Consider the following 57,671-nt stretch of genomic DNA (forward strand, 5'->3'; position numbering starts at 1 on the left):
TCAATACATCAATAAGTTTCTATTTCAAAGAAATATCAACAATCTTAAAATTAATATTGCCTAAATGCACCACGGGTTAATATAAATACCTTTTAAATCTCGTTTTTCTAGAGGTTCTTTATATTTTAAATTATTATAATAATTAATAGCCTTATCAAAATAAAAAAGGGCTGAATCTATATGTTCTTTACCTTTATCTTTTAAATGATAAGTTCCTCGTTTTCTATAATATCGTACCCAACCTTTTAATTTTGGATTACTTTCCAGCATTTTTTTATATGTCGCTATAATTGGTAAAGTTAATCGTGGTGGATCCATATCGAATGCATCTATCTCTTCTTGAGTATATATTCGATTTTGTGATTTACCAATACAAATCCACATAAAAAACAGCAACAGTAAACAGTTTCTCATAAATTATTTTTATACTTATCCTGTAATTAAATCTATTACTAATGCCTCATACACTTTCTTGTTTTATTATTGAAAATGATCCTTCAATACAAAACTATTTGCAATCCTTTTTAAATTCACAATTCCCCTCTATCCATATAGGCGGAATTTACGATTCAGCTCAAAAAGCTATTATCAATTTAGCTAAATCTTCCCCAGATTTGGTTATCATGGATATTGAATTAAATAACGGTACTGCTTTTGATATCTTGGATACACTTGTAGAATATGATTTCGAAATTATATTTATCTCTGGTTATGAAAAGCATGTATCAAAAGCTATGGAATATTACAATCTCAACTTTTTGCATAAACCTATAGATCTTTCTCAGCTTACATTAACAATTCAGCGATATTTAAAGTTGAATGAGCGCATTTTTTCTAAACACAAATATACACTATTAAAAGAGTTTTTGGCTGAGTCTAAAATACTTATTAATACAGGAAATCAACACATTTCTCTAGAAGCTAAAAATATTTTAAAATGTGAAGCGGATAGTAATTACACTTATTTTTTCACTTTAAAAGGCGAGAAATATCTTGCTTCTAAACATTTAAAATATTACGATGAATTATTAAGTCCTAAAGGATTTTTTAGAGCAAATCGTTCTACTCTAATAAACATCAATCACATTCAATCGATCTATAAAAAAGAAACTATTATTTTAAGTAATAAAGACAAAATTTCCGTTTCTGTTAGAAATAAAACTAAGCTAAATGATCTTATCAAAGTATTATCATAAAGCTACGGATCAATCCCAAAAGTTGTGTGAATCCTATTTATTTATGAATGTCGAATACAGAATTAAGAATAACGATTGCAGATTTTGATTCTATGTATATCCCTAAATAGGGTTGACCGCTTTTAAGTTAATACTTGATTGTTAAAAATATAGAAATAGCCATCGACAGACTCAGGTTACAGGTATGATAATCATCCAGCTTACGATCACTGAGTTTACCGAAGTAACACTTCATCTATCAAACCCAAAGATTAATCAACTCAAGAACTATAATACTTTTAAATTTTAGATGAATCTAACCCTTCCCTCGTCACTAATAACTCTTCACTTATAATAAACATAACAATTGCTCTTGATTTGGAATGATCCAAAGTTACGCTTATTTATAAATCAATAACACTTATTATATCGTATTTATACATCATCAAAAAAACACGTTTGATATAAAGAAAATAAAATATTTTCGCTTAAGAATAATTTGAAATATCATTATGAGGCTTGGTATTTCATAATCCAAAGAGCTGTATTAATAGTACAGCATCTTTTTTATTCTAAATTCCTTTTCGTTATAAGATACATTCCTAAATACACCTTTTTAATTATATCACCGCAAATAACACTTATTTAAATTTCATCTACGTTTATCATTTTATTCTTAGCTATAATCAATTAACAATACTATTAAAGCCCTGGTCACAATATATTTGTAATCACAATAGATAGATCAATTAAACGAACAATTATGTTTTGCAACTAAACAAAAAAAGAGCCTTTTTGGGCTCTTTTTTTATACTATTTAAAATCTTCTTAATTAGCCACTTCGCTAATAAATTTAATTCTATAAAGACGTAATTCTTCATCGTCATAATCTCCGTCAAATTCTTCTAATGCTAATTCGATTTTATCACTTTCAGATTCTAAGAAATATTCATGTATTTCTTCTTGTTGATCTTCGTCTAGAATTTCATCTACCCAATAACTGATATTAAGCTTAGTACCACTATAAACAATAGCTTCCATTTCTTTAATAAACTCAGGCATTTCCATTCCTTTTGCAGAAGCGATATCATCTAAAGGAAGTTTGCGGTCAACATTTTGAATAATATACAATTTAAGACCACTATTAGCTCCTGTAGTTTTTACTACAAAATCATCTGGTCTTATAATATCATTTTCTTCAACATAACGACCTATAAGGGCAACAAATTCTTTTCCGTACTTCTTAGCTTTTCCTTCTCCTACTCCATGTACATTACTCATCTCATCAAGACTGATAGGATATTTTAATGCCATATCTTCTAAAGAAGGATCTTGAAATACTACAAAAGGTGGTACACCTAATTTCTTAGCCACCTTCTTTCTTAAATCTTTCAGCATTCCAATCAGTTTCTCATCTGTTCCTCCACCAGATTTGGCTGCTGTAATTATAGTATCATCATGTACTTCATCATATACATGATCTTCTGTCATCATAAAACTCGTAGGATTTTCGATATACGTTTTACCTTCTTCTGTAAGTTTTATAACACCATATGTTTCTATATCTTTTCTTAAATATCCTGCGACCAATACTTGACGTATTAAAGCCATCCAATATTTATCTTCTTTATCTTTTCCTATTCCAAAGAAAGTTTGTTCGTTGGTCTTATGCGATAAGATAAGTGCGTTACTTTTACCTATAATGGTATTTACAACTTCTTTTGATTTATATATCGCACCAGTATTTTGAACCACTTTTAATAAGGTCAATACTTCTTCTTGAGCTTCGTGTTTCTTCTTAGGATTACGAATATTATCATCCATGTCTGCTCCTTCTCCATTCACATCATCAAACTCTTCTCCGAAATAATGCAAGATAAACTTACGTCGAGATATCGAAGTCTCTGCAAAAGCAACTACTTCTTGTAATAACGCATGTCCTATCTCTTGTTCTGCAACAGGCTTACCACTCATGAATTTTTCTAGCTTCTCTATATCTTTATACGAATAGTATGCTAGACAATGTCCTTCTCCTCCATCACGTCCTGCTCTACCAGTTTCCTGATAATAGCTTTCTATACTTTTAGGAATATCATGATGAATTACAAAACGCACATCTGGTTTATCAATTCCCATTCCAAAAGCAATCGTTGCAACTACCACGTCTACGTCTTCCATCAAGAACATATCTTGATGTTTTGCTCGTGTTTTTGCATCTAATCCAGCGTGATATGGTACTGCTTTTACTCCGTTTACCTCAAGAAACTGAGCTAATTCTTCTACACGTTTTCTACTTAAACAATATACGATTCCGCTCTTTCCTGTGTTTTGCTTAACAAAACGAATAATATCAGTATCGACATTCTTAGTCTTAGGGCGGATTTCATAAAATAAATTAGGACGGTTAAACGATGCCTTAAAAGTATTGGCATCATTCATTCCTAAATTTTTAATAATATCTTCTTGTACTTTAGGAGTTGCAGTAGCTGTTAGCCCTATAATTGGGATATTCTCTCCTATACGTTTTATAATATTGCGTAAGTTTCTATACTCAGGTCTAAAATCATGTCCCCATTCACTAATACAGTGTGCTTCATCTATCGCAAAAAACGATATAGTTACTGTACGTAAAAAATCTACATATTCATCTTTTGTAAGGGATTCTGGTGCTACATACAATAGTTTTGTAACCCCATTTGTAATGTCATCCTTTACCTTTTTAATTTCAGACTTATTTAATGAAGAATTCAACACGTGAGCTATTCCTTCTTCAGAGGAAATACTTCGTATAGCGTCTACTTGATTTTTCATTAGTGCTATGAGGGGTGATACTACAATCGCAGTACCCTCGCTCATCAAGGCTGGTAATTGATAACATAATGATTTTCCTCCACCTGTAGGCATAATAACAAAAGTATCTCTGTTATTAAGTATACTGGTGATCACTTTCTCCTGTAGTCCTCTAAACTGACTAAAACCAAAATGCTTCTTTAAAGCACTTTGCAAGTCGATCTCTTTCAAACCCATTAAGTTTAAATTTATATACCAAAAAAATTTTTCTACATCTTAAACTTTTTCCCCAAAATTAAGTTTAGCGCATGTAACCGACGAATATAAAAAATGTTAATAATATTAACAAACTTTTTCTTCTTAAAGCTTTTTAATTCTAGTATTTAAAAATCATTTCGTATTACATACCTTTGTACTTATATTAAAGATATAAAATCTTTATAAAAAAACTTACAAATATTCTAAATTTTGAAGAATCTAGAGTCTATTATTTCTTTTGCAAAAGAGATTGTTGCATCTGAAGCTAGGGCTATTGCTAACCTAGAACAATTTATTGATAATGAATTTGCTGAAATAGTTAATATCATTCATAACTCTAAAGGTAGAGTAGTTATTACTGGTATTGGGAAAAGCGCTATTATCGCTTCCAAAATTGTAGCTACTATGAATTCTACTGGTACTCCTGCTGTTTTTATGCATGCTGCAGACGCCATTCATGGAGACTTAGGTACGATCTTAAAAGATGATGTAGTGATATGTATTTCAAAAAGTGGAAATACTCCAGAGATAAAAGTCTTGGTTCCTCTTATCAAAAATTTCAAAAATACGTTGATAGGACTTACTGCTAATAAGGATTCTTTTCTAGGACAACAAGCAGACTATGTTTTAAATGCTTATGTAGAAAAAGAAGCTTGCCCTAATAATCTAGCTCCTACAACTAGTACTACAGCTCAATTAGTTATAGGTGACGCACTTGCTGTATGTCTATTAGATATGCAAGGTTTTTCTAGTAGAGATTTTGCCAAATATCATCCTGGAGGAGCTTTAGGTAAAAAATTATATTTAAGAGTAAACGATATAACTTCAAAGCATCCTAAACCTCAAGTATCATTATCTGCTACAGTAAGAGAAGTAATCGTAGAAATATCAGAAAAAAGATTAGGTGCTACTGTAGTGATTGATAGTAATAAGGTTGTAGGTATTATTACCGATGGAGATTTAAGAAGAATGCTAGCTAGTACTCCTTCTTTTGATAATTTGACGGCAAAAGATATCATGTCTCCTAATCCTAAAACCATTGCAAACGATGCTATGGCTGTAGATGCACATGAATTACTTGAAGCTAATCAAATTTCGCAACTGATAGCAGAAGATAATGGTACTTATGCTGGTATGCTTCATATTCACGATCTTATGAAAGAAGGTATTCTATAATAATTATGGCTAAACGAAATACAAAAGACCCCCAAGCCATGTCTTTTCTAGATCATCTAGAAGAATTAAGATGGCATCTAATAAGAGCTACACTTGCTGTATTGGTAGCAGGTACGGTAGCTTTTATCGCAAAAGATTTTATTTTTGATGTAATCCTTTTTGGACCTAAAAAAGCTTCTTTTTGGACCTATAAAGTATTGTGTAACATTTCGCAAACCTTTGGTTTGGATCAAACATTATGTACACAAGACCTTCCTTTTAAGGTACAAAGTAGAACTATGGCTGGGCAATTCTCTGCTCACATCTGGACTTCTATCACTGCTGGTTTTATTATTTCATTTCCATATGTGATTTATGAATTCTGGAAATTTATAGCTCCTGCTATGCGTGATAATGAAAAAAGAAATGCCAAAGGCTTTATTTTTATCTCGTCATTATTATTCTTTTTAGGAGTTTTATTTGGGTATTATATCATAACTCCGCTGTCGCTTAATTTCTTAGCAAATTATACAGTAACCAAAGAAATTCATAATGATATAGATATTAGTAGTTATATAGGATTAGTTCGTGCCTCGGTATTGGCTTGTGGAATAATTTTTGAGCTACCTATAATCATGTATTTCTTGACCAAAATAGGTTTAGTTACACCTGAGTTTTTACGTAAGTATCGCAAATATGCTTTAGTCATCGTATTAATTCTTTCGGCTGTAATTACACCACCAGATATTGCTAGTCAAATTGTAGTTGCTATACCAGTACTTATTCTTTACGAAGTAAGTATTATTATATCAAGAATTGTTATAAAGAAACAGAATAGAAAAATTAAACCCGTTGCGTAATGAGTGATATTGTAAATGAGTTTAATGCGTATAGAGAGCGCATGAATGAAAAAATCTTAGGTGATAATAATAAGATTATTAAAAGAATTTTTAATCTAGATACTAATGCCTTTATGGAAGGTGCTCTAGATGTAAAAACTAAAGAGTTACTAGGTTTAGTTGCCTCGGCTGTATTAAGATGCGACGATTGTGTACGCTATCATCTAGAAACTTGCCACAAAGAAGGGCTTACAAAAGAGCAAGTAATGGAATCCTTGAGTATAGCTACACTTGTAGGTGGTACTATTGTTATTCCTCATTTGAGAAGAGCATACGAATTCTGGGAAGCTTTAGAAAATAAAAACTAATCATTTTTGTTTAGTATATTGCGCAAAACTTAAGATCACTATAAAAGACGATAGCTCTATGACTAATCGCTATAGAGCCTTAAAATTATAAGCTACATGAAATTAAAAGCAGACAATTTAATGAAATCATATAAGGGGCGTAAAGTCGTTAAAGGCATCTCTCTTGAGGTAAATCAAGGAGAGATTGTAGGGCTTTTAGGACCTAACGGAGCCGGTAAAACCACTTCTTTTTATATGATTGTAGGTCTAGTTAAACCTAATGGTGGTAGCATTTTTCTTGACAATACAGATATTACTAAATTCCCGATGTATAAACGTGCTCAAAATGGTATTGGATACCTTGCACAAGAAGCCTCTGTTTTTAGAAAATTGAGTATTGAAGAAAATATTTTAAGTGTTCTACAATTAACCAAACTATCAAAAAAAGAGCAACTCCATAAAATGGAAGCTTTGATTGAAGAGTTTAGCTTAGGACATATCCGTAAAAACCGTGGTGATTTATTAAGTGGTGGAGAACGTCGTCGTACAGAGATTGCTCGTGCATTGGCAACAGATCCTAATTTTATTTTATTAGATGAACCTTTTGCTGGAGTAGATCCTGTTGCGGTAGAAGATATCCAACGTATTGTAGCCCAATTGAAAAATAAAAACATCGGTATTCTAATTACTGACCATAATGTTCAAGAAACACTTGCTATTACCGATCGTACTTATCTAATGTTTGAAGGTAGTATTCTTAAAGCTGGTGTTCCAGAAGAATTAGCTGCAGACGAAATGGTACGTAAAGTATATCTAGGACAAAACTTTGAATTAAGAAAAACTAAGATTGATTTTAATCAATCTCCAAAATAAGATATATTAATTTCAAGAAAGAAAGGCTTCCATAATTATACGGAAGCCTTTTTCTTTTATACTATTAATTAAAAAATCATTGCTGTTTTTCTGTAAAAATCATCGATAATATTACATACAAAAAGATGATTATCGGTATTGCTATAAAATGTAATCCCACTAATAATGCTATTGTTAACATAATAAAGGTATATCTTAACTTGTTGCTAGCAAAATCCCAAGTTTTAAATTTTAATGCAAACAAACCTATCTCTGCATTTAGTAGATACGAACATACTAGTGTTAATACAATCAAAAACCACTGATTAAGAATCAACGTCTCTGCCCATGTTACATCTTGATACGTTAATATCAAAGGTAAACTAATAATAAGTAAGGTATTGGCTGGTGTAGGCACTCCTATAAACGATGTTGTTTGCCTAGTATCTATATTAAATTTTGCCAATCGATATGCCGAAGCTAAAATAACAATCAGTCCAATAAACGGTATATATGAACTTATCGTTAAACCAGAAGCTGTATCAATGATATTTTCAAAAACATTTTTAAACCCTAAGGCTTTATGAAATAATTGAAATAGTATCAATCCTGGTACTACTCCACTAGTTACCATATCTGCAAGAGAATCTAATTGTAAACCTAATTCACTCTGCACTTTTAATACCCTTGCTGCAAGTCCATCAAAAAAATCAAAAAAGATACCTATTACCACAAATAAAGCAGCTAGTTCTAATTGATCCATCATTGCAAAAATCACTGCAATACACCCAGCAAAAAGATTGCATAAAGTGATAAGATTAGGAATATGTTTTTTGATATACATGTTAAGTCGTTTTGGGCAAAAATAGCAAACTATTTATACATCTCTATCCTATCTCACAATAAGCTTTTATTTTTAGAGTTTTACTTTTAATACCTATTATTGTAGTATGTTTTGTTAAAAGCAAATAGGTTTTGTATTAAAAAAAAGCGAACTGCTCTCTTTTTTGTTACCTTGCAAAACAAATTGATAATCCTATAAAAGACACTACGTTCTTTTGTATAAAAATATTGATATTGAAAAAGATAATTTTGGCTGTAGTCTTTCTAATTGTTACTGCCTCAGTTTCGGCTCAAGCTGTTAGAAAATATTCAAACGAATTTTTAAATATAGGTGTTGACGCTGCTGCTTTAGGAATGTCTAATGCCGTTGTAGCTAGTACTAAAGATGTAAATGCAGGTTATTGGAATCCAGCGGGATTAACTTTATTAGAAAACAAACAAGTTTCTTTAATGCATGCGCAGTATTTTGCTGGTATTGCAAATTATAACTACGGTGCTTATGCTGCTCCTATTGATGAAAAAAGTGCCTTTGCTATTTATATCATCCGATTTGGAGTTGATGATATCTTAGATACCACACAATTAATTGATGCAAATGGGGATATTGATTACAACCGTATCAACCTCTTCTCTACTGCAGACTGGGCTTTTTCTTTTTCTTATGCTAGAGAAACTGCTATCGAAGGATTGCGTTATGGTGCTACTGCAAAAGTTGTTCGTCGTATTATTGGAGATTTTGCATCTTCATGGGGATTTGGTTTTGATTTAGGTGTACAATACGATCGCAATAACTGGCATTTTGGAGTACTTGCAAGAGATATTACAACTACTTTTAATGCTTGGACTATTGAAGATGATGCAGTAGAACGTATACAACAAGCAACTCCTATAGATGGACGTAATCAAGAATTGCCAGAGACGACTGAGATCACCTTGCCTAAATTACAATTAGGAATCTCTAGAGATTTTGACTTAGGAAAGAATTTTTTACTGAATACAGAAGTGGATATGAATATTCGTTTTGCAGAAACAAACGACATTATCTCCTCTTCTTCTATAAGTGCTACACCTGCTTTTGGATTTGAATTAGGTTATGATAATCTTGTATTTTTAAGAGGTGGTGTAGGTAATTTTCAAGATATCGAGCAACCTAACGGCTCTTCAGATTTAGGTTTTCAGCCTAATTTTGGTGTAGGTTTTCAGTACAAAGGAATTCATATTGATTATGCCTTGACTGATATTGGAGATCAAAGTGCCGCTATTTATTCTAATGTATTTTCATTGAAAATAGATTGGAGTGTTTTTAAATAATATATTCAGATACAAAATTGTAATCGAGTGAAAAAACTATTATTTGCTGCTCTTACCGGAATCTTATTATCCATAGCTTGGCCTACTTATGGATTCCCTTTATTTTTATTTTTTGCCTTTGTTCCGTTATTATTAACAGAATATCATATGCGCCATAAACCTAAAAGTAAAAGGCGTTTTTTTGGTTTAGCATATCTGGCATTTTTTATTTGGAACATTATCACTACTTGGTGGATTTATAATTCTTCGGGCTTCGGGATGTGGTTTGCTGTATGTGTAAACTCATTATTGATGACCTTAGTGTTTTTTATCTATCATATACTTGCCAAAAGACTAACTTTTGGGTTAAGCATGCTATTCTTAGTAACATTTTGGATTAGTTTTGAATACTTACACCTTAACTGGGATTTCTCTTTTCCGTGGTTAAATCTAGGTAATGGTTTTGCTACTTTCACTTCGTGGATTCAATGGTATGAATACACAGGAACTTTTGGTGGTACACTATGGGTATGGTTAGTTAATATTCTTATTTTTAAAGCCATTCTTTTATATCAAGAACATAAAGATAAAGTTATATTATATCGAGCTGGAGTTAAAAGTTTACTGCTTATAAGTATCCCGATTATTATTTCTATTATTATTCTTAATACTTATACACAACCTGAAAAAACAGTAGCTGTAGCTATTTTACAACCTAATATTGACCCTTATACAGAGAAATACAATACCAATGATAAAGCGATTAGCAAACTATTAGATTCCTTAATCTTATCTAAGATAACTGCCAATACTGATTTTATTATTGCACCAGAAACTGTATTTGCCGATAATACACCCTTAAAACGTTTTCCTGTTTCTATTGCAAATCGTACTGCAAGAAACATTATACAACAGTATCCTAAAGTTCATTTTTTAAGCGGTATCTCTATGTATGATCGATTTAGTGATCCGTCTAGAGTACATAAGCAAACAAATTATATACGTCCAAATGATTTTTATGATGATTACAACTCTGCTTTCTTTGTAAGACCTAATAATTCTACAGAATTATATCACAAAACCAAGCTTGTTGTAGGTGTAGAAAATTTTCCTTATCAAAATGTACTAAAACCTATTCTAGGTGATGTTATGCTTGATTTAGGTGGTACAGTTGCCAAAAAAACAACTCAAGAAGATCGCGAAGTTTTCTTTACCAAAGATAGTATTGGTGTAGCTCCTATCATTTGTTATGAAAGTATTTATGGTGAATTTGTCACTGGATATACTCGAAATAAAGCAGATTTTTTTGCTATTATCACTAATGATGCATGGTGGGGTAATACTGAAGGACATCGTCAACATTTAAATTATGCTCGTTTAAGAGCTATTGAGAATCGTAAGAGCATTGCTAGAAGTGCCAATACGGGAATTTCTGCCATTATAGATCCTACTGGAAAAATCCTTGACACGCTTCCATATGAGAGTCGTGGAGTACTTTCTGGTAAAATCGCTTTGGATACTCAGGTTACTTTTTATGCCATGTCAGGAAATTATATCGCGAGAATATCTTCTTTTCTAGCAGTACTTACCTTACTTTTTGCTATTGGTAAGCGTAGAAAAAAAGTATAAATACCATATTCTAAATTTTATTGTCGTTATTTTTGCCAAAGTGCTGGTGAATTCGATTAACAGTCATAAATCATATATTAATTAAAAGTAGTCGCTCTATACACGTGAATTTTGCATCTATAGAAAATATTGGAAAATCCTTTGGAGAACGTGTTTTATTTAAAAACATCTCTTTTGGAATTAATGAAGGTCAAAAAATAGGTTTTGTTGCCAAAAATGGAACTGGAAAAACTTCTATGCTTAATATCATTGCTGGAGGAGAACTTCCTGATGAAGGGCAAGTTATTTACAGAAAGAACCTCAAAGTATCTTTTTTACCTCAAGAGCCTAATCTCGATCCAGAATTAACAGTAGAGCAAACTATTTTTGCATCTGATAATGAGATTTTAAAAATAATTAATAATTATGAGCACGCGCTTCAAAACCCTGATGATACAGAAGCTTATCAAAAAGCTTTTGAACAAATGGATGTTCATCAAGCTTGGGATTTTGAAACACAATACAAACAAATTCTTTTCAAATTAAAATTAGATATTCTCGACAGAAAGGTAGGAATGCTTTCTGGAGGCCAAAAAAAGCGATTAGCACTTGCTAATATTTTATTAAGTAAACCTGATTTACTTTTTCTAGATGAGCCTACCAACCATTTAGATCTTGAAATGATCGAATGGTTAGAAGCATATTTTGCAAAAGAGAGTTTGACACTTTTTATGGTTACCCATGATCGCTATTTCTTAGAAAATGTTTGTAATGAAATTATCGAACTAGATCATGGACAACTCTATAGCTACAAAGGTAATTATGCATATTACCTCGATCAAAAAGAAGCTAGAATTACAAACGAACAAATTGCTACCGATAAAGCAAAACAACTTTATAAAAAAGAATTGGACTGGATGCGTAGGCAACCTAAAGCACGTACTACTAAATCCAAATCAAGAATTGACGATTTTTTTGAAATTAAATCTAGAGCACATAAACGCAGACAAGATCATCAAGTGCAACTTGAGATTAATATGGAACGTTTGGGTAGTAAGATATTAGAGTTACATAATGTATCCAAGAGTTTTGATAATCTAGTTATGCTTGACAAGTTTGAGTATGTATTTAAAAAAGGAGAACGCATCGGTATAATTGGTAAAAACGGTACCGGAAAATCTACTTTCTTAAATATGTTAACCAACGGCATTCAACCTGATCAAGGTAAAATTGTTGTTGGTGAAACTGTTAAGTTTGGGTATTACACTCAAAAAGGTATTGAGATCAAGCCTCAACAAAAGGTTATTGAAGTTATACGCGAATTTGGAGATTATATTCCTTTAAAAAAGGGAAGACAAATCTCTGCTCAACAATTATTAGAACGCTTTTTATTTGACCGTAAAAAACAATATGACTTTGTAGAAAAATTAAGTGGAGGTGAACGTAAACGATTGTATTTATGTACTGTTTTAATTCAGAATCCTAATTTCTTAATTCTCGATGAGCCTACAAACGATTTGGATATCGTAACGCTTAATGTTTTAGAAAACTTCTTATTAGATTTCCCTGGATGTCTACTGGTAGTATCTCATGACCGTTATTTTATGGATAAAATTGTAGATCACCTTTTTGTCTTTAAAGGACAAGGAATTATAGACGATTTCCCTGGTAATTATACTGATTATCGTATTTATGAAAGTAGTAAAGAACCCGAAAAAACTACTACTGAAGTTACTCCCAAAGAAAAGAAAAACTGGAAAAAAGAAAGTAAACCTACTTTATCATACAACGAACAAAAGGAGTACAATAAAATTGAGCGTGATTTAAAAAAATTAGAACGTGATAAAAAAGAAATTGAAGCTCTTTTTGTTGATGGTAATTTAGACAATGACGCGATAAACGAAAACTCTCAAAAGCTTCAAAAAATTATAGCTTCTATAGAAGAAAAAGAAATGAGATGGTTTGAACTCTCTGAAAAACTAGAGGAATAATTTTTTATTCTTCTATAAAATAAAATACAAAACCTCAAGAGTTATTAGAATCTTGAGGTTTTGTAGTCTTAACTTTAAATTTTAATTACGAGAATAATTTTGCAAAAAGACCTCTTGGTTTTTCATCCTTTTCCTCTATTGCTGGAACTGTTTCTTTCATAAAACAAATATCCTCTATATATTCATCATAAGTCATACCTTGTTCTTCTAGAAAACCGATTAAATATCGTTCTGATACTTCAACACTTTGTGCTTGTTCTATAGCTAATAATTTTTTATATAAATCTTTTATTGATGCTATAGTCATTCTAGGAGGTGTTCGTCTTCTAGCTACAATTGAAGCTACTTCATTCATATCATTGAGTTTTACTTCAAAATCAGTGATCACCCAATAATAACGTCCGTCTTTTGCTAAATTCTTAATAATGGCATGCATATTCTTTTTCTCTTGTAATCTCCTCCATAACCATTTAAAAATTACTTTGGGCATATCTGGATGTCTTATCACATTATGAGGTTGCCCTATCAACTCTTGTTCTTCATATCCACTAATTGTCATAAAATAATCATTTGCATATTCTATCACTCCTCGTGGATTAGTTTTACTCATAAGTGCTCTTTCCGGGTCGAGAATAATCTCCTCATTCACCGCTATAGGTCGTTTAAATGTTGCCATGTTTTGCTTGCTTTTTTACGATTAGTATTATAAATCTAACCATAAAAAATGACAAAAATCAGCTTTATAGTATCAAAAAAATGCAAAAATATGACAAAAGTCAGTTTATTATTTTTAAACAATATTCTTGCTATGGTTATCCCCTATTCTCTCTTGGTATATTTTTTCGTTTATCTAAAAAAAGCGTGTTTTATCATAAAAACACGCTTAAATTATCTTTATAACAAAAAGTTTCTATCCGAATAATCTTACAAAAAAACCTCTTTTTTTATGTACCTGTTCTTCATCTCCATCCTCTTTTTCTTTATTCATAAAACAAATATCTTCGATATATTCGTCATAAGTCATTCCTTGCTCTTCTAGAAAACCGATCAAGTATTTTTCTGACACATCTACGCCTTGGGCTTCTTCAATCGCTAATAGTTTTTGATATAGATCTTTAATAATTGCTATGGTAGTTCTAGGCGGTGCTTTTCGTCTAGCAAAAAAAGAAACTGCATTTCCCTTTTCATCCAATTTTACTTCAAAATCTGTAATCACCCAATAATATCTCCCATCTTTGGCAAGGTTTTTTACTATAGCATGAATATTCTTTTTCTCTTGTAATCTCCTCCATAACCATTTAAAAATTACTTTAGGCATATCTGGATGTCTTATCACATTATGAGGTTGCCCTATCAACTCTTGCTCTTCATACCGGCAAATACGCATAAAATAGTCATTTGCATATTCAATAATTCCTCTAGGATTGGTTTTACTCATAATAGTCTTCTGGGGATCAAGAAGAATCTCTTCGTCTACGGGGGTAGGTTTTCTAAAAACTGCCATTTTTTTGTTCTGTTTTGTATTTATTATTAAAAATACTCCTCCTTTGGTCTAGAAAAAATGACATATATCAGTTATTTGCATTAAATACTTGTTAAAAATGATTGTTATCATTTAAAAACGGTGTTTTTTGTGGCTTAACCATAATTTTAAATACTCTTATTTTTGACTTTATTCTAAAAAAATATTTTTATTGAAATTCTTTGTAACAACTTCACCTACTTAACGTCATATACATGATTCTATTTATAGAATTATTATCTAATTTTAGTTATTGATCTTCTATTATGTTTTTAAGATTAATACTATTATATTTTCAAAACACAATTAAGCTGTTATTCTATGGATAATGTAATCGAAATTCGAGGTATTATAAGAGATTTTAAATTAGGTCAAGAAACTGTTCATGTATTAAAAGGTATAGATCTTGAGATCGAAAGAGGTGAATACGTTGCCATAATGGGACCATCTGGATCTGGTAAATCTACTTTAATGAATCTTTTAGGGTGTCTTGATACTCCTACTGGTGGTAGTTATATTCTTAATGGATCAGATGTAAGTACGATGACAGATGATGAACTTGCCGAAATCAGAAACAAAGAAATTGGCTTTGTATTTCAAACCTTTAATTTACTTCCTAGAACTACAGCACTAGATAATGTTGCTTTGCCTATGATTTATGCAGGTACATCAAAAGCAAATCGCAATAAACGTGCTGCCGAAGTACTTACCGATGTAGGTCTTGCAGATCGTATGGATCATAAACCTAATCAATTGTCTGGAGGGCAACGTCAACGTGTAGCGGTAGGACGAGCTTTGGTTAATAAACCATCTATCATTCTTGCCGATGAGCCTACAGGAAACTTAGATTCTAAGACTTCTGTAGAAATTATGAGTCTCTTTGATGATATTCACGCTTCTGGTAACACAGTAATTTTGGTTACACATGAAGAAGATATTGCAGCGCATGCTCATCGTATTATTAGATTACGTGATGGAATTATCGAAAGTGATATTAAACGATAAAAACAACTTCCTTTAAAATAAAAAAACGCCTTATCATTTAGAGTGATAAGGCGTTTTTGATTGTATCATTGTTGTATTAACAAGAAGTTAACTGACAGTTATTAAAACATATTGCTAACTCTGCTCTATCTGCCGAAGTACGTACACAATCGTCAAAACAAGCTGCACAAGTTTCAAAATCTACTCCTCCTTGAATTTCTTGTTGTTCTTTTTTAGTTAATTTGCTTCCTAAATTTTGAATTGATTCTAACATGATTTTATTTTTAAAAATTAGTAATAATAAGCCTATTAGTAATTACTAGAATTCGCAAACTTCTATAAAGCATCGCTCAACACATCGTCTATATTCTACACTATGTTGTGGATCATTATATCTACATTGCCTAGTACATTCTATACAAGAGTCATCTATAGTATTTCCTCCTTGAATTTTTTGTTGCTCGCTTTTTGTTAATAGGTTACCTAAATTTTGAATTGATTTTAGCATGATTGTTTCTTTAAATTATTTAAAAATGATTTGCGTTATATATTAAAAATGACAAAATTCCAGTTGACAAGCGTCAAAACATAATGCTAATTCTTCTCTTTGAAGTGATAATTGTCTGCATTCTCTAAAACACGCTAGACATTCTTCTATACCACCTCCTTGAACTTCTTGTTGTTCCTTTTTAGTAAGCACCTTTCCTAAATTCTGGATTGATTTTAACATGATTGTATTTTTAAAAATTGATAATTATTAATATTACAATTTTTATCCCATTTATAATTATGGTTAATACATCATAAATTTACTGCTATAACTTATTAAGAATAGCTTCTTTACTATAATACTTTATATATTGAGATCTAGTATATATTACTATCAATATCAAGACACTTATTTCTGTAATTGGTCTCACCCACCATATACCATTAAGCCCCCAGTTATTTATTGCTGGAAGGATATTTATATAAAGAATAACAAATCCTAATCCTTTCATGATATTAAAAAATGTAGCCAGTTTTGATTTCCCAATACTCTGTAAATACATAACCAAAACATAATTAGGTCCTGCAACAAAGAACAATGCAAAGTAAATCATCAATGAGGTTCTAGCTAATTCATTAAATGTTATTGTTTTATCATTTGAGAAAATACGTATTAAAATATCTGGAAAGAAATAACCTATCCCAAAAACTATTGCACCTAATACAATAGTAAATTGTAATGTATATTTTAATATCGCTAATACGCGCTCTGGTTGTTTTGCCCCTATGTTAAAAGAGATTATAGGTTGCATGGCAAGCATAGCCGCAGTAAACAGTCGTAAAAAACTAAAACTAATATAATTAATCAATCCAAAAGCTGCCACAGCTAAAGCTCCGTAATCTAATAAATACTTATTAATAACTAAAAAGCCTAATGCGAAGCATAATTCTGATATACATGAAGGGAATCCATAAGCTAGTAACTCCTTCCATTCTTCATATTGAACTCTAAATTTGAAATTCTTCACAGAAAAACTACTCTTTCCACTATAGATATAAACAAACACATATAATACCGCCGAAAAAATTGCTATAGCTGTTGCTATAGAAGCTCCTGCCATGCCAAAAGGAAATACAATTACCAACAATATATCTAAAATGATATTTACTCCAGCTGCTAGAATAGAAGCATTACGAGCTATTTTAGGTGCATTATCATTATTGAGCAATCCTCCCCATACAATACGTACTAGAAAAAATGGTAATCCTATAAAACTCCAAAACATATAGACTTCGGTATTTTCATATAAGGCCATATTTTCATTTCCTGCTAGCATCATTGCTATTTCTTCTGTAAAAAATATAGCTATACTAGATACCACTATACCTATTAAAATGGCAATTGTTGTAGTAAACTCAAAAACATGTTGAACTTTACTGTAATCTTTTGCTCCTATATTTTTTGAAACCATAATCCCTCCACCTATCATAACTGCAAGACAAAATGCTATAAAAACAATCAACACTGGTGCATAAATACCTATCGCTGCTATGCCTTCTTTTCCTACTTTTTGTCCCAAAATAATACCATCGACAATTTGATGTATAGTTATGGACAATAAACTCATTAAAATAGGTTTATAATACGCAAAGAATAAAGACTTAACATCTTCTTTTCCTAGATCCTTAGAAGTTTCCATAAAATACTATATTTTGAGTTGTTTATTTTATAATCAAATCCATTATTCTCATCAATGTATAAACATTAAATTTTAAGAATAACTCAAGGTACCATCTTTGATTCCCATCACATGTTAAAAGATTATAATTCTGAAACAACTTTCTATTCTTTGCTAGAAGAGGTTATATAAAGAATATATATCAGGTAGTTTTTGTAAAATAAAAAAAGCCTCAATTTACATTGAGACTTTTCTTGAGCCGATAGAGGGACTCGAACCCACGACCTGCTGATTACAAATCAGCTGCTCTAGCCAGCTGAGCTATATCGGCATTGCGGCTGCAAATATAATATCATTTTTTATATCTGCAAAATGCTTTTACAAAATTTCAAAAAAAAATCTCAACTTATCTTGAGATTTTGCTGAGCCGATAGAGGGACTCGAACCCACGACCTGCTGATTACAAATCAGCTGCTCTAGCCAGCTGAGCTATATCGGCATTGCGGTTGCAAATATAATATCATTTTTTATATCTGCAAAATGCTTTTACAAAATTTCAAAAAAAAATCTCAACTTATCTTGAGATTTTGCTGAGCCGATAGAGGGACTCGAACCCACGACCTGCTGATTACAAATCAGCTGCTCTAGCCAGCTGAGCTATATCGGCATTGCGGCTGCAAATATAATATCATTTTTTATATCTGCAAAATGCTTTTACAAAATTTCAAAAAAAAATCTCAACTTATCTTGAGATTTTGCTGAGCCGATAGAGGGACTCGAACCCACGACCTGCTGATTACAAATCAGCTGCTCTAGCCAGCTGAGCTATATCGGCATTGCGGTTGCAAATATAATATCATTTTTTATATCTGCAAGCACTTTTTCATTTTTTACAATGCGTTTACTTTTTCTATTAAAGCAGTAGCTACATTTTCTAAATCTTGGTTGATTCCTTTAAAATGTGTAGCTGCATTATCATAATCTCTTACGTTAACTCTAGAGATAAATCCATCAAAAGCTTCAATTGCCTCATCTATAATTGCTTCACCAGCTGCTACGTCTTTTCCAGAATTGCTAATTTGCCATGCATATACCATTTCAATAATACTTCCGAATACGTAATTGATGTCTTTCTTTAAATCTCTTTTATTTGCCATGTCTAAATAATTTTGTGCAAAATTAATTCTTTATATTTAATTAATCATAGAAAACCCTACAATCTATAGTTAAATTATAGTATTCTCTTCATCTTAATTTCTTTGCTTTTTGTAAAACGCTTTAGTTTTACACGTATACTTGTAATAATTTACCTTTTGTACCTTTTACAGTTACATTGTTTATTGATGCAGGCACTAATACAGTTTCTCCTTGTTTTATAGTAAATTCATTTTCTATCGAAGAAATAGTCACTTCTCCTTTAACACACATATAAATCACAAAAGAATCATACGTCTCGTGATTTAAACTCAATTCTTGCGCTACTTCGATTACATTGGTAGTGAAATGCTCACATTTTACCATAGAAGCAAGCTCATTGGGTTGTGTATTATACTGTACTTTATATTCTTTTTCTGTAGTAAAATCTATTGCTTCTAAAGCTTCTTCTTGATGTAACTCTCTTGAATTTCCGTTAGCATCTGTACGATCCCAATCATATACTCTATAGGTAATATCTGAGGTCTGCTGAATTTCGGCCAACATTACTCCTTTTCCTATAGCATGAATCAACCCAGAATACACAAAAAAAGTATCTCCTTCTGTTACTGGTTCATAATTAAGTATAGCTGTAATATCTTTTTCTGTTACATGTTTTTGATATACTTCTTGATTCACTTTTTGATTGAATCCTATGATGATATTAGCATTAGGGTCCGCTTGAACGATATGCCACATTTCGGTTTTACCTAAAGAATTATGTTTCTTTTTGGCTATAATGTCATCAGGATGTAATTGAACAGAAAGGTCTTCTTTGGCATCTATAAATTTGATTAGTAACGGAAATTTATTTCCAAAACGAGTGTAATTCTTTTTTCCTACTAAGGTTTCACCAAACTGTTCTAACAATTCTTTTAACGTCTTTCCTTTAAAAGGTCCAGAATTAACGACAGAATAATCTCCTTCTACATCACTAATTTCCCAGCTTTCTCCTATATTAGGATTCTCTGAAGCTTTATTTAATACCTTATGTAACTTGGTTCCTCCCCAAATTTTTTCTTTTAAAATGGGTTCAAACTTTAATATATGTGATAAGGCTTTATGCTCCATAACTGATCTCTTTTATGATGGTTAATGCTTTTGCTACGTGTTGTGTAGCATTCATACTATTAAACTTCAATCTAATCTTTCCTCTAGCATCTACAACAAAGGTTTCTCTTCCTGGTAATAACCCAAAAAGATTTGCTTTTATGCCAAACATTTTTCTAATTTCTCCTTTGGTATCTGCCAAAAAAGTAAATGGTAATTCGTATTTTTCTTTAAACTTCTGATGAGATCTTACACTATCAGAACTCACTCCTATTATACGTGCTCCAGCATCTAAAAATTCTTGATGAACATCCCTAAAAGCACAAGCTTCTTTGGTACATCCAGGTGTAAAATTCTTAGGATAAAAGTATATTACTGTTGCTTGTTCTTTTAATTCTTTTTTACTGTTAAATACGATTCCTTCGTCTGTTTTTAAATTAAATTCTGGAATCTCATCTCCTACTTTTAACATGCTTTATTCTCCGTTATAGACTACAAAATTGCGTGGCGTTTCATATAGTGTTACTTCTATATCATATGTTGTATCTATTTTCTTTCTCAGTTTCTTCCAGATAACTATCGCAATATTCTCTGCAGTAGGGTTTAATTCTTTAAACTCCACTACTTCTTCATTCAAGTTTTTGTGATCAAAGGCTTCTTCTATTTCTGATTTTATATAATCTTTAAGCTTCTTTAAATCTATTACAAAACCTGTTTCTGGATCAACTTCTCCTGTTACCCCTACAATTAACTCATAATTATGACCATGATAATTAGGGTTACTGCATTTTCCAAAAATAGCTACATTTTGTTCATCACTCCAATCTTTACGATATAATCGATGTGCTGCATTAAAATGTGCACGTCTACATACTTTCATTCTCATAAGGCTATATGCGAATAAAATTTCTCAAAAATAATCTTGAACCACACTGTATATGCATCTGGATCTTTTTCAATATCCATTTTTACTGCTTCAATATCCATCCATTTCCAATCTGCTACCTCATCTGGATTAATCACTGGAGATTCATTATAACTCCCCACTAAAATATGATCGTATTCATGTTCTGTTAATCCATTATCAAACGGAGCTTTATATATAAATGATGTTGTTTCTTTTAAAGCAACAGAAAAGCCCATTTCTTCTTGTAATCTTCGTTTTCCCGCGGCTATATTAGACTCTCCATCTCGCTGGTGGCTACAGCATGTATTTGTCCATAATCCCGGTGAATGATATTTATGCATTGCTCGTTGCTGGAGCATTAATTCATTTTTATCGTTAATGATGAATACCGAAAATGCTCTATGTAATAATGCTTTTTCATGAGCTTCCATTTTAGGCATTAAACCTATAGGTTCATCTTGTTCATTAACTAAAATAACTTTTTCTTCTTCCATTCTTTTGTATTGCTTCAAAATTACGAAATAGCCTCTGCTTTTCATAATCCGATAAAAGTAATAAAAATACTGCTAAACCCTACTTTATAGATTTTCTATTATTTGTCTATTTGTTTAGATGTTAACGTATAACAAGATAATTGAGGGCTTTAAATATTATATATATTAAAACTCGTAGCACACTCACAAAAAACAAACAAACAAACAAACAAACCACTAAATATCAAACAATTGCACACATAAAACATACAACTTTACTACAAATTACGAGATGATTTTAGAAGTATTAAACCAAATAGGCATACAATCCAGTTTTTTGAAACAAATACGTATACCAAAACTTTCAGATAAAGAACTAATAGCAATAAATCTTACAGCAGAATATATGGTATTGACAGTGAATATCAACCCTTTAGAGTATTATCTAAATCTATTTTATCCTTAATAGAGCGTAACGTCTATAATCGAAGAAAACACAAGTTATTTTCTTTTATCAATCTGATTAGGGAACAGCTATCTGAAAAATTCAACGCTTATGAAGATTATTATATCGTTGATAGTATGCCCTTAGAAATATGTAAGCTCTCCAGAAGTTCTCGTTCAAAGATTTGTAAAGAAAATAACTATAGTGCTCCTAACCAAGGTTATTGTGCCTCACAAAAATCAACATATTATGGCTACAAATTACATGCAGTGTGTTCTGTCAAAGGAGTATTTAAGAGTTTAGCCCTGCATCAGTACATGATATCATTATTTAAAAGATATTAAAGCTCAGATGAAAAACTTTACATTAATTGCTGATAAAGGGTATCTACCTACTAAATGGCTGCTTGATCTTTTCAATAGCTGTAATATCACATTAGATACTTCAATGAGAAACAATCAAAAACAGTATAAGAAACAAGCCTATGTCTTTAGAAAATCCAGAAAAAGAATTGAAACCTTATTCTCTCAACTATGTGATCAGTTTATGATAAGACGTAATTATGTTAAATCTTTTGATGGATTCAAAACCAGAATCCTCTCTAAAATTGCTGCCTTAACTGTTATTCAATATTTAAACTATTTTGTATTAAAGAGAAATTTGAACAATATTAAAATCAATTTACCCTAAATGCACTACGGGTATATTAAAACTTTGTCTTACTAATTTTCTTATTATGTTGAGTTCTATTCCATCAATATGCATTAAAAATTCTCATTTTAAAATACCATTGATACTTTTTGTTCTTACATTCTAATAAGGATCATCTTGTTCTGTCATACTACATTTTATATTGTTTGTAATCAATACCTTTTGATATTAATGATTATTTAGAATTCCTTCTATTTTTGACAGTTTGTTTTAATGCTTAAATAAAACTATTCGCTTCTAAAGTGTTAGAGACATAGAATCCCTTATTTTTTAGAATAAGTGCCAGTAATCATTGATTAGTAGATAGGTTTCCTGTTTCTACCTAGTCTCTATATAAGTAATATACGCTATCAAATTTTATATTTTCTAAAATGATGATATAAGTTGTTAGTTATATAATACCTCTTCTTAGATTTAGGTATGCATATGATTAGTTTTTAGAGTGAAAATAATCAATCTCTTCCAATTCCTAACCCTTGTAATGGTTCCTTTAAGATATCGTAGAGTTTTCTTATTCCAATACGAGACTGCTCTAAACGAACAATTCTCACTAATTCAAAAATTTTTCCTGCTACATTTTGTTGTTTAATTTTTGAAGTAAATGCTCTATAATATACTTGTCTGCTGATCCCAAGTAATTCACAGATGGATGAGATACTCTTATATTATTTAAATCTAAACATGATAATTACGTGAGTACGTAGTTTTTCTAAGTAAGAATATTAAATTCCTTTTCTATTAAGTATATCATCATATCAAACAATACAACTTTCTTGTCAGATTGTTATACTCATTTCTCCCGAAAAGCTTTTTGTTTTTCTAATAAACGAACCTTTCCCTCCAATTCTAATAGTTTTTGCATAGGCGTTTTATCATAGTAGAAGGTGTTTGGTTTTCTCAATCAAAGTTACCATATTTTCTAAACCAACTTAAAATTAAAACACATTCTATAGCTTATTCTATTAATTTTCCCATTTATAGTATTTTCTTTTATTATTAGATGATCTTAATGAATACATAGTTTCTATTCTGTTTGGATACCCTTCTATATCAAAATCATATGCATAATTTATTGTAGCAGAGCCATCCACTGTACTATACCACTCTATTACAGAAGGGTAATTAGTACTATTATCAACTATTTTTTCTATATAAGAATCTAATGATGTCGAAATATTGGTTAAAATAGCTTTATATGGAAATATTTTTATTATAGGATGTTTTATTGTACAATGATATGATATCCTAATATCTATATTTTCGGTAATTGAATTATTAGTTATTGTACCTATACCAGAAATAGCATTATTATTAGAGTCATATTCAAAACTAATATTCCCCCTACTATCATTATTAAATAAGCTTAAAGTTTCAATATTATCATTATCATTTAATCCAATAATCATTTTATTTCCATCAAGGTCAGAGTTACATATAATTAAGTTATCTTCATAGGTATAACTAATCTTTCTTAGAAGAATAGTATCTACATCAGGCGTATTTTCGTTTATGTAACCTCCATTAGTTCTATATTTTGAATATTTATATTCTATTAATTCTCCATTTACATTATACTTATATTCTTTAATTTCTCCACCAAATCTTGTGCGATCACTCCATCCTTCATCTTCTATTATAAGTTGGTTATTTTCATCATACTCAAAATCTGTCCCCTTTGGATAAGGATAATCTCTGTCTAATAAATATTTACTTATTAAATTCCCATTTATATCGTAGCTATAAACATATCTTGAAAACGGATTCTCATCAGGATAAGAAGAAGTAAATTCTAGTCTCTTATTATTTAAATTATCACATACTAAATCAGTTTCGATGTGATTGTCGTCTGAACAACTTATGAAATTTAATATAATTATTATTACTACTAATGTTTTTTTCATAATTGATACACTTTTTGATTGTGATTTTAAAATAAAGTTCAAAGCTATTTTTTTTCTCTAAAAAAAACAATAAAACTTTAATATTAACTCGTAGTGCATTTATAAAAAGTTGTGCAAACTGCAAAGTTGCAGTAAGTTGTAATAACCACGAAACAATTAAAGATGCATAACTTTACTACAAATTACGAGATAATTTAGAAGTATTAAACCAAATAGGGATACAATCCAGTTTTTTGAAACAAATACGTATACCCAAGCTTTCAGATAAAGAACTAATAGCAATAAATCTTACAGCAGAATATATGGGTATTGATAACGAGTATCAACTCTTTAGAGCATTACCTAAGTCTATTTTATCCTTAATAGAGCGTAGCATCTATAATAGAAGGAAGCGCAAGTTATTTTCTTTTATCAATCAGATTAGAAGAAAACTAGCTGATAAGTTTAATAGTGATAAAGAGTACTTTACTGTTGACAAAGGATATTTATCAACTAAACGACAGCTTGATTTTTTCAATACCTGTAATATCAAATTAAATACTCTCTATATGAATTAATCAAAAACTATATAGAAAACAAACCTATATGTTTAAAAAATCTAGAAAAAGAATTGAAACATTATTCTCTTAACTATATAATCAGTTTATGATACGACATAATTACGCTAAATATTTATACTAATATATAACTCTATTTATCTTCAAAATCCCAAATAGGTTGTTGCTCTAATAAATGTTCTACAAAGTAGTTCCATCGCTTTTTTCTAAAATATGCTCTATGTTTTCCTCTGTAACCATGATGTTGACTAGGCATAATAAGTAAATCAAAATCTTTATTAGCTTTTATCAATGCTTCGGCAAGTTTAAAAGTGGCAGATGGATTTACATTTTCATCTATTCCGCCATGAACTAATAGCAGCTTTCCTTTTAAATTCTTTGCCATAGTTACATTAGATTGATTGTGATATACACTATCTACAGGCCATCCCATATACATCTCTGGCCACCAAGCTTTTTCCATTCTATGATCGTGATCTGCAGAACTGGAAACTGCAACTTTATAAAACTCTGGAAATTGTAACAATGCATGAGCCGCATCATATCCTCCTGCTGAGTGTCCAAAAATTCCAATGCGTTCTTGATCTATAAAGCTATGTTTTTTTGCTAGTTGTTCTATAGCTCTCTTATGATCTTCTAGGTTACCTCCTAAGTTTTTATAAGAATAGTTATGAAATGCTTTTGAACGGCTTGAAGATCCTAGCCCATCAATCATTACTACTATAAAACCTAATTCTGCTATAGCTTGATTTTCTAAACTAATTGCTCTACCAAAACTTCTTGGAAACATTTGAGTATGAGGTCCTGTATAAGTATGATCTATAACTGGATATTTCTTATTAGGATCAAAATTAGATGGCACCCAATAGGCTCCATAAATTGTTGTCTTGTTATCTCTTGCTAATGCTGTAAATGTTTGAGCAGACTGCCATCCGGTTGCTTTAATTTTTTCTATATCAGCTTTAGACATAGTTGTTATTATTTTTCCAGTTTTTGCTTCCCTCAATACAGTTACTGTAGGTTGTTGAGCGGTAGAATAATTATCTATAAAATAATTATTATCTGGTGAAAATAAAGCTTGATGATGTGCTTTTTCTGGAGTTAATAATACTGTCTTTCTTTGATCTAGATCAACTTTATAGACATGACTATAATATGGGTTTATATCTTCTTTTCCGTTTGCTACAAAATAAATTATTCCTCTTTCTTCATCTATAGATAGGATATCATCTATATAATAGGTTCCTTGTGTTAATGGTTTTTCTTCTCCTGTTGTTAAATTTATTGTATACAACTGTTGCCATCCACTTTTCTCTGAAGCTACAATAGCAGTATTTCGTTTTTCTATCAACCAATATTCAAATCTATCTATATTTGTGGTACTTGTTTCTTTATATAAAACTTGCTTCTTTCCTGTATCGACATCCACTTTTAATAAGTGTACATCTTGATATCCTCTATTTTGATAATCTGCATATAACACATTTTTGTTTGTATCTGACCATCTAAGGGATACAGCATTGATATGTGTATTTGTAGGGAGTTCTGGGTGAATTTCTTTTTTTGATGTAATATCAAATACTACAGGTTTCATATGAACCATAGTCGTATCTCCTGGTGATCCTCTATAATATGATAATAATTTAGGGCGATATAGCGAATCTATACTCCAATCTAATAAATACATTTTATCAGCTTGGCGTAAGTCGCAAATATTTGTCTGAATCCATTTAGAATCTGGAGACCAATTCACATAAAAATGAGAAGGACGTTCTCCATTTTCTCCTTCCATCAAATCATACCATCCATAATAACTTGCATACTCATAATTCTTTTTACCTGCTGTACTTAATTGATGTTCTGTACCATCTTCAGTAGAGCGTATAAACAAATTATAATCTCTTGTAAATGCTATCCATTTACCATCAGGTGAAATGGTTTCAAACTCATTATTTTTTTCTTCTTTTTTATTTTCGCTTAAGCTATATGATTTTAAATCTAAAATATACTCCTTTCTATCTACTGTAAATAAAATCTCTTTTTTATTCTTATAATTAATCCGATTAAAGGGTAACGTAAATTCCGAATACTCTTTATTGAGTTTTTTATTTATTAGCGTTGCTACTTTTTGATGATCGAACAATGAAGTTTTTTTCTTATTTTTAAATGTAATTTTCTTAAAATATTTCCCTTTTTCATCTCTTGTTATAAATGCAATTCCTGAATTATCTTCTGCCCAATATGGTCGTATATAGGTGTTAAATACTTTGTTATTATTCAGGTTTTCCCAAAGAAATGATGTCGCTCGTTGATAATCTTTTTTTGTAGTCTTTTTTTGTGAGTAGCCTATTAATGAAACTAATAGTCCTAGTATTAAAACTATATTCCTTTTACAATACATATCATTTTTTATTTATGATTTAAGATATTGCATTTTACGGCTTTACAGTAGTATAAAATTATCTAATAGTAAGTTTAAATTTGCCAATTTTACTTGTTATTGTTAATGAAATCTTTTCTTTATGTTAAAGAAAACATAAGTCAAAAAAATTATCATTTCTAATAAAAGAGTTATTGTAGATTCATTCAATTTATCACCTGCAGATCATAATATCACCATACTAATATTGACTATTATTATTTGTTTTGGATTTAAACTTAAACAACCACAATCTAAGAGAATATCTATTTGAAAATCAAAACTTAAATCCGGATAAATTAATATCTTTTTATCCCATAATTACATAGTGCAAAAGATACTATGATTTATGGACAGATTCATGATAACATGTTAAATACCAAACAATTTCCTAAAAACACCGTTTATATCCATATAAAAAACGAATTAAGTTTTGCTTGATTAAAGAAAGAATAACTTATTTACTGGTTCCTCCAGAAAAATGGTGTCAATAATATCAAGACTGTAAATAACTCTAAACGTCCTATTAGCATTAAAAACGAACACCACCATTTACCTATCATAGGTAAACCATTAAAGTTATCTACTGGGCTCAACTGACCAAAAGCTGGCCCTACATTACCCAATGATGATGCGGCTCCACCAATAGCGGTTTCAAAATCTAATCCTAATGCGCCTAATACAACAGCCCCTATGATAAAAGCTAGCATATAAAGTATAAAAAATCCTAAAATATTAAATACAATTTCTTGTGACACCGATTTTTTATTGTAGCGCACTGGTAAAATTGCATTAGGATGTAATGTACGTTTAAACTCCATAATTCCGTTACGAATCATAATAAGATGCCGTACCACTTTTACTCCTCCTGAAGTTGATCCTGCTGATCCACCTAGAAACATCATTCCGAAAAATAATACCGTCAAGAACATCGTCCACATTGTAAAATCTGCCGATACAAATCCTGTAGTTGTAATCACTGCTAATACTTGAAATAATGCATGTCTAAAAGCTCCTTCGGCTTCCCCCCAAACTAATGGATGTGCTATTGATGAAGCAGTTACATCTGCCTCAAAATAAATAATCACAGCTGCAATCAATGTAAACGACAATACAAAAACGCTATACCATATAAACTCTTGGTCTTTAAGTATTTTTTGTACTTTTCCTTTAAAACCAAAATAACTCAATACAAAATTGGTTCCTGCTAAATACATAAATACAATAATGATGTACTGAATTATAGGTTGATCATTCCAATAGGCTACACTAGCATTTTTTGTAGAAAACCCTCCTGTTGACAAGGTACTTAATGCATGATTGATCGCATCAAAAAAGCTCATTCCAGCAACGGTAAGTAATAGTGTTTCTATAGCTGTATACCCCACATAAATCAACCATAATCTTTTTGCTGTATCAGTAATTCTAGGGTGTAATTTATCTGCACTAGGTCCTGGTGCTTCTGCAGCAAAAAGCTGCATTCCTCCTATTCCTAGTAATGGTAAAATAGCAATCGCTAATACAATAATTCCCATTCCTCCAATCCAATGTGTAAGACTACGCCAGAATAATACACCATGTGGTAATATCTCTATATCTTCTAGAATAGTTGAACCTGTAGTCGTATATCCCGACATAGTTTCAAAAAAGGCATTGGTAAAATTGGGTATTGCATCAGTGAACATATAAGGTAATGTACCACTTAGCGACATAAAAATCCATCCAAAAGTAACTACGATATACCCTTCTCTCTTGTTAATTTCTTTTTTATGTTTACGTGTAATAAACATAAACGAAATCCCGATAAACATCGTAGTTAATGAAGCCAACATGATTTGTAATGTTACTCCATCTTTGTATGCCCAACTCATTATCGTTGCTAGCATCATAAACCCTCCATTACAAAGCAATAAAAGCCCCATAATGTGAAATATTATCTTGTAATTCAATTTAGGCATTACAAAAATAGTTTTTCAATTTTTTTGATTGATTTAGGTAAACAACATACCACAATACGATCTCCTGCTTTGATATAAAAATCTCCCAAAGGAATCGCTCCTATTCCATCTCTAATAACTCCTGCAATTATGGCTGATCTCGGAAAATCTAAATCTTTAATTCTATTCTCACTTACTTCTGAAGTTGGTTTAACTTCAAACTCAAGTAATTCAGCATTCATATTATTAAGCTTAGTCATTGCTACGACTTCTCCTCTACGTATAAACCTAAATATATTATTTGCTGCTAATAATTTTTTATTGATCAATGTATCTATTCCTATAGAATGAGATAACTGTAAATAATCCATATTCTCTACTAAGGCAATAGTTTTTCTTACACCTTTAGATTTTGCAACAAGACATGATATAATATTGGTTTCAGAATCTCCTGTAACTGCAATAAAAGCATCCATATCATGAATATTTTCTTCTTCTAGCAATTCCACATTACGACCATCACCATTAATAATCAAAGCATTAGGAATCTCATCTGCTAAATCAAATGCTTTTTCACGATCTTTTTCGATTAATTTTACTTTGAATTTATTGTCGCATAAAAAACAAGAACTCTTTAATCCTATTTTGCTTCCACCTAAGATCATCACTTTTTTGATGTCTTCTTTTTCTTTTCCTGTAAGCTTATATAATTCTTCTACACCACCTTTAGACGTTACAAAATAAACTTGATCTCCTTCTCTAAATTTAGTATCACCTCTAGGTATAATAGTGTATTGTGTTCCTTTTCGTTGGATCGCTATAGGCATAAAATGCAGCTCTGAAAACATTTCGGCTGCTTCTCTAACCGATTTACCAACAAAAGTTGCATCTCCAGATAGGTTAGTTCCTACCATTGTTAATGCTCCATTTTCAAACTCATACCCATCATTAAAAGCTGATTGATTAAGTAATAATTCGATTTCACTAGCTGCCAATGCTTCTGGAGAAATCAGCTCATCAATCCCAAATTTAATAAATCCGACTTCTTCTTTATTCTCTATAAACTCGGTATTCGATATTCTTGCTATTGTTCTTTTGGCTCCCATTTGTTTAGCCAAAACACAGATAGTAATATTAGTAGTTTCGCTGGATGTTACACTTATCACTAAGTCTACATCATCAACCTGCGCTTCTTTTAGTATACTTATAGATGTAGCATCTCCTTTAAGAACTCGTATATCTAAATGTGTATCTGCGTAGTTAATTCTCTCTTTACTAGGATCAATAAGCGTGATATCTTGGGATTCAAAGGACAATAGTTTGGCTAGGTGAAAACCAACTTCTCCTGCTCCAGCGATAATAATTTTCATATAATTTTCTCTATTGAAAAGCACACAAAGATAACAGATTTTACATTATTGTTAAAATCTAAGTTGTACTATGCTTTATCAAATCATATCACAAAACTTATACCACACTAATAAACAACACTTTAAAACAACAATACCTTATATTATTATAATATTCATTTTGCAATACATCAGATCTGTACTATTATCTTTTGGCTATTATCAGACTATGATACACTTCTAAAGTCGTATTATTTATAAACTATTTTTCTGTTATATATTTATCTTCTTATCATTAACATCTATATCAAAACATAAATTCTTATCAAGTTTTGTAGAATATTACCTATTCAAAACTGTATATTTGTCTCAAAATTTTTTTGAATGTCAGGGAAAATAACACCTTATAACGATACTTCTCGTAGTAAAAAAGAACAAGTTGCAGAAATGTTTGATACAATTTCTCAAAACTATGATGGCTTAAATCGTGTGATCTCTTTTGGAATTGATGTTAAATGGCGAAAAAAAGTTGTCAACATTGTAAGTAATACTAAACCAGAACGTGTTTTGGATATTGCTACCGGTACAGGTGATTTAGCAATTAACTTGGCACAATCAAAAGCCAAAGAAATTATTGGTTTAGATATATCTGCTGGAATGCTTGAAGTAGGTAAACAAAAAATCAAAGCAAAAAATCTTGACACTGTAATTTCTATGGTTCAAGCCGATAGTGAGAATTTACCGTATGAAGATAATTACTTTGATGCTATTACTGTTGCTTTTGGAGTGCGAAACTTTGAACATTTAGAAAAAGGGTTAGCAGAAATCTATCGCGTGTTAAAACCTGGTGGTGTTTTTGTTGTTTTGGAAACTTCTATTCCCACAAAAACTCCTTATAAACAAGGATATAAGTTTTATTCTTCGTATATTTTACCTACTATAGGAAAATTGTTTTCTAAAGATAAATCTGCTTATTCATATCTTAGTGAAAGCGCTGCTGCTTTCCCTTATGGAGAAGCGTTCAACAATATTTTGAAGAAAATTGGGTTTATAGAAGTTCAAGATGCTCCACAAACTCTGGGAGTTGCAACAATTTATACTGCTACAAAATAATATGATGAAAAAAGTTTTTATTGTCTTTACTGTTTTATTATTTACACAGACTATACAAGCTCAATTGTTTTCTAAAGAACGTGTACAAAATATTCCAAGTATAGACAAACCTAGATTAAGTTGGGGATATATCCTAGGTTTTAATAGCTACGATTTTAACTTTGATTATCGATCAAATAATCCTGATGAGGATATATTAGTCGAACGTACTACAGGGTTTAATGTAGGTCTTCTAGGTAATATGCGTATCAATGAATATCTTGATTTACGCCTTGAACCTATGGTTGTCTTTACACAGCGAAACCTTACTTTTCCTAATCTTACAGAACGTAATCTTAGAGAGGTTAAATCTACTTATGTACATGTACCTTTATTACTAAAAGTTTCAACTAAACGTTTAAATAACTTTAAACCTTTTATTGTAGGTGGTATTTCTACTTCGTTAAACTTATCTAGTAATGAGAATAATCCAGATGATAATAGTGTAGGACAATTTAGAACTAAAACCAATACTAATTATTTTGAATTAGGATTCGGAATTGATTTCTATTTGTATTATTTCAAATTTACACCTTCTATAAGAGGAGTTTTTGCAATGTCTGACGAATTAGTTCCTGATGAAGACCCTAATAGTCCTTATACATCAAATATTGATAAAATGTCAACAAGAGGTGTTTTTATCAACTTTACATTTCAATAAGAAAATCTATATATAATAGAAAAGCAGGTAAAATACCTGCTTTTTTTATTTATGCAAAAGAGCGTTTAAATTCACTCAATAATATAGATGTTGCCATAGCAACATTTAAGCTTTCTGTCTCTTGTATAGGTCCAAATCGTGGTATTGTTAATCGTTTATTTACCAAACACTCTATTTCATTAGATATACCATTTGCTTCATTACCCATAATAATGATTCCTTTTTCTGGTAAAGTAGTTTTGTATAGATTTTCACCTTTCATAAAAGTACCAAACACTGGCAAAGAAGTTGCTTGTTCTGCTATATAATTTGGTAAATCCACATAACGAATTGCTACTCTTGAAATAGACCCCATAGTAGCCTGAATTACTTTAGGATTATAACAATCTACAGTTGTCTTAGAGCATATCAATTCTTTTACTCCAAACCAATCACATAATCTAATAATAGTACCTAGATTACCCGGATCTCTTATATCATCTAATGCTACAATAAGGCCATCATTTAACGATTCTTCACCTATAGGAATTTCAAAAATAGCCAGTGCCTTTTGTGGTGTTGTCAAAAAACTTATCTGTTTTAATGCTGTTTCTTCTACAATTATTTGTTGATCTCTTGCAACATTCTTAAATTCAACACCGTTACTACAATACAAAGATTTTAGCTTAAGCTTAGCATCTATCAATTCTTGTATCACTTTTATACCCTCTGCTACAAAGAGTCGATGTTGTTTTCTGTATTTTTTTTGAGCTAAACTCTTGATTAATTTTTTTTGGTTTTTACTAACCATACAAATAATGTATTTTTGACCTCATTAATTCAGGCCATTTGAAACAATTTTTGACAAAAATATTACTTATTCTTATACTGGGAGTATTTTTTATCTCATGTAATGCAGTTAAGAGAGTTAATGAAGACGAATATCTTTTAATAGATAATAAAATTCTAGTTGATGAAAAAAAATCAAAAGAAGAAGCTTTAACCAATCAATTATTACAAAAGCCTAATTCTACATTATTTGGTACTCCTTTTAGATTACACATATATAATTTGGCAAAAGAACATCCTGATTCTTCATTTACAAACTGGTTATACAAAAAACCTAAGCGTTATGACCGTTTGGTAAATTTCTTATCAAAAAAGCAAGTTAATCGTTTAGGAACTTCGTATACTAATTTTAATAATTGGCTTAAAGAAACTGGAGAAGCTCCTGTTATTATCAATGAAGCCAAAGCCAAAAGATCTGCAAAACGTCTTCAAGCTTATTATTTTCACAATGGATGGTTTAACGTTTCTACTGATTATAAAATCGTTCCTCAAAAAAATAAAAAGGCAAAAATTGAATATTCTATTACTCCTAAGAAACCTTATTTCATAGATTCTATAGGTACTCGTATTGCATCTACAGTAGTTGATTCTTTATATAATGTTCATAAAAATAATTCTCCTATTGTTAAGGGTGAACAATACAAAACTTCAAATATAGAATCCGAAAGAAATCGTCTTACTTCTTTGTTTAGAAATTCTGGATTATATCATTTTGAAAAAGAATTTATAAAATTTGATGCTGATACGGTTAATACCAATCATAAGGTCAATTTAAACGTTCTTATTTCTGACCGACAAATTACAGAAGGACATGAATCTTATAAAGTACCGTTTAAAGTACACAAAATAAGTCGTGTAAATATTTTTACTGACTATACCTATAAGAATAAAGATAATCCTATTAAAGATAGTACAAATTATAAAGGATATCATCTCTATAGCTATGATAAAATTCGTTTTAATCGCAAAGCACTTACAAATGCAGTATTAATAACTCCTGGAGATATTTTTAAAGATAGTGATCGCACGCTCACATATAACCAAATAAACAATTTACGTACATTTAAATATCCTAATATTAGATACGAATTAGATCCTAAAGATTCAACTCAAACTAGTCTTATTGCTAATGTATTATTAACACCAAGAAAAAAATATAGTGCTAATTTTGAGTTTGATGTTTCTACATCTACAATTCAAAATTTCGGAATTGGTTTTGGTGGTTCTTTTACGTTTAGAAATTTATTTCACGGTGCAGAAACTTTAGAAATATCTGCAAGAGGAAGTGTCGGTTCTTCAAGAGATGCAACACTAAGTGACAGTCGCTTTTTTAATATTTCAGAAATTGGTACCGACTTAAAACTTACGTTTCCTAAGATCTTGTTTCCTATAAATACAAACAATCTTATTCCTAAACATTCTTCTCCCAAAACCAGTCTTACTGTAGGTATTAGTACACAGCAAAATATTGGTTTGGACAAGCAAAATGCTTCTGGAATTTTCAGTTATAAATGGACACCTAGTAAAGCTATTACTAATCAGTTTGATATTATTAATGCGCAATACGTTAGAAACTTAAACACTAGTAATTATTTTAATGTATATAATAATTCTTATTCACGTTTAAACTCTATTGCTTTAAACCTACCTTCAAACCAACTTAATGATGCTTTTCTTGACGATAACGGAAATTTATCAATTCCTAGAGGAGCTAATAGCTTTATCATTGATGCACTAGGTAACAATCCTCCTGAGGCATTAACAGCCGATGATTTATTTCAAATTAGCAGTATTAACGAACGTAAAAATAGATTGACAGAAGACAATTTAATTTTTGCCTCTAATTATACTTTTATTCATAATAATCGAGAAAATATTTATGATGAAAATTTCTCTAGATTTCGCGTTAAGCTAGAGTTAGCTGGTAATGTATTATCAGGTATTGCAAATCTTACAAGTTTACAAAGAAACGATAATGATCGTTATGAAATTTTTGGTGTTGAGTTTTCTCAATATGCAAAAACAGAAATCGATTATATCAAACATTGGGATTTAGGTAAACGAAAAGTTCTAGCTTTTAGAGCATCTGGGGGTATTGCCATTCCTTATGGAAATGCCAATAATATACCTTTTACTCGAAGTTTCTTTGGAGGTGGTCCTAACGATAATCGTGCTTGGGTTGCTTATGAGTTAGGTCCAGGTAGTAGTGGCGGACTTAATGAATTTAATGAAGCTAATCTAAAAATTGCTGCAAATCTAGAATACCGTTATAATTTATTAGGATCTCTTCACGGAGCATTTTTTGTCGATGCAGGAAACATCTGGAATGTATTAGACAATGTAGAAGAAGAAAGCGCCACCTTTACAAAACTAGATGATATTCAAGAAATTGCTGTAGGAAGTGGTCTAGGTTTACGTTATGATTTTAACTTCTTTGTAATACGATTTGATGTAGGTTTTAAAACGTTTAATCCAGCAAATAACGAAGATCAACGCTGGTTTAAAGGCTATAATTTATCAAAAGCTGTATATAATGTAGGGATCAACTACCCATTTTAAAAATCAAGCAATGCATTTATTATGCATACATAGCAATTCCTGTGTTTTTCAAGGGAATTAATATCTTTTATAAAATCCATTACATTAAATTTTATTATTTTTGTGAGCTTATAAACCAAAACTAAATTATGAGTCACAACATCAAACCAGGAGTTGCAACAGGAGATGAAGTACAAGCTATCTTTAATTATGCCAAAGAAAAAGGATTTGCTTTACCTGCTGTTAATGTAATTGGATCTAATTCTATCAACGCCGTATTAGAAACTGCCGCTGAGATTAATTCGCCAGTTATCATTCAATTTTCTAATGGAGGTGCGCAATTCAATGCCGGTAAAGGATTATCAAACGATGGACAAAAAGCAGCTATTGCAGGAGCTGTAGCTGGAGCTAAACACGTTCATTTAATGGCCGAAGCTTATAGTGTTCCTGTTATTTTACATACAGATCACTGTGCAAAAAAATTACTTCCTTGGATTGATGGATTATTAGATGCTGGAGAAGCATTTTACAAAGAAACAGGTAAACCATTATACAGTTCTCATATGATAGATCTTTCTGAAGAGTCTTTAGAAGAAAATATCGAGATCTGTAAAGAGTATTTAACTCGAATGAGCAAAATGGGTATGACTTTGGAGATCGAACTAGGAATCACAGGTGGTGAAGAAGATGGTGTAGACAATAGTGATGTAGACGATTCAAAATTATATACACAACCAGAAGAAGTTGCTTATGCTTATGAAGAATTAAGTAAAGTAAGTGATAAATTTACTATCGCTGCTGCTTTTGGAAATGTTCACGGAGTATACAAACCAGGAAACGTAAAATTAACTCCAAAAATCCTTAAAAATTCTCAAGAATTTATTTCAGAAAAATATAATGTTGGTCCTAACCACATCGACTTTGTATTTCATGGAGGAAGCGGTTCTTCATTAGAAGAAATCAGAGAATCTATAGGTTATGGAGTTATTAAAATGAATATCGATACCGATTTACAATTTGCTTTCAATGAAGGAATTCGTGATTATATGACTTCAAAAATTGAATATCTTAAAACGCAGATCGGAAATCCTGAAGGTAGCGATGAACCTAATAAGAAATATTACGATCCTAGAAAATGGTTACGTGAAGGAGAACTTACTTTTAAAAGTCGCTTAAAAAAGGCTTTTGAAGATTTAAATAACGTAAACACATTATAAAATAAGAACAACCAAGCTGGAACTTATCAAAAAAGACTAACCACTTTTAAGTTTCAGCTTTTTTAATAGTATGATTTATGGCTTGGTTTAAAAGAAAACAAAAAGGTATACAAACTGCTACAGAGGACAAAAAAGATGTTCCTAAAGGGCTATGGTATAAATCTCCAACAGGTAAAATTGTTGATGCAGAAGAATTAGAGAAAAATTTCTACGTAAGTCCTGAAGACGGTTACCATGTTCGAATTGGTAGTGCAGAGTATTTTAAAATTCTGTTTGACAATAATGAATTTGAAGAGCTTGATGCTGACCTAACTTCTATTGATCCGCTTAATTTTAAGGATACAAAAAAATATACTGATCGTTTAAAACAAGCTCAAGAAAAAACTAATCTTAAAGACGCTGTTCGTACTGCCGTAGGGAAATCTAACGGTAATGATTTAGTTATTGCTTGTATGGATTTTGCCTTTATTGGAGGGTCAATGGGAAGTGTTGTAGGTGAAAAAATTGCTCGTGCAGCAGATTATTCTCTAAAAAACAACATCCCGTTAATGATCATTTCAAAATCTGGAGGTGCTCGTATGATGGAAGCTGCTATATCTTTAATGCAGCTAGCCAAAACTTCGGCTAGATTAGCTCAATTAGCAGATGCAGGTATTCCATACATTTCATTATGTACAGATCCAACTACTGGAGGAACTACAGCTTCTTTTGCAATGTTAGGTGATATTAATATTTCTGAGCCAGGTGCTTTAATTGGTTTTGCAGGTCCTCGTGTTGTAAGAGACACCACAGGTAAAGAATTACCTGAAGGATTCCAAACTGCAGAATTCTTAAAAGAACACGGTTTCCTTGATTTTATTTCTCCTAGACAAGATTTAAAACAAAAAGTAAACTTATACTTAGACCTTATCCTTAACCGTCCGTTATCGATAGCGCAATAAGTTTGAGTTATATGATATTAAAAACCCGATTACAAATTATAGTAATCGGGTTTTTACTTTAAAAAAATCTCAATAGCAAAAAGGAAATTATTACATCAATAATACCTATAATTCTCTATACTTAATAGTTTATCACAATATTGCTTTTATTCTTAATATTCTAACTGTTATTACTAACAGTATCAATCTAAAAATTAACAACTTATAAAACTGTGAAAGAGTTTTATATTTTTTGTAATAAAAGTGATTTATTCTTTCAAAAAACAATATATTTGCAGCTTTATTACGATATGTAATACATAAAAATCATTTAAAATAATATTGGAATGTATTTAACAAAAGAAATTAAAGAAGAAATTTTCGCAAAACACGGTAAAGGAAAGAACGATTCTGGATCTGCAGAAGGACAAATCGCTTTATTCACTTTCAGAATTTCACACTTAACAGAGCACTTAAAAAAGAATCGTAAAGATTATAATACAGAGCGTTCTCTAGTAAAGTTAGTTGGTAAGCGTAGAGATTTACTTGACTACTTAAAGAACAAGGATATCATGAGATACCGTGCTATCGTAAAAGAATTAGGATTAAGAAAATAATTTTCGAGGGGCTTTGTGCCCCTTTTTTATTTCAATATTAGAAAGATAAAACAAAGTCATTAACAATATATCACCCTAAATGGTAAACTAGGGTAGTTTTTCATTGGTCATACCACTACAACAACACAACGACCATTGTATAATTAGAAAAAAAATATATGATTCCACAAACTTTCAATGAAGTTATTGAGTTAGGAGATGGAAGAACAATCTCACTCGAAACTGGAAAACTAGCAAAACAAGCAGATGGTTCTGTTGTTGTAAGAATGGGAGATGCTATGCTACTTGCTACAGTAGTTTCAGCTAGATCTGCAAGCCCAGGAATTGATTTTTTACCACTTACGGTAGATTATCGCGAAAAATTTGCAGCTGCAGGAAGATTTCCTGGTGGTTTCTTTAAGAGGGAAGCTCGTCCTAGTACTGAAGAGATTTTAACAATGCGTCTTGTAGATCGTGTACTACGTCCTCTTTTCCCAAAAGATTATCATGCAGAAACACAAATCATGATTCAATTAATGTCTCATGATCCTAATGTAATGCCTGATGCGTTAGCTGGTTTAGCAGCTTCTGCAGCACTTCAATTATCAGATATCCCATTTGAATCTCCAATCTCTGAGGTAAGAGTAGCAAGAGTTGATGGTGAGTTTATCGTTAATCCAAGTTTTGAGCAACTTGAAAATGCTGATATGGATTTAATGGTAGGTGCTTCTGCTGATTCTGTTGCTATGGTAGAAGGAGAAATGGATGAAGTTTCTGAAGAAGAAATGGTAGCTGCTATCAAAGTTGCTCACGACGCTATCAAAATTCAATGTGAAGCGCAAGTACGTCTTGCTGAAGCTGTAGGTAAAAAAGAAACTCGCGAATATGAACCAGAAGAAAAAGACGAAGATCTTGAAACTAAGGTTCGCGAAATGGCTTATGACAAATGTTATGCTATAGCCAAAGCTGGGTCATCAAAAAAAGAACGTGGTGAAGCTTTCTCTCTTGTAAAAGAAGAAATTCAAGCTACTTTTACTGAAGAAGAATTAGAAGAAAAAGGAGATTTAATCTCTAAATATTTTAGCGCAGCACATAAAGCTGCTGTACGTGATTTAGTATTAAATGAAGGATTACGTCTTGATAGTCGTAAAACTACAGATATAAGACCAATCTGGTGTGAAGTAGATTACTTACCTTCTACTCACGGATCTTCTATCTTTACTCGTGGGGAAACTCAAGCCTTAGCAACTGTTACTCTTGGTACATCAAGAGAAGCTAATGTTATTGATTTACCTACACAACAAGGAGAAGAAACTTTCTATTTACACTATAACTTCCCTCCTTTCTCAACTGGAGAAGCTAGACCTTTACGTGGTACTTCTCGTCGTGAAATCGGTCACGGAAACCTAGCACAACGTGCCTTAAAAGGAATGATTCCTGATGATTGTCCATATACTGTACGTGTAGTAGCTGAAGTATTAGAATCAAATGGTTCTTCTTCTATGGCTACAGTATGTTCTGGTACTATGGCATTAATGGATGCTGGTGTACAATTAAAGAAACCTGTATCTGGAATCGCTATGGGATTAATTTCTGATGGTGAGCGTTATGCTGTATTATCTGATATTTTAGGAGATGAAGATCACTTAGGTGATATGGACTTTAAAGTAACAGGTACAGAAGATGGTATTACTGCTTGTCAAATGGATATTAAAATCAAAGGTCTTTCTTATGAAATTCTTGTAAATGCATTACAACAAGCTCGTGACGGTCGTTTACATATTCTAGGAAAACTTACTGATACGATTCAAACTCCTAACGAAGCGGTTAAACCTCATGCTCCTAAGATTATTACTACAACAATCCCAGAAGATTTCATTGGTGCTTTAATCGGTCCTGGAGGAAAGAATATCCAAGAATTACAAAAAGAAACAGAAACTACTATCGTAATTACTGAAGCAGAGGGTGTAGGTGTCGTTGAAATTCTTGGAAATAATCAAGATGGTATCGATACTGTGTTAACAAGAGTAGCTGCACTTACTTTTAAGCCAGAAAAAGGGAGCGTTTATGAAGTTAAAGTCACTAAGCTTCTTGATTTTGGTGCTGTAGTAGAGTATACCGAAGCTCCTGGGAATGAAGTTTTATTACACATCTCTGAGTTGGCTTGGGAACGTACAAATAATGTAACCGATGTAGTTAATCTAGGTGATGTTATTGATGTAAAGTATTTTGGTGTTGATCCTAAAACTAGAAAAGAAAAAGTTTCTAGAAAGGCTTTATTACCACGTCCACCACGTGAAGATAAACCAAGAAAAAATTCGCAACCAAAAGAAACTAAAAAAGAAAATTAAAAAACTTTTTTATCATAATTCTCAAAAGCACTTTCTAATAGAAAGTGCTTTTTTTTATTACTATTTGAAAAATAATTCATTTATACGCAACCTTTTTAAAATCATAAGACTATAGGGTAAATCAAAACTTTTAGTTTCAACCCTGAATATCACACATTTAACATAAAACACAACTCATCAAATATTCCTTAATTGAATTTAAATCAACTCATAAAAGCTTGTAAAAAGAATAATGCGAAAGCGCAGAGTGATTTGTATCAAAAATATAAGGATACGTTATATGTTTTATGTCTAAAGTATTGCCGTAATACAGAGGAAGCGGAAGATAATCTACATGATACTTTCATAGAAATATTTAAATCAATTTCAAAATATAAAGGCAAAGGCTCTTTTGAAGGATGGATGAAACGTATAGCTATTAATAAGGCAATTACAAAATATAATAAGGGTAGTTTTTCTAATATAGTTATCAAAGATGAACTTTTATCTGATACTTCTGTAGATGCAGAATCTATGCAAATTCCCTTACATACTATATTAAATTTAATACAGCAGCTACCTGATCAATATAGACTTGTTTTTAATTTATACGAACTGGATGATTATTCTCATAAAGAAATTGCTTCTCTATTATCAATCTCTGAAAGCACCTCTAAATCAAATCTACATAGAGCAAAATCAATCTTAAAGAAAAAATTAAGAGAAGAAACAACTTTAAAAACCTATTCAAATTCGATTGCATGAAAAATAAAAAAGATATAGGGTTAGTTTTTAAAGAACAGTTACAAGAGTATACTTTGTCACCCGACAATCAAGTATGGGATAAAATAGTTGCTGAATTACCACAACAGAAAAACAAAAAAAATCGAATCCTTTTATGGGTTTTATTGGGATCTAGTGCTCTTTTATTTTCATTATTTATTTTTAAAAATTTCTTTCAACAAGGAACTACCACTACATTTATGTCTCTAGAAAATTCAAATATTCCTTGTACTACTAATCAACAAATAAATAATGTAATCACAAGTACAGATACATTATTATTAACAAAGTCAGAAATTTTAGATTCATCATCTATTCAATACTCAAATATATCTACAATACAAAAGAAAAAAACTTCTATTCAAAATAATGTAACTCAAAGAACAGCTTTCAATCATTCTAAAAACACCACTCTACTTCCACAAACAAGGAACATTTCAAACATTACTTCTATAAAGCCTATTGACTCTATTCTTTTTACTTCGATAAACCTAAAAACTATAGAAGTAATAAAACCATTAGAAATTATTATTGATACAATTCCTATACCAACCAAAAAACAAAGTAAATGGAGTATCTACCTACAAAGTAATTTAACTCATAACAATATACTTAATACAGATAGCAATTTAGATACTCGTCTTAATACTTATCATATCAAGAATCAAACTTCTTTTAATTATGGATTATATCTTAATTATAATGCTTCATCTCGTATTATTTTTAGAATAGGTATTCATCGTTTATTAACAACAAAGACATATAACGACATTGACCTTAGTAGCATTACTATTTCTTCATTATCCAATGCTACACTACAAAACAATGCTTTATTAAATAATAATTCAACGATAGATTTAAATCAAGAAATAACTTATTTAGAAATACCATTAGAAGTAAAGTATACATTCATCAATAAAAGAATTAAAGCCTCACTTATTGGTGGTTTTAGCTATTTAACATTAAAAGAAAATGAATTAAGAATTCTAAATAACGAAAATTTATCAATCACAGGAACTCAAAATAATCTAACAAAAAAGAGTATACTTTTCAATATAGGGTTAAGCCTACAAACTAAACTATTTCATCGTTTTTATTTCAATTTTGATCCTATTTTAAAACTTAACGCGCAACCTACAAACAACACAAATACAAACAATTACTTATTACAGCTACAATCTGGAATTGAATACAGATTTTAATTTTTCACATAATCCTTATTCTTCACTTTATAGACCGTTCTATGCTGTTTCTTGCATAGAATGGTTTTAGTCTTATACATGTTATTTTTAATAAAAAAGAAATAATTATCATGTTTTTTGTAACATTTAAATCAAAATCTACGTATAACCTATTGTAAGCATATAAATGTTTATGAAATATAAAACTTTAGGAGGAGATAGATGAGACAACTAAAAATTACGAAGCAGGTAACCAATCGTGAAACAGCATCGCTTGATAAATATCTACAAGAGATAGGAAAAGTAGATCTGATTACTGCAGACGAAGAAGTAGAATTAGCTCAACGTATTAAAGCTGGAGATGAGAGAGCTCTAGAAAAGTTGACTAAAGCCAATTTAAGATTCGTAGTTTCTGTTGCAAAACAATATCAAAATCAAGGATTAACACTTCCTGATTTAATTAACGAAGGAAACTTAGGATTAATTAAAGCTGCTAAGCGTTTTGATGAGACTAGAGGATTTAAATTTATCTCTTATGCCGTATGGTGGATTCGTCAATCTATCTTACAAGCATTGGCAGAGCAATCTCGTATTGTTCGTTTACCATTAAACAAAATTGGTTCTATTAATAAAATTAATAAGACTTATGCTTTTCTTGAACAATCTCATGAACGTCCGCCTAGTGCTGAGGAGATTGCAAAAGAACTAGATATGACTATTAATGATGTAAAAGAGTCAATGAAAAACTCTGGTCGTCATGTTAGTATGGATGCACCTCTTGTAGAAGGTGAAGATTCAAACTTATATGATGTATTACGTTCTGGTGAATCACCAAACCCTGATCGTGAATTATTACACGAATCATTACGTACAGAGATTGAGCGTGCTTTAGAAACATTAACACCACGTGAAGCTGATGTTATTCGCTTATATTTTGGATTAGGAGATCAACACCCTATGACATTAGAAGAAATAGGTGAAACATTTGATTTAACTCGTGAGCGTGTACGTCAAATTAAAGAAAAAGCTATACGTAGATTAAAACATACATCTCGTAGTAAAATATTGAAAACATATTTAGGATAAGCCTAAATAACAATTGCAAACAGTTTCATAACATAACTGTTCGTTTTTTGATTGATGAATGAACCTTCGGCTAATTACCGAAGGTTTTCATTTTTATATTCCTTTTAGTTCTTCTATTCCATTTTAAATAGCATAGTTTTTTAGTCATTTTTAGATTTTTATTAATTATTACCTCTTAATTTTTTCATAAAATAAAAACGCAACAATTATTAAGCACATAATTTAACTCTCTGATTTTAAAACAAGTAAAACACATTAAGGTTTATTTTTTTTACAATTAATTATCCTTTGTTTTCAAAAAAAATATAAATTTTTCAAAAAAAATACCATTTTACGGTTTTCACACATACAACAAACAATTATTTTTTTATATATTTGTATCACAATAATGAAACAAACAAAGCATTATATTAAATGCTTTCAAAATATACTTTTAATTAAGTAACGATTGCAAACAGTTTCATAACATAACTGTTCGTTTTTTGATTGATGAATGGACCTCCGGCTGATTACCGGAGGTTTTCATTTTTATATACTTTATCATCTTCTCCCACTTAATCAAATCAAAAGCAATTATTGTGTTTTTTATACATGAAGAATGATTAGTTACAAGAGATAAGCGTAATAGTATTTAAAATGTAAAACGCTAAACCTAAAATATAAAAGGATTCTGGATCAAGACTAATTATTGTGTTTTTGTATGAGTGATGAGTGATTAGCGATGAGTGGGATTGAATCTAAAATCTAAAAGGTTTTTTGTTGTGGAGTTGGTTAGTTAGTTTTAAGTACTATCACTTCGACTGAGCCAGTGACCAGACAAGCCCTATGATATGTATAAATCTAAAATCAACTATCGTTAATCTTAACTCTATATTCGACATTCATTATTATATTTTAATTCACCCCACAACTTTTGAGACTGATCCCTATTTTTCTAGCTATCTAAAATTTCTATATTCAATATTGGATAATCATTAATCTACATTTACTATTCATAATTATAATTCACAAACAACTTTTGAGATTGATCCATTAATTTTCTTCTATAATTACATTCAAAAGCTGTATAAATAATACGGTCTACGCGTAATAAAAAAATATAACTTTTTAATACCTTTAATGTCAACAAATCATCACCAATGACAAAAGTTATTAGTTTTGTTAGTAATGCTACTTCGCTTGATAATTCCGAAATAAAATCTCTTTTACAATCGATACAGCAATACAACAATCAAAATAATATAAAAGGGGGCATTGTGTATATTAATAATACCTTTTTCCAGATACTAGAAGGATCCCCTTCTCTAGTAGAAACCTTATATCAAAAAATTTGCACTGATAAAAGACACTATAACGTGATTAAGATCTATGATCAACCTCTTAATGAAAATAGTTATTTTAATCAGTTTGACATTAACATCATCACCAAAAACAAAACAATAGCATTTCAAGAGTTACAACGCATCCTAGATTTTAATGCAGTTAATATTCCTCAGTTATACACTTTCATATCATATCAAGCAATAAAACTCCTTAATTTTACACCTTCATATTAAGAGATAAATACCTACTTTTGCCACACAAATAACAACACAATTTTTTATGGCTTCAAAACGTATAGCTCCTTCAGTATTGGCTGCAGATTTTGCCAATTTACAACGTGACATCGAGATGATCAACCAGAGTGAGGCAGACTGGTTTCACATTGATATTATGGATGGTGTTTTTGTCCCTAATATCTCTTTTGGTATGCCTGTATTAAGAGACATAGCTAAACATGCAAATAAAACAATAGATGTACATTTAATGATTGTTGATCCTGATAGATACATCAAAACGTTTGCCGATTTAGGTAGTGATATCTTAACAGTACACTATGAAGCTTGTACTCATTTACACAGAACTTTACAGGCCATTAAAGCCGAAGGCATGAAAGCTGGTGTAGCAATCAATCCTCATACTCCTGTAAGCTTATTAGAAGATGTAATTAATGATATTGATCTAGTTTGTATCATGAGTGTAAACCCTGGTTTTGGAGGTCAATCATTTATCGAAAATACGTATAAAAAAGTAAGTGCTCTTAAAGAAATTATCATCCGTAATAATGCTAATACATTAATCGAAATCGATGGTGGAGTTTCTAATAAAAACGCAAAACAGCTTGTAGATGCGGGTGCCGATGTATTAGTTGCAGGAAGTTATGTTTTTAAAAGCGATGATCAAATAGCTACAATTAAAGATCTTAGAGCAATTGCAAATTCGTAATATCAACTTATATAAATACTAAAAGCGTTATATAATTTTTATAACGCTTTTTTTAATCTATTTATTTATCACTTTTTTCATGCTTTAAGATTCGCTACCTATCAATTCTTTGTCTTAAATTCTGGGTTATAAATCAATCCTATTATATTTCCCCAAGGGTCTTTTATAGTTGCTGTTTTAATCTCTCCTCCTACATTGGTCGGCTTCTCATGCTCTGTTGCCCCCATATCAATACACTTCTTATATACTTTTTCTATATCATTTACTCCCCAATAACTTAATACATTTGCTGTTTTTACACTCTTAGAAGGCTCTTCTGGCAACAATCCTAGTTCATACCCTCCTATAGTAAATCCTACATAATACACTTCTTTAAAATATGGTTTTGTGTTAAAAACCTTAGTATACCATACTGTAGCTTTTTCTAGATCAGACACTTTATAGATAGTAGTACGTAATCCCAAAATATCAGAATCATCTTCTACAGGATTCTTCACTTGCGAAAAGCTTAATTGAGCAATTATGATAAAGGTTGCTAAACTTAATATTTTTCTCATTTTTAAAATTTAAAAACTTAGTTCCCTAAATATAATCATCATCAATTAATATTAAATAAAAAAGTCGTTGCAATAATGCAACGACTCTGTTTTATCTCAACTAAAGTTTTATTAAGCTTCTACAGCTACTTCTTCTTTAGGTTCTTCTTTTATTTTAAGACCAACTTTATTAATTGTATCAAACATTACAGGTGTTGCAATGAATAATGAAGAGTATGTTCCCACTAATACCCCAACAATTAATGCAAACATTAATCCTTGAATTGATTCACCTCCAAAAATAAAGATTGATAATAATACAATCAATGTTGTTAAAGAGGTATTCAATGTACGGCTTAATGTACTATTTAATGCTCCATTAACCATTTTTGCTAATGGCCAATCAGAATGTTCTTTAAAGAACTCACGAATTCTATCAAATACTACCACGGTATCATTTAATGAATATCCAATTACCGTAAGGATAGCCGCGATAAATGCTTGATCGATTTCCATGTTAAATGGCATGAATTTCCAAGTTAAAGAGAAAATTCCTAATACGATTAATACATCATGGAATACTGCAGCTACAGCTCCTAAACTAAATTGCCATCTTCTAAATCTTAATAAGATATATAAGAATACCACTATTAATGATCCTAATACTGCCCATACAGAAGATTGTTTGATATCATCAGCAATTGTAGGTCCAACTTCCATAGAAGCCATAATTCCTACTTGCTTACCATCTTTACCATTAACAAACTCATCATAAGTTAATCCTTCTGTCAATTGAGGTTTCAATGCATTGTATAATTTATTTGTTATCTCTGCATCTACATCTTGCCCAGATTCTCCTACTTTGTATGTAGTAGTAATTTTTAATTGATTATCTGCTCCATAAGTTTTTGCTTGTGCGCTTCCAAATACAGTTTGTAAATCAGCTGCTACTTGAGTAGGATTAGCATCTCCTGCAAAACGAACAATATAGTCTCTACCTCCTTTAAAATCTACTCCTTGGTTTAATCCAGATCCAAATAATAATGATCCTAAACCAATAACAATAAATATACCTGAAACGATATAAGCTAATTTACGCTTACCTAAGAAATCTACATTGATTGTACGGAATAAGTTTTTAGTCATTCCTGTAGCAAATTCTAGAGATTTACCGTTTTTACCATATCCATCAATAAATAATCTTGTAACAAAGATTGCCGTGAATAAAGATGTACCAATACCGATTAATAATGTAGTTGCAAAACCTTTAATTGGTCCTGTTCCTAATACAAATAAAATTAATGCAGTTAATCCTGTAGTAATGTTGGCATCAAGAATTGACGATAATGCATTACTAAATCCATCCTTAATAGCATCACTTTGTGATTTTCCTTTTGAAAGCTCTTCTCTAATACGCTCAAAGATAAGTACGTTTGCATCAACCGACATACCTATCGTTAATACGATACCTGCTATACCAGGTAAAGTTAATACCGCTTTCAATCCTGCTAATACTCCAAAGATAAATAAGATGTTTACTACTAATGCGATATCTGCAAATAAACCAGCTTTACCATAGTAGAAAATCATCCATACTAATACTAATGCTAATGCAATTAAGAAAGAATTGATACCACTATCAATAGCTTCTTGACCTAAAGATGGTCCTACAACAGCACTTTGAATAATATCTGCAGAAGCTGGTAATTTACCTGCTCTTAATACGTTTGCTAAATCTTGTCCTTCTTCTACTGTAAAATCTCCAGAGATTTCACTTCTTCCTCCAGAAATTGCTCCTCTAGAAACTCCAGGAGCAGAATATACTACGTCATCAAGAACAATAGCAATATTACTTTGGTTTTGGAATGCTTTTCCAGTCATTTCTTCCCAGATTCTAGCTCCTTTACCATCCATTTGCATAGATACAGCAACTCTATTTCCTATCTGCTCATAAGTCTGTTGTGCATCTACGATTACGTTTCCACTTAATTGTGGTTTGTTTTCTCTATTTCCTTTTAAAGCATAAAGATCTACAAGTTCGCTATCTTTTACAGGCTTACTCCATACAAATTTTGCATAACGTTGCTCTGTTGGTAATAAACTACGTACTGCAGGATCTCTTAAATATGCATTAAACTGTGCCGTATCTTTAAGTGCTACTGTTGCTAAAATTGCTCCACCAGCTCTAGATTGAGGTGAGAATAATTCAAATATAGGATTAGCTTCACCTACTTGTGTAGAATCCTGAGCTTCTTCTAAAAGATCATTTACATCTGTTCCTTCACTAGCAGTAGAATCTTTTTTAGGAGCTGCAGCTTCTTTAGCTTTTCTAGCTTTTTCTTTTAATACATTATTTGCAGCAAATAAGAAAGTTCCCATTTCTGATGTTTTATAAACATCCCAAAACTCTAATTGTGCTGTACTTTGTAATAACTTCTTAACACGATCTACATCTTTTGCTCCAGGAAGTTCTACAAGAATACGACCAGATTCTCCTAAACGCTGAATATTTGGTTGTGTTACCCCAAATTTATCGATACGCTTACGTAATACTTCAAAAGCAGAAGTAATAGACTCATCGATTTTCTTTCTTAATATTGGTTTAACTTCAGCATTAGTCATTTCAAAGTTAATGACATCACTTAATTCTTTGTTTGCAAAAATATCAGGAGAAGCTAATTTTGCATCTGGAATACTTTCAAATGCTGTAAAGAAATCTTCTACATACGTATTTTGTCCATCTTTTTGAGCTTCATCTGCCTTGTCTAAAGCTTGATGAAAAGCAGGATCTTTAGTTTGATTTGCTAACCCTTTTAAGATGTCTTTTACAGAAATTTGAAGAATCACATTGATTCCTCCTCTAAGGTCAAGTCCTTTGTTTAATTCTTTGGCCTTAGCATCTCTATAAGTAATTCCAGCGAAAATCTCGTTCTTTCCGATAGAATCCAAATAGTTACGTTCTGCTGCTTCTCTTAATTTAGAGCTGCTATCATCAGGAAATTTATTCCTTGCATAAATCTCAGCTTCTTTTTCCTTAGTATAAGTCAAATATGTGTAGGATAACTGATAAATACATACCAGACCAAACAATATTGCAAATACTCTAACAAGTCCTTTATTCTGCATTATTTTTAATTAAAATTAAATTGGTCATTTTTATAAAACGGACAAATATAGGATTTCAAAAACTAATTATCAATTACTTTTTGAATAAAAAAAGACCGCCTCATGAGCGATCTTTTCAATTTTATAAAAAATTCTTAATGATTTCGTTAAAAGAATAGGATTGTTCTTACAATTCTAATAAACCATTAGTCTTTTTAACTCCTTCTGCGCTCTCTTGTAATTTTGCTTTTTCAGCATCACTCAATTCGATTTCAACAATACGCTCAATTCCATTTTTACCTAAAACAACTGGTACTCCAATAGATAAATCATTTAATCCATACTCTCCTTCTAATAAAGCTGAACATGGGAAGATTTTCTTTTGGTCACATGCAATTGCTTGAACTAGACCTGATACAGCTGCTCCTGGAGCATACCAAGCACTTGTTCCTAATAATTTTGTTAATGTAGCTCCTCCTACTTTAGTATCTGCAGCTACTTGCTCTAATCTCTCTTCTGAAATAAAAGCTGATACTGGTACACTATTTCTTGTAGCTAAGCGAGTTAAAGGAACCATCCCCTTATCACTGTGACCACCGATTACCATTCCATCTACATCAGAGATAGGAGCTTCTAAAGCTTCTGCTAATCTATATTTGAAACGTGCACTATCTAATGCTCCACCCATACCAATGATTCTGTTCTTTGGTAATCCAGTTGTCTTATGCACTAAATATGTCATCGTATCCATTGGGTTACTTACTACGATCATAATAGCATTTGGAGAGTGCTCTATCAAGCTTGCTGATACTGACTTAACAATTCCTGCATTGATTCCGATTAATTCTTCACGAGTCATTCCTGGTTTACGAGGAATTCCACTTGTAATTACAACGATATCACTTCCTGCAGTTTTTGTATAATCATTTGTAGTACCAACGATTTTTGTATCAAAACCATTTAAAGAAGCAGTTTGCATTAAGTCCATTGCTTTTCCTTCTGCAAATCCTTCCTTAATATCTAAGATTACTACTTCTGATGCGAAATTCTTGATAGCGATGTACTCAGCGCAACTTGCACCTACAGCACCTGCTCCTACTATGGTTACTTTCATGTATATATTTTTTAAATGATTTGATTAAATTTTATTTTTCACTGCGAAAATACGAATTCTTCATTGATTTCTTTTCTCAACAAAAGGTTAATTATCAATCCTCTTAAAACCCGAAATTTAAACCTATTGCTAAGTTGTTATATTTTTGAAAACTGTAATCGGCATTAATGCCAAAGAATCCTAATTTTAATTTTGTTCCTACAGTTGCTTTTACTCCTGAATTATTATGAGAAACACTAATAGGATCTACAAGTGTTTGATTTATCAAGCTTCCTCTTTGTATTTCATATGTCCCTTTTAAATCAGTAGTACTTTCTCCTGTAACATATCCTATTCCGCCATAAAAATTAATTACTGGAAGCTTAGTCGAAATTACTGCCGAAAATAACCAAGAATTTGCATCAAATTCAATTTCTTGCCCTGATCCTGAGATCACACTATCTTCACTAAAATCATAACTTCCTTTTAAATTGGTATATCCTATTACTCCTGAAATACGTATGGGTAACACATCCCATCCTGGAATCCAGTTTGTCAATTCGTGTTGAACCCCTATACCATACAGTTCAAATGTTGTATCGTCTGTTTTAACTTTAGGTAAAAATCTAGCTTTTACTTCGAACCCTTTAGGTAATCCCATACTTGCTTGTAGAAATCCAGTAGGTATAAAATTAATCCCTGTATCTCCTATTCCGTCTGGTAAGGTAATTTCAAACTCTCCTAATTGTCCTTCATTTACGACTACTGTCACATCTGATTCATTCTCTCCAAAAACTGTAGCGACCGTAGCACTAGTTGTTCCATTTCTAAAACTTAAATCTTCATATTCATTAATGTTTAATTCAAAAGATTGTTCTTCGTCTGCAACAAAAGATAAGTTCCCTACAACTCCTACTTCGAATCTAAATAATTTCTTTGCTTTTCCAGAGTTATACCATCCGTTAGAGATTCCATCGATTACACCTTCTCCTACAGGAGCAAAGTATGACTCACTAAATCGTTGTGCATTTCCTATTCCGGTTTCTAATAATTGGTCAATATTTACTTGTGCCGAAGTTATTCCTACCATAAAAAGCATAGGAATCATTAATAATTTCTTCATTTATAGATTTGGTATTTGATTTGTTTGGGATCAAAATTACACCTTTTTAGACATAAAAAAAGAGGTTGTTATCGCGATAACAACCTCTTTTCTTTCTTTATTATATTAACCTACGCATCGATATTTGCGTAAATCGCATTGTCTTCTATAAACTTTCTACGTGGTGGCACTTCGTCTCCCATTAACATAGAGAATACATGATCTGCTTCAGCTAAGTTATCTATTGTTACTCTACGCAACGTACGATATTCTGGATTCATTGTAGTATCCCATAACTGCTCTGCATTCATCTCTCCAAGACCTTTGTATCGCTGGATTTTTGAATTTTCTCCAAACTCTCTAACGATTTGATCTCGTTGATCATCATTCCATGCGTATTGCTTTTTGGCTCCTTTTTTCACCAAGTATAATGGTGGTGCAGCAATATATACGTGTCCATTCTCAATCAATTCTTTCATATATCTAAAGAAGAATGTCAAAATCAATGTTGAAATATGACTACCATCGACATCGGCATCACACATGATTACAATCTTATGATAACGTAATTTTGAAAGGTTAAGCGCTTTACTATCTTCTTCTGTACCAATTGTAACTCCTAAAGCAGTAAAGATATTTTTGATTTCTTCGTTTTCAAAAACCTTATGATTCATAGCCTTTTCAACATTCAAAATCTTACCTCTTAATGGTAGTATTGCTTGGAAATTTCTATCACGTCCTTGTTTTGCAGTTCCACCTGCCGAATCTCCCTCGACAAGGAATACTTCACATAAAGCAGGATCTTGTTCTGAGCAATCAGATAGTTTTCCAGGTAACCCTCCTATACTCATTACAGTTTTACGCTGTACCATTTCACGAGCTTTTTTAGCCGCGTGACGTGCTTGAGCTGCAAGGATTACTTTTTGGATAATCGTTTTGGCATCATTAGGATTTTCTTCTAAATAGTTTTCAAGCATTTCTGATACTGCTTGAGATACTGCCGAAGTAACTTCTCTATTTCCTAACTTAGTTTTAGTCTGTCCTTCAAATTGAGGTTCTCCTACTTTTACAGAAACAATTGCTGTTAATCCTTCTCTAAAGTCATCACCTGCAATTTCGAACTTCAACTTATCTAACATACCTGAGGAATCTGCATATTTTTTCAATGTAGATGTTAATCCTCTTCTAAATCCTGATAAGTGTGTTCCTCCTTCGTGTGTATTAATATTATTTACATAAGAATGTAAATTTTCTACATAGGAGTCATTATATATCATCGCTACTTCTACTGGGATATTATTTTTTTCTCCCTCCATAGCAATTACATGTCCGATAATCGAATTACGATTTCCGTCCAAGTATTTTACAAATTCTTTTAGACCTTCTTCAGAATGAAAAACTTCGCTGATAAACTCTCCTTTATCATCTTTATTTCTACGGTCTGTAAGTGTTATTTTGATTCCTTTATTAAGGTATGCTAACTCACGCATACGACTTGCCAAAGTATCATAATTATATTCTGTTGTTTGCTGGAATATACTTTTATCTGGTAAGAAAGTAACTATTGTTCCTGTTTGATCTGTATCTCCTACAGCTTTAACTGGATACAATGTTTTACCTCTTTCGTATTCCTGCTCCCATATTTTACCGTCTCTGTAAACTGTAGCTTTTAATGAATCTGATAATGCATTAACACAAGATACACCTACCCCGTGAAGACCTCCTGAAACTTTATAAGAATCTTTATCGAATTTACCTCCTGCACCAATCTTAGTCATTACAACTTCTAATGCAGAAACACCTTCTTTTTTATGAATTCCTACAGGGATTCCTCTACCATTATCTCGTGTAGTAATAGAGTTATCCTCGTTAATAGTAACCTCAATCGTATCACAATGTCCTGCCAATGCTTCATCAATTGAGTTATCTACCACCTCATATACTAAGTGGTGTAAACCTCTCACTCCTACATCTCCAATATACATTGATGGACGCATACGTACATGCTCCATTCCTTCAAGCGCTTGGATACTATCTGCTGAATACTGCTTGTTATTTACTTCTTCACTCATAAATCTTAATTGTGTTTAAACAATTTTCGTAACAAGCAAATATAACAAAAGCAAGCTATTATCATAATATATCACCAAAATAGAATACATAAGTTATTAACAAAATCCTTTAGTTTCTATCTATAATCTTTTTCTTTCTACTGATTTTCAAACACATAAAAAAGCATCACTAAAAGGTGATGCTTTTTTGAAATATTCTTATTTATTGTTAATCTTTTCATTAATATGCATCTACATGCACTTGAGCTATTGCTCTACCCGATGGTTCATTTAAATTTTTAAACGCTTCATCCCATTCTAAGGCGATTTTTGTACTGCATGCTACAGACGGTTCTTGAGGCACACATAAAGCAGCAGCTGTAGATGGGAAATGCTCTGCAAAAATTGATCTATAATAGAATTCTTCTTTGGTTGTTGGCGTTTGATCTGGGAATTTATATTTAGCATTAGCTAGTTGTTCGTCTGTTACCTGTTCGTTTACCACTTCTTTTAAGGTATCTATCCAACTATAACCAACACCGTCTGAGAATTGTTCTTTTTGTCTCCATGCTACACTTTCTGGTAAGTAAGATTCGAATGCTTTTCTAATCACCCATTTTTCCATGCGTTCTCCATTAATCATTTTATCTTGTGGGTTAATTCGCATTGCTACATCCATAAATTCTTTATCCAAAAACGGTACTCGTCCTTCTATTCCCCAAGCTGCTAATGATTTATTAGCTCTTAGACAATCATACATATGTAGTTTATCTAATTTACGCACTGTTTCTTCATGAAATTCTTGCGCATTTGGTGCTTTATGGAAATATAAATATCCTCCGAATAATTCATCTGCACCTTCTCCAGAAAGTACCATTTTTACTCCCATAGATTTAATCACCCTTGCCATTAAATACATAGGCGTAGAAGCTCTTATGGTAGTAATATCATAAGTTTCTAGATGATAAATTACATCTTTGATCGCATCAAGTCCTTCTTGAATTGTAAATTTAATTTCGTGATGTACCGTACCTATATGATCAGCTACTTTTTGTGCAGCTGCCAAATCTGGTGATCCTTCTAATCCTATAGAGAAAGAATGTAATCTAGGCCACCATGCTTCGGCAGTATCTCCCGACTCGATACGTTTCTCTGCATATTTTTTTGCTATAGCCGAAGTAACCGAAGAGTCTAATCCTCCTGAAAGTAATACGCCATAAGGTACATCTGACATTAGCTGTCTGTGAACTGCAGCCTCTAAGGCTTCTCTTACTTCGTCTATACTTGTTTGATTATCTTTTACCGCTTCATAATCACTCCAATCTCTTACATACCATTTCTTTAATTTTCCATCCTTACTTGACAAATAATGTCCTGGTGGAAACAATTCTATTTTGGTACAAACACCTTCTAAAGCTTTTAACTCAGAAGCTATATAAAAGGTTCCGTTAGCATCCCAACCCATATATAATGGTATGATTCCCATATGGTCTCTAGCTACTAAATATTCATCCTTTTCTACGTCATATACGGCAAAGCCAAAAATTCCGTTAAGTTCATCTATAAAACTAGCACCTTTTTCTTTGTATAAAGCCAAAATCACTTCGCAATCAGATGCAGTTTTAAAATCATACTTTCCTTCAAATTGCTTGCGTAATTCCTGATGGTTGTAAATCTCTCCATTGGCAGCTAACACTAATTTCTTATCTTGACTAAACAAAGGCTGCTTACCTGAAGCTGGATCTACAATAGCCAAACGCTCATGTGCCATAATAGCATTATCATTATGAAATATCCCACTCCAATCTGGACCTCTATGTCTAATCTTCTTTGACATTTCTAATAATTGAGGTCTCAATACTTCTGCTTTCTCCTTTAATTCAAATGCACATACTATTCCACACATTGTTTTCTATTTTTATATTAATTGATAGGTCAAAATTGCATATATAGTTACATTATTAAAACAAAAAACATTAATATACTTTCATTTTAAAACACAAAACATCAAAAAACATATAAAAATAAATGTTTAAGTAACTATAGTTGATTTTCTACTAACAGTCTGTTACTTTCTCTTTTTTTAACATAGAATAGTATTATCTTAACATTTAAATTGTAAGTTCTACTGTACTTTTACAACAATAAAACATATAAACTAAATGCAGATTATCATGAAAAAAATTTTATTTGCTGCTTTGATAGCTTTAATTAGTATGACTACTTCTGTGCAAGCACAAGATTTTGCAGGTCTACAAAAAAGTCCAACAGATATAGTATATGCTAAGCCTGGTAGAAGAGCTGCCCCGCATATTAAAGTAATCTACAGCAGACCTCAGAAAAAAGGACGTACTATCTTTGGTGAGTTAGTTCCTTATGGAAAAGTATGGAGAACTGGAGCAGATGAGGCTACAGAAATTAAACTTTTTCAAGATATGAAAATTGGCGGTAAAGATATTAAGGCTGGAACTTATTCTTTATTTACAATTCCTGGTGACAAAGAATGGACAGTGATTTTAAGTAATCAATTAGATATTTGGGGAGCTTATAGCTATGATCAAAGTAAGGATGCAGTAAGAATTAAAGTTCCTGCTGCCAAAGGATCAGAATTAGAAGTTTTCTCTATAGGATTTAAAAATATTGATAAAGGTTATGGCTTAGTTTTAGGTTGGGATACTTCTCGTGTAGAAATTCCTTTTACGCTTAAATAAAGAATAACATTTCAATAGTTATAATATTAAGAGAGCTCACTTAAAAGTGAGCTCTTTATTTTTTCAAGAAATTTAGAGATTTTTCAATCTTTCTTTACCTTCATTATTCTAGACAATTATTACTCATACTTTTTAGTATCAATCATATTACTGTTTGGGGAATAATTAATATGACGTTGTGCTATGATTAATACTGCAAATTAGTATGGTAATACTACTATCTATGAATCGCATGACTTGATGCGCTTGGTAATTCTTTTAAAAAGTCCATTACGACTTTAAAAGTTAACTTAAATTTAGTGTAAAATAACCCCATAACGTATTTATTATTAATTAGTTATACAAATATAACACTCTCTACTGTTTATTGAAATAGTTTTAACATTACGGTTTTAACCTTTTAGACATACAGTCTTTTTTTATCGACAAAGAACACATTTACAATATCTTATCTCTATTTCTATACAAAATTATCCTACAGTATTTTGCTATTATTTTGGGGGCATTTCCCCTAAGCCCAATAAAATCAATAATTATCGTTGATTTTTAAGTGATTAACATATCACTTTTTACATGTTTTTATACAATGTCACATTTTGCAATGATATCAATTACATTTTTGCGTATTTTTCCTTAAAAAGCATACTGTTTACACACATATTGATTACCATATATTTACCTTAAAATTGTTATAATAAATACAACTCTTAAAATCTTATTATTAATCATGTTTTTTTGTTTTTTCCCCTCT

Annotated in this window: 47 protein-coding genes, 4 tRNA genes and 2 pseudogenes; 24 read left to right on the top strand and 29 right to left on the bottom strand. The window is 31.2% G+C overall.

Features of this window, described 5'->3' with window-relative positions; genetic code table 11:
* Positions 1–60: 60 nt before the first annotated feature.
* Positions 61–414: a hypothetical protein gene (locus ACYEKI_RS19110; protein WP_459212818.1), complete on the bottom strand. Its 354-nt coding sequence runs from the start codon at positions 412–414 to the stop codon at positions 61–63.
* A 41-nt stretch (positions 415–455) separates the two neighbouring features.
* Between ACYEKI_RS19110 and ACYEKI_RS19115 the strand changes: the two genes are divergently transcribed.
* Entirely contained in the window at positions 456–1,196 is a 741-nt protein-coding gene (locus ACYEKI_RS19115) for a LytR/AlgR family response regulator transcription factor (protein WP_459212819.1), read from the top strand.
* An 807-nt stretch (positions 1,197–2,003) separates the two neighbouring features.
* Here the strand turns inward: ACYEKI_RS19115 and recQ are convergent.
* Positions 2,004–4,202 carry a DNA helicase RecQ gene (gene recQ / locus ACYEKI_RS19120; RefSeq protein ID WP_459212820.1) on the bottom strand — a complete coding sequence of 733 codons (2,199 nt, stop codon included), beginning with the start codon at positions 4,200–4,202 and terminating at the stop codon, positions 2,004–2,006.
* A 231-nt stretch (positions 4,203–4,433) separates the two neighbouring features.
* On the opposite strand from recQ, the gene ACYEKI_RS19125 reads away from it, so the two are divergent.
* From ACYEKI_RS19125 to lptB, 4 genes are all read left to right on the top strand, one after another.
* On the top strand, positions 4,434–5,399 hold the full coding sequence (locus ACYEKI_RS19125; RefSeq protein ID WP_459212821.1) for a KpsF/GutQ family sugar-phosphate isomerase: 966 nt from the start codon (positions 4,434–4,436) through the stop codon (positions 5,397–5,399).
* Between the two features lie 5 nt (positions 5,400–5,404).
* On the top strand, positions 5,405–6,238 hold the full coding sequence (tatC, locus tag ACYEKI_RS19130) for a twin-arginine translocase subunit TatC (protein WP_459212822.1): 834 nt from the start codon (positions 5,405–5,407) through the stop codon (positions 6,236–6,238).
* Positions 6,238–6,585: a carboxymuconolactone decarboxylase family protein gene (locus ACYEKI_RS19135; protein ID WP_459212823.1), complete on the top strand. Its 348-nt coding sequence runs from the start codon at positions 6,238–6,240 to the stop codon at positions 6,583–6,585. Before tatC ends, ACYEKI_RS19135 begins: the two co-directional genes overlap by 1 nt.
* A 96-nt stretch (positions 6,586–6,681) precedes the next feature.
* The gene (lptB, locus tag ACYEKI_RS19140; RefSeq protein WP_459212824.1) at positions 6,682–7,437 is read left to right on the top strand and encodes an LPS export ABC transporter ATP-binding protein; all 756 of its coding nucleotides are present in this window, start codon (positions 6,682–6,684) and stop codon (positions 7,435–7,437) included.
* A 76-nt stretch (positions 7,438–7,513) separates the two neighbouring features.
* Here lptB and ACYEKI_RS19145 read toward each other — a convergent pair whose 3' ends face one another.
* Complete coding sequence (locus ACYEKI_RS19145) at positions 7,514–8,254, bottom strand: CDP-alcohol phosphatidyltransferase family protein (protein ID WP_459212866.1); 741 nt, start codon at positions 8,252–8,254, stop codon at positions 7,514–7,516.
* Between the two features lie 239 nt (positions 8,255–8,493).
* Here ACYEKI_RS19145 and ACYEKI_RS19150 point away from each other — a divergent pair, with 239 nt between their 5' ends.
* The 3 genes from ACYEKI_RS19150 to ACYEKI_RS19160 all read left to right on the top strand — a co-directional run bounded on the left by ACYEKI_RS19150 (position 8,494) and on the right by ACYEKI_RS19160 (position 13,148).
* Positions 8,494–9,570 (top strand): putative type IX sorting system protein PorV2, encoded by a 1,077-nt coding sequence (locus ACYEKI_RS19150; RefSeq protein WP_459212825.1) that lies wholly within the window; start codon positions 8,494–8,496, stop codon positions 9,568–9,570.
* 27 nt (positions 9,571–9,597) lie between these two features.
* Complete coding sequence (gene lnt / locus ACYEKI_RS19155; RefSeq protein WP_459212826.1) at positions 9,598–11,178, top strand: apolipoprotein N-acyltransferase; 1,581 nt, start codon at positions 9,598–9,600, stop codon at positions 11,176–11,178.
* 104 nt (positions 11,179–11,282) lie between these two features.
* Complete coding sequence (locus ACYEKI_RS19160; RefSeq protein ID WP_459212827.1) at positions 11,283–13,148, top strand: ABC-F family ATP-binding cassette domain-containing protein; 1,866 nt, start codon at positions 11,283–11,285, stop codon at positions 13,146–13,148.
* Positions 13,149–13,233: 85 nt separating this feature from the next.
* Here ACYEKI_RS19160 and ACYEKI_RS19165 read toward each other — a convergent pair whose 3' ends face one another.
* Positions 13,234–13,824 (bottom strand): PAS domain-containing protein, encoded by a 591-nt coding sequence (locus tag ACYEKI_RS19165; protein WP_459212828.1) that lies wholly within the window; start codon positions 13,822–13,824, stop codon positions 13,234–13,236.
* Positions 13,825–14,058: 234 nt separating this feature from the next.
* Positions 14,059–14,652: a PAS domain-containing protein gene (locus ACYEKI_RS19170; protein WP_459212829.1), complete on the bottom strand. Its 594-nt coding sequence runs from the start codon at positions 14,650–14,652 to the stop codon at positions 14,059–14,061.
* A 339-nt stretch (positions 14,653–14,991) separates the two neighbouring features.
* Here ACYEKI_RS19170 and ACYEKI_RS19175 point away from each other — a divergent pair, with 339 nt between their 5' ends.
* Positions 14,992–15,675 carry an ABC transporter ATP-binding protein gene (locus tag ACYEKI_RS19175; RefSeq protein ID WP_459212830.1) on the top strand — a complete coding sequence of 228 codons (684 nt, stop codon included), beginning with the start codon at positions 14,992–14,994 and terminating at the stop codon, positions 15,673–15,675.
* Between the two features lie 76 nt (positions 15,676–15,751).
* Here the strand turns inward: ACYEKI_RS19175 and ACYEKI_RS19180 are convergent, their stop codons facing one another.
* From ACYEKI_RS19180 to idi, 13 genes are all read right to left on the bottom strand, one after another.
* Positions 15,752–15,928: a hypothetical protein gene (locus tag ACYEKI_RS19180; protein WP_459212831.1), complete on the bottom strand. Its 177-nt coding sequence runs from the start codon at positions 15,926–15,928 to the stop codon at positions 15,752–15,754.
* Positions 15,929–15,973: 45 nt separating this feature from the next.
* Positions 15,974–16,162, bottom strand: coding sequence for a hypothetical protein (locus ACYEKI_RS19185; protein WP_459212832.1), 189 nt, complete (start codon positions 16,160–16,162; stop codon positions 15,974–15,976).
* 42 nt (positions 16,163–16,204) lie between these two features.
* Positions 16,205–16,384 carry a hypothetical protein gene (locus ACYEKI_RS19190; protein WP_459212833.1) on the bottom strand — a complete coding sequence of 60 codons (180 nt, stop codon included), beginning with the start codon at positions 16,382–16,384 and terminating at the stop codon, positions 16,205–16,207.
* Positions 16,385–16,469: 85 nt separating this feature from the next.
* Positions 16,470–17,843 (bottom strand): MATE family efflux transporter, encoded by a 1,374-nt coding sequence (locus tag ACYEKI_RS19195; RefSeq protein WP_459212834.1) that lies wholly within the window; start codon positions 17,841–17,843, stop codon positions 16,470–16,472.
* 236 nt (positions 17,844–18,079) lie between these two features.
* A tRNA-Thr gene (locus ACYEKI_RS19200) sits at positions 18,080–18,153 on the bottom strand.
* 94 nt (positions 18,154–18,247) lie between these two features.
* Positions 18,248–18,321 (bottom strand) — tRNA-Thr (locus tag ACYEKI_RS19205).
* A 94-nt stretch (positions 18,322–18,415) separates the two neighbouring features.
* Positions 18,416–18,489, bottom strand: a tRNA-Thr gene (locus ACYEKI_RS19210).
* A 94-nt stretch (positions 18,490–18,583) separates the two neighbouring features.
* Positions 18,584–18,657 (bottom strand) — tRNA-Thr (locus ACYEKI_RS19215).
* A 55-nt stretch (positions 18,658–18,712) separates the two neighbouring features.
* The gene (locus tag ACYEKI_RS19220; RefSeq protein WP_459212835.1) at positions 18,713–18,979 is read right to left on the bottom strand and encodes a hypothetical protein; all 267 of its coding nucleotides are present in this window, start codon (positions 18,977–18,979) and stop codon (positions 18,713–18,715) included.
* A gap of 127 nt (positions 18,980–19,106) precedes the next feature.
* Complete coding sequence (locus tag ACYEKI_RS19225; RefSeq protein WP_459212836.1) at positions 19,107–20,087, bottom strand: type I phosphomannose isomerase catalytic subunit; 981 nt, start codon at positions 20,085–20,087, stop codon at positions 19,107–19,109.
* On the bottom strand, positions 20,077–20,538 hold the full coding sequence (locus tag ACYEKI_RS19230) for a peroxiredoxin (protein WP_459212837.1): 462 nt from the start codon (positions 20,536–20,538) through the stop codon (positions 20,077–20,079). The genes ACYEKI_RS19225 and ACYEKI_RS19230 overlap by 11 nt, the downstream gene beginning before the upstream one ends.
* A gap of 3 nt (positions 20,539–20,541) precedes the next feature.
* Complete coding sequence (locus tag ACYEKI_RS19235; protein WP_459212838.1) at positions 20,542–20,952, bottom strand: 6-pyruvoyl trahydropterin synthase family protein; 411 nt, start codon at positions 20,950–20,952, stop codon at positions 20,542–20,544.
* The gene (gene idi / locus ACYEKI_RS19240; protein ID WP_459212839.1) at positions 20,949–21,467 is read right to left on the bottom strand and encodes an isopentenyl-diphosphate Delta-isomerase; all 519 of its coding nucleotides are present in this window, start codon (positions 21,465–21,467) and stop codon (positions 20,949–20,951) included. The genes ACYEKI_RS19235 and idi overlap by 4 nt, the downstream gene beginning before the upstream one ends.
* A 271-nt stretch (positions 21,468–21,738) precedes the next feature.
* Here idi and ACYEKI_RS19245 point away from each other — a divergent pair.
* Positions 21,739–22,581, top strand: a pseudogene (locus ACYEKI_RS19245) (IS982 family transposase).
* A gap of 983 nt (positions 22,582–23,564) precedes the next feature.
* Here the strand turns inward: ACYEKI_RS19245 and ACYEKI_RS19250 are convergent.
* A complete protein-coding gene (locus ACYEKI_RS19250) occupies positions 23,565–24,503 on the bottom strand; it encodes a hypothetical protein (protein WP_459212840.1) in 939 nt (312 codons plus the stop codon).
* 162 nt (positions 24,504–24,665) lie between these two features.
* Here ACYEKI_RS19250 and ACYEKI_RS19255 point away from each other — a divergent pair.
* Positions 24,666–25,130, top strand: a pseudogene (locus tag ACYEKI_RS19255) (transposase family protein); the annotation flags it as partial.
* A 63-nt stretch (positions 25,131–25,193) separates the two neighbouring features.
* Here the strand turns inward: ACYEKI_RS19255 and ACYEKI_RS19260 are convergent.
* From ACYEKI_RS19260 to trkA, 3 genes are all read right to left on the bottom strand, one after another.
* Complete coding sequence (locus ACYEKI_RS19260) at positions 25,194–27,461, bottom strand: S9 family peptidase (protein WP_459212841.1); 2,268 nt, start codon at positions 27,459–27,461, stop codon at positions 25,194–25,196.
* Between the two features lie 479 nt (positions 27,462–27,940).
* Positions 27,941–29,437, bottom strand: coding sequence for a TrkH family potassium uptake protein (locus ACYEKI_RS19265; RefSeq protein ID WP_459212842.1), 1,497 nt, complete (start codon positions 29,435–29,437; stop codon positions 27,941–27,943).
* Complete coding sequence (trkA, locus tag ACYEKI_RS19270; RefSeq protein WP_459212843.1) at positions 29,437–30,786, bottom strand: Trk system potassium transporter TrkA; 1,350 nt, start codon at positions 30,784–30,786, stop codon at positions 29,437–29,439. The genes ACYEKI_RS19265 and trkA overlap by 1 nt, the downstream gene beginning before the upstream one ends.
* Positions 30,787–31,149: 363 nt before the next feature.
* Between trkA and ubiE the strand changes: the two genes are divergently transcribed.
* Positions 31,150–31,878, top strand: coding sequence for a bifunctional demethylmenaquinone methyltransferase/2-methoxy-6-polyprenyl-1,4-benzoquinol methylase UbiE (gene ubiE / locus ACYEKI_RS19275; RefSeq protein ID WP_459212844.1), 729 nt, complete (start codon positions 31,150–31,152; stop codon positions 31,876–31,878).
* A 4-nt stretch (positions 31,879–31,882) separates the two neighbouring features.
* Complete coding sequence (gene porT, locus ACYEKI_RS19280; RefSeq protein ID WP_459212845.1) at positions 31,883–32,578, top strand: type IX secretion/gliding motility protein PorT/SprT; 696 nt, start codon at positions 31,883–31,885, stop codon at positions 32,576–32,578.
* A gap of 49 nt (positions 32,579–32,627) precedes the next feature.
* On the opposite strand, the gene ACYEKI_RS19285 is transcribed toward porT, so the two are convergent.
* Positions 32,628–33,368: a TrmH family RNA methyltransferase gene (locus ACYEKI_RS19285; protein ID WP_459212846.1), complete on the bottom strand. Its 741-nt coding sequence runs from the start codon at positions 33,366–33,368 to the stop codon at positions 32,628–32,630.
* A 50-nt stretch (positions 33,369–33,418) separates the two neighbouring features.
* Here ACYEKI_RS19285 and tamL point away from each other — a divergent pair, with 50 nt between their 5' ends.
* The 10 genes from tamL to rpe all read left to right on the top strand — a co-directional run bounded on the left by tamL (position 33,419) and on the right by rpe (position 46,322).
* Complete coding sequence (gene tamL, locus ACYEKI_RS19290) at positions 33,419–35,965, top strand: translocation and assembly module lipoprotein TamL (RefSeq protein ID WP_459212847.1); 2,547 nt, start codon at positions 33,419–33,421, stop codon at positions 35,963–35,965.
* 128 nt (positions 35,966–36,093) lie between these two features.
* Entirely contained in the window at positions 36,094–37,161 is a 1,068-nt protein-coding gene (gene fbaA, locus ACYEKI_RS19295) for a class II fructose-bisphosphate aldolase (protein ID WP_459212848.1), read from the top strand.
* A 77-nt stretch (positions 37,162–37,238) separates the two neighbouring features.
* On the top strand, positions 37,239–38,102 hold the full coding sequence (gene accD, locus ACYEKI_RS19300) for an acetyl-CoA carboxylase, carboxyltransferase subunit beta (protein WP_459212849.1): 864 nt from the start codon (positions 37,239–37,241) through the stop codon (positions 38,100–38,102).
* A gap of 326 nt (positions 38,103–38,428) precedes the next feature.
* Positions 38,429–38,698: a 30S ribosomal protein S15 gene (gene rpsO, locus ACYEKI_RS19305; RefSeq protein WP_459212850.1), complete on the top strand. Its 270-nt coding sequence runs from the start codon at positions 38,429–38,431 to the stop codon at positions 38,696–38,698.
* A gap of 158 nt (positions 38,699–38,856) precedes the next feature.
* Positions 38,857–41,028, top strand: coding sequence for a polyribonucleotide nucleotidyltransferase (locus tag ACYEKI_RS19310; RefSeq protein ID WP_459212851.1), 2,172 nt, complete (start codon positions 38,857–38,859; stop codon positions 41,026–41,028).
* Between the two features lie 192 nt (positions 41,029–41,220).
* Positions 41,221–41,772, top strand: a complete 552-nt coding sequence (locus ACYEKI_RS19315) for an RNA polymerase sigma factor (protein ID WP_459212852.1) — start codon at positions 41,221–41,223, stop codon at positions 41,770–41,772.
* A complete protein-coding gene (locus ACYEKI_RS19320; protein ID WP_459212853.1) occupies positions 41,769–42,992 on the top strand; it encodes a hypothetical protein in 1,224 nt (407 codons plus the stop codon). Before ACYEKI_RS19315 ends, ACYEKI_RS19320 begins: the two co-directional genes overlap by 4 nt.
* 201 nt (positions 42,993–43,193) lie before the next feature.
* The gene (locus ACYEKI_RS19325; protein ID WP_459212854.1) at positions 43,194–44,057 is read left to right on the top strand and encodes a sigma-70 family RNA polymerase sigma factor; all 864 of its coding nucleotides are present in this window, start codon (positions 43,194–43,196) and stop codon (positions 44,055–44,057) included.
* A gap of 1,139 nt (positions 44,058–45,196) precedes the next feature.
* Positions 45,197–45,613 (top strand): BLUF domain-containing protein, encoded by a 417-nt coding sequence (locus tag ACYEKI_RS19330; protein WP_459212855.1) that lies wholly within the window; start codon positions 45,197–45,199, stop codon positions 45,611–45,613.
* Positions 45,614–45,659: 46 nt separating this feature from the next.
* Entirely contained in the window at positions 45,660–46,322 is a 663-nt protein-coding gene (gene rpe / locus ACYEKI_RS19335) for a ribulose-phosphate 3-epimerase (protein WP_459212856.1), read from the top strand.
* A gap of 101 nt (positions 46,323–46,423) precedes the next feature.
* Here the strand turns inward: rpe and ACYEKI_RS19340 are convergent, their stop codons facing one another.
* From ACYEKI_RS19340 to asnB, 6 genes are all read right to left on the bottom strand, one after another.
* A complete protein-coding gene (locus tag ACYEKI_RS19340) occupies positions 46,424–46,879 on the bottom strand; it encodes a VOC family protein (protein ID WP_459212857.1) in 456 nt (151 codons plus the stop codon).
* Between the two features lie 111 nt (positions 46,880–46,990).
* Complete coding sequence (secDF, locus tag ACYEKI_RS19345; RefSeq protein ID WP_459212858.1) at positions 46,991–49,984, bottom strand: protein translocase subunit SecDF; 2,994 nt, start codon at positions 49,982–49,984, stop codon at positions 46,991–46,993.
* Positions 49,985–50,150: 166 nt separating this feature from the next.
* Positions 50,151–51,077 carry a malate dehydrogenase gene (gene mdh / locus ACYEKI_RS19350; protein WP_459212859.1) on the bottom strand — a complete coding sequence of 309 codons (927 nt, stop codon included), beginning with the start codon at positions 51,075–51,077 and terminating at the stop codon, positions 50,151–50,153.
* Between the two features lie 103 nt (positions 51,078–51,180).
* The gene (locus tag ACYEKI_RS19355; RefSeq protein WP_459212860.1) at positions 51,181–52,179 is read right to left on the bottom strand and encodes a DUF6588 family protein; all 999 of its coding nucleotides are present in this window, start codon (positions 52,177–52,179) and stop codon (positions 51,181–51,183) included.
* A 110-nt stretch (positions 52,180–52,289) separates the two neighbouring features.
* Positions 52,290–54,230, bottom strand: coding sequence for a DNA topoisomerase (ATP-hydrolyzing) subunit B (gene gyrB / locus ACYEKI_RS19360; RefSeq protein ID WP_459212861.1), 1,941 nt, complete (start codon positions 54,228–54,230; stop codon positions 52,290–52,292).
* Between the two features lie 220 nt (positions 54,231–54,450).
* Entirely contained in the window at positions 54,451–56,115 is a 1,665-nt protein-coding gene (gene asnB / locus ACYEKI_RS19365; protein WP_459212862.1) for an asparagine synthase B, read from the bottom strand.
* Between the two features lie 268 nt (positions 56,116–56,383).
* Between asnB and ACYEKI_RS19370 the strand changes: the two genes are divergently transcribed.
* The gene (locus tag ACYEKI_RS19370) at positions 56,384–56,920 is read left to right on the top strand and encodes a DUF2911 domain-containing protein (protein ID WP_459212863.1); all 537 of its coding nucleotides are present in this window, start codon (positions 56,384–56,386) and stop codon (positions 56,918–56,920) included.
* Positions 56,921–57,671: the final 751 nt, after the last annotated feature.

Source organism: Aquimarina rhabdastrellae, from assembly GCA_947387485.1.
Classification (GTDB): Bacteria; Bacteroidota; Bacteroidia; order Flavobacteriales; family Flavobacteriaceae; genus Aquimarina.

Excerpts from the sequence above, each read along its gene's own strand:
- ACYEKI_RS19110 (WP_459212818.1), bottom strand. The coding sequence starts at position 414 with ATGAGAAACTGTTTACTGTTGCTGTTTTTTATGTGGATTTGTATTGGT.
- ACYEKI_RS19115 (WP_459212819.1), top strand. The coding sequence starts at position 456 with ATGCCTCATACACTTTCTTGTTTTATTATTGAAAATGATCCTTCAATA.
- recQ (WP_459212820.1), bottom strand. The coding sequence starts at position 4,202 with ATGGGTTTGAAAGAGATCGACTTGCAAAGTGCTTTAAAGAAGCATTTT.
- tatC (WP_459212822.1), top strand. The coding sequence starts at position 5,405 with ATGGCTAAACGAAATACAAAAGACCCCCAAGCCATGTCTTTTCTAGAT.
- ACYEKI_RS19135 (WP_459212823.1), top strand. The coding sequence starts at position 6,238 with ATGAGTGATATTGTAAATGAGTTTAATGCGTATAGAGAGCGCATGAAT.
- lptB (WP_459212824.1), top strand. The coding sequence starts at position 6,682 with ATGAAATTAAAAGCAGACAATTTAATGAAATCATATAAGGGGCGTAAA.
- ACYEKI_RS19165 (WP_459212828.1), bottom strand. The coding sequence starts at position 13,824 with ATGGCAACATTTAAACGACCTATAGCGGTGAATGAGGAGATTATTCTC.
- ACYEKI_RS19170 (WP_459212829.1), bottom strand. The coding sequence starts at position 14,652 with ATGGCAGTTTTTAGAAAACCTACCCCCGTAGACGAAGAGATTCTTCTT.
- ACYEKI_RS19175 (WP_459212830.1), top strand. The coding sequence starts at position 14,992 with ATGGATAATGTAATCGAAATTCGAGGTATTATAAGAGATTTTAAATTA.
- ACYEKI_RS19180 (WP_459212831.1), bottom strand. The coding sequence starts at position 15,928 with ATGTTAGAATCAATTCAAAATTTAGGAAGCAAATTAACTAAAAAAGAA.
- ACYEKI_RS19185 (WP_459212832.1), bottom strand. The coding sequence starts at position 16,162 with ATGCTAAAATCAATTCAAAATTTAGGTAACCTATTAACAAAAAGCGAG.
- ACYEKI_RS19190 (WP_459212833.1), bottom strand. The coding sequence starts at position 16,384 with ATGTTAAAATCAATCCAGAATTTAGGAAAGGTGCTTACTAAAAAGGAA.
- ACYEKI_RS19195 (WP_459212834.1), bottom strand. The coding sequence starts at position 17,843 with ATGGAAACTTCTAAGGATCTAGGAAAAGAAGATGTTAAGTCTTTATTC.
- ACYEKI_RS19220 (WP_459212835.1), bottom strand. The coding sequence starts at position 18,979 with ATGGCAAATAAAAGAGATTTAAAGAAAGACATCAATTACGTATTCGGA.
- ACYEKI_RS19225 (WP_459212836.1), bottom strand. The coding sequence starts at position 20,087 with ATGGAGCATAAAGCCTTATCACATATATTAAAGTTTGAACCCATTTTA.
- ACYEKI_RS19230 (WP_459212837.1), bottom strand. The coding sequence starts at position 20,538 with ATGTTAAAAGTAGGAGATGAGATTCCAGAATTTAATTTAAAAACAGAC.
- ACYEKI_RS19235 (WP_459212838.1), bottom strand. The coding sequence starts at position 20,952 with ATGAGAATGAAAGTATGTAGACGTGCACATTTTAATGCAGCACATCGA.
- idi (WP_459212839.1), bottom strand. The coding sequence starts at position 21,467 with ATGGAAGAAGAAAAAGTTATTTTAGTTAATGAACAAGATGAACCTATA.
- ACYEKI_RS19250 (WP_459212840.1), bottom strand. The coding sequence starts at position 24,503 with ATGAAAAAAACATTAGTAGTAATAATAATTATATTAAATTTCATAAGT.
- ACYEKI_RS19260 (WP_459212841.1), bottom strand. The coding sequence starts at position 27,461 with ATGTATTGTAAAAGGAATATAGTTTTAATACTAGGACTATTAGTTTCA.
- ACYEKI_RS19265 (WP_459212842.1), bottom strand. The coding sequence starts at position 29,437 with ATGCCTAAATTGAATTACAAGATAATATTTCACATTATGGGGCTTTTA.
- trkA (WP_459212843.1), bottom strand. The coding sequence starts at position 30,786 with ATGAAAATTATTATCGCTGGAGCAGGAGAAGTTGGTTTTCACCTAGCC.
- ubiE (WP_459212844.1), top strand. The coding sequence starts at position 31,150 with ATGTCAGGGAAAATAACACCTTATAACGATACTTCTCGTAGTAAAAAA.
- porT (WP_459212845.1), top strand. The coding sequence starts at position 31,883 with ATGAAAAAAGTTTTTATTGTCTTTACTGTTTTATTATTTACACAGACT.
- ACYEKI_RS19285 (WP_459212846.1), bottom strand. The coding sequence starts at position 33,368 with ATGGTTAGTAAAAACCAAAAAAAATTAATCAAGAGTTTAGCTCAAAAA.
- fbaA (WP_459212848.1), top strand. The coding sequence starts at position 36,094 with ATGAGTCACAACATCAAACCAGGAGTTGCAACAGGAGATGAAGTACAA.
- accD (WP_459212849.1), top strand. The coding sequence starts at position 37,239 with ATGGCTTGGTTTAAAAGAAAACAAAAAGGTATACAAACTGCTACAGAG.
- rpsO (WP_459212850.1), top strand. The coding sequence starts at position 38,429 with ATGTATTTAACAAAAGAAATTAAAGAAGAAATTTTCGCAAAACACGGT.
- ACYEKI_RS19310 (WP_459212851.1), top strand. The coding sequence starts at position 38,857 with ATGATTCCACAAACTTTCAATGAAGTTATTGAGTTAGGAGATGGAAGA.
- ACYEKI_RS19320 (WP_459212853.1), top strand. The coding sequence starts at position 41,769 with ATGAAAAATAAAAAAGATATAGGGTTAGTTTTTAAAGAACAGTTACAA.
- ACYEKI_RS19325 (WP_459212854.1), top strand. The coding sequence starts at position 43,194 with ATGAGACAACTAAAAATTACGAAGCAGGTAACCAATCGTGAAACAGCA.
- ACYEKI_RS19330 (WP_459212855.1), top strand. The coding sequence starts at position 45,197 with ATGACAAAAGTTATTAGTTTTGTTAGTAATGCTACTTCGCTTGATAAT.
- rpe (WP_459212856.1), top strand. The coding sequence starts at position 45,660 with ATGGCTTCAAAACGTATAGCTCCTTCAGTATTGGCTGCAGATTTTGCC.
- ACYEKI_RS19340 (WP_459212857.1), bottom strand. The coding sequence starts at position 46,879 with ATGAGAAAAATATTAAGTTTAGCAACCTTTATCATAATTGCTCAATTA.
- secDF (WP_459212858.1), bottom strand. The coding sequence starts at position 49,984 with ATGCAGAATAAAGGACTTGTTAGAGTATTTGCAATATTGTTTGGTCTG.
- mdh (WP_459212859.1), bottom strand. The coding sequence starts at position 51,077 with ATGAAAGTAACCATAGTAGGAGCAGGTGCTGTAGGTGCAAGTTGCGCT.
- ACYEKI_RS19355 (WP_459212860.1), bottom strand. The coding sequence starts at position 52,179 with ATGAAGAAATTATTAATGATTCCTATGCTTTTTATGGTAGGAATAACT.
- gyrB (WP_459212861.1), bottom strand. The coding sequence starts at position 54,230 with ATGAGTGAAGAAGTAAATAACAAGCAGTATTCAGCAGATAGTATCCAA.
- asnB (WP_459212862.1), bottom strand. The coding sequence starts at position 56,115 with ATGTGTGGAATAGTATGTGCATTTGAATTAAAGGAGAAAGCAGAAGTA.
- ACYEKI_RS19370 (WP_459212863.1), top strand. The coding sequence starts at position 56,384 with ATGAAAAAAATTTTATTTGCTGCTTTGATAGCTTTAATTAGTATGACT.